45 protein-coding genes and 2 rRNA genes (1 of these 47 running past the window's edge) are annotated in these 50000 nt (G+C 67.8%); 20 read left to right on the top strand and 27 right to left on the bottom strand.

Translation table 11 applies throughout. From position 1 onward, the window contains the following. Positions 1–2624, top strand: a 23S ribosomal RNA gene (locus tag QTH86_RS14010) (it extends 252 nt beyond the left edge of the window). 127 nt (positions 2625–2751) lie between these two features. Continuing rightward, a 5S ribosomal RNA gene (gene rrf, locus QTH86_RS14005) occupies positions 2752–2864 on the top strand. A 71-nt stretch (positions 2865–2935) separates the two neighbouring features. Here rrf and QTH86_RS14000 read toward each other — a convergent pair. The 3 genes from QTH86_RS14000 to QTH86_RS13990 form a co-directional block, all read right to left on the bottom strand. Next, positions 2936–3850, bottom strand: coding sequence for an MBL fold metallo-hydrolase (locus QTH86_RS14000; RefSeq protein ID WP_286646840.1), 915 nt, complete (start codon positions 3848–3850; stop codon positions 2936–2938). After that, the gene (locus QTH86_RS13995) at positions 3847–5544 is read right to left on the bottom strand and encodes an AMP-binding protein (protein WP_286646839.1); all 1698 of its coding nucleotides are present in this window, start codon (positions 5542–5544) and stop codon (positions 3847–3849) included. Before QTH86_RS13995 ends, QTH86_RS14000 begins: the two co-directional genes overlap by 4 nt. Positions 5545–5624: 80 nt before the next feature. Beyond that, positions 5625–6422: a transporter substrate-binding domain-containing protein gene (locus QTH86_RS13990; RefSeq protein ID WP_286646838.1), complete on the bottom strand. Its 798-nt coding sequence runs from the start codon at positions 6420–6422 to the stop codon at positions 5625–5627. 179 nt (positions 6423–6601) lie between these two features. Between QTH86_RS13990 and QTH86_RS13985 the strand changes: the two genes are divergently transcribed. From QTH86_RS13985 to lnt, 3 genes are all read left to right on the top strand, one after another. Further along, positions 6602–7330 (top strand): GNAT family N-acetyltransferase, encoded by a 729-nt coding sequence (locus tag QTH86_RS13985; protein ID WP_286646837.1) that lies wholly within the window; start codon positions 6602–6604, stop codon positions 7328–7330. 67 nt (positions 7331–7397) lie between these two features. Then, positions 7398–8276 carry a CorC family transporter gene (locus QTH86_RS13980; RefSeq protein WP_286646836.1) on the top strand — a complete coding sequence of 293 codons (879 nt, stop codon included), beginning with the start codon at positions 7398–7400 and terminating at the stop codon, positions 8274–8276. A gap of 8 nt (positions 8277–8284) precedes the next feature. Continuing rightward, positions 8285–9886, top strand: coding sequence for an apolipoprotein N-acyltransferase (gene lnt / locus QTH86_RS13975; RefSeq protein WP_286646835.1), 1602 nt, complete (start codon positions 8285–8287; stop codon positions 9884–9886). Here the strand turns inward: lnt and QTH86_RS13970 are convergent. The 11 genes from QTH86_RS13970 to QTH86_RS13920 form a co-directional block, all read right to left on the bottom strand. Next, positions 9871–10344, bottom strand: a complete 474-nt coding sequence (locus QTH86_RS13970) for a RidA family protein (RefSeq protein ID WP_286646834.1) — start codon at positions 10342–10344, stop codon at positions 9871–9873. The two genes, lnt and QTH86_RS13970, sit on opposite strands and share 16 nt — an antisense overlap. Beyond that, a complete protein-coding gene (locus QTH86_RS13965) occupies positions 10341–11702 on the bottom strand; it encodes an FAD-binding oxidoreductase (RefSeq protein WP_286646833.1) in 1362 nt (453 codons plus the stop codon). The genes QTH86_RS13970 and QTH86_RS13965 overlap by 4 nt, the downstream gene beginning before the upstream one ends. 13 nt (positions 11703–11715) lie before the next feature. After that, the gene (locus QTH86_RS13960) at positions 11716–12549 is read right to left on the bottom strand and encodes an ABC transporter permease (protein ID WP_286646832.1); all 834 of its coding nucleotides are present in this window, start codon (positions 12547–12549) and stop codon (positions 11716–11718) included. Further along, the gene (locus tag QTH86_RS13955; protein WP_286646831.1) at positions 12546–13382 is read right to left on the bottom strand and encodes an ABC transporter ATP-binding protein; all 837 of its coding nucleotides are present in this window, start codon (positions 13380–13382) and stop codon (positions 12546–12548) included. The genes QTH86_RS13960 and QTH86_RS13955 overlap by 4 nt, the downstream gene beginning before the upstream one ends. Before the next feature lie 82 nt (positions 13383–13464). Further along, positions 13465–14460 carry an ABC transporter substrate-binding protein gene (locus tag QTH86_RS13950; RefSeq protein ID WP_286646830.1) on the bottom strand — a complete coding sequence of 332 codons (996 nt, stop codon included), beginning with the start codon at positions 14458–14460 and terminating at the stop codon, positions 13465–13467. Positions 14461–14533: 73 nt separating this feature from the next. Then, positions 14534–15406 (bottom strand): creatininase family protein, encoded by an 873-nt coding sequence (locus QTH86_RS13945; RefSeq protein ID WP_286646829.1) that lies wholly within the window; start codon positions 15404–15406, stop codon positions 14534–14536. A gap of 24 nt (positions 15407–15430) precedes the next feature. Beyond that, entirely contained in the window at positions 15431–16702 is a 1272-nt protein-coding gene (locus QTH86_RS13940) for an amidohydrolase family protein (RefSeq protein WP_286646828.1), read from the bottom strand. A 7-nt stretch (positions 16703–16709) separates the two neighbouring features. Beyond that, the gene (locus QTH86_RS13935; RefSeq protein WP_286646827.1) at positions 16710–17297 is read right to left on the bottom strand and encodes an NAD(P)H-dependent oxidoreductase; all 588 of its coding nucleotides are present in this window, start codon (positions 17295–17297) and stop codon (positions 16710–16712) included. A gap of 127 nt (positions 17298–17424) precedes the next feature. Further along, positions 17425–18525 (bottom strand): TAXI family TRAP transporter solute-binding subunit, encoded by a 1101-nt coding sequence (locus QTH86_RS13930; protein ID WP_286646826.1) that lies wholly within the window; start codon positions 18523–18525, stop codon positions 17425–17427. After that, positions 18515–19315 (bottom strand): hypothetical protein, encoded by an 801-nt coding sequence (locus QTH86_RS13925; RefSeq protein ID WP_286646825.1) that lies wholly within the window; start codon positions 19313–19315, stop codon positions 18515–18517. The genes QTH86_RS13930 and QTH86_RS13925 overlap by 11 nt, the downstream gene beginning before the upstream one ends. Before the next feature lie 145 nt (positions 19316–19460). Then, entirely contained in the window at positions 19461–20105 is a 645-nt protein-coding gene (locus QTH86_RS13920; RefSeq protein WP_286646824.1) for a TetR family transcriptional regulator C-terminal domain-containing protein, read from the bottom strand. Positions 20106–20331: 226 nt separating this feature from the next. On the opposite strand from QTH86_RS13920, the gene QTH86_RS13915 reads away from it, so the two are divergent. Both QTH86_RS13915 and QTH86_RS13910 read left to right on the top strand, forming a co-directional pair. Then, on the top strand, positions 20332–21402 hold the full coding sequence (locus tag QTH86_RS13915) for a type II asparaginase (RefSeq protein WP_286646823.1): 1071 nt from the start codon (positions 20332–20334) through the stop codon (positions 21400–21402). 117 nt (positions 21403–21519) lie between these two features. Next, on the top strand, positions 21520–23022 hold the full coding sequence (locus QTH86_RS13910; RefSeq protein ID WP_286646822.1) for a hypothetical protein: 1503 nt from the start codon (positions 21520–21522) through the stop codon (positions 23020–23022). Here the strand turns inward: QTH86_RS13910 and QTH86_RS13905 are convergent. From QTH86_RS13905 to QTH86_RS13895, 3 genes are read right to left on the bottom strand one after another with little or no spacing between them, the layout of a single operon-like run. Continuing rightward, positions 23015–23842 carry a phosphatase PAP2 family protein gene (locus QTH86_RS13905; RefSeq protein ID WP_286646821.1) on the bottom strand — a complete coding sequence of 276 codons (828 nt, stop codon included), beginning with the start codon at positions 23840–23842 and terminating at the stop codon, positions 23015–23017. The two genes, QTH86_RS13910 and QTH86_RS13905, sit on opposite strands and share 8 nt — an antisense overlap. Then, the gene (locus QTH86_RS13900; RefSeq protein WP_286646820.1) at positions 23835–24644 is read right to left on the bottom strand and encodes a metallophosphoesterase family protein; all 810 of its coding nucleotides are present in this window, start codon (positions 24642–24644) and stop codon (positions 23835–23837) included. Before QTH86_RS13900 ends, QTH86_RS13905 begins: the two co-directional genes overlap by 8 nt. Next, positions 24641–25609 (bottom strand): diacylglycerol/lipid kinase family protein, encoded by a 969-nt coding sequence (locus tag QTH86_RS13895; RefSeq protein WP_444813886.1) that lies wholly within the window; start codon positions 25607–25609, stop codon positions 24641–24643. Before QTH86_RS13895 ends, QTH86_RS13900 begins: the two co-directional genes overlap by 4 nt. 201 nt (positions 25610–25810) lie before the next feature. Between QTH86_RS13895 and glyQ the strand changes: the two genes are divergently transcribed. The 5 genes from glyQ to QTH86_RS13870 are packed head-to-tail and all read left to right on the top strand — an operon-like array spanning position 25811 to position 31125. Next, positions 25811–26725, top strand: coding sequence for a glycine--tRNA ligase subunit alpha (gene glyQ / locus QTH86_RS13890; protein ID WP_286646818.1), 915 nt, complete (start codon positions 25811–25813; stop codon positions 26723–26725). A gap of 4 nt (positions 26726–26729) precedes the next feature. Further along, positions 26730–28865 (top strand): glycine--tRNA ligase subunit beta, encoded by a 2136-nt coding sequence (gene glyS / locus QTH86_RS13885; RefSeq protein WP_286646817.1) that lies wholly within the window; start codon positions 26730–26732, stop codon positions 28863–28865. A gap of 22 nt (positions 28866–28887) precedes the next feature. After that, positions 28888–29469, top strand: coding sequence for a D-glycero-beta-D-manno-heptose 1,7-bisphosphate 7-phosphatase (gene gmhB, locus QTH86_RS13880; RefSeq protein WP_286646816.1), 582 nt, complete (start codon positions 28888–28890; stop codon positions 29467–29469). Continuing rightward, a complete protein-coding gene (locus tag QTH86_RS13875) occupies positions 29469–30203 on the top strand; it encodes a lysophospholipid acyltransferase family protein (protein WP_286646815.1) in 735 nt (244 codons plus the stop codon). Before gmhB ends, QTH86_RS13875 begins: the two co-directional genes overlap by 1 nt. Positions 30204–30216: 13 nt before the next feature. Continuing rightward, entirely contained in the window at positions 30217–31125 is a 909-nt protein-coding gene (locus QTH86_RS13870; protein WP_444813821.1) for a M48 family metallopeptidase, read from the top strand. 12 nt (positions 31126–31137) lie between these two features. Here the strand turns inward: QTH86_RS13870 and QTH86_RS13865 are convergent, their stop codons facing one another. From QTH86_RS13865 to QTH86_RS13850, 4 genes are all read right to left on the bottom strand, one after another. Next, positions 31138–32013 (bottom strand): carbohydrate ABC transporter permease, encoded by an 876-nt coding sequence (locus QTH86_RS13865; protein ID WP_286646813.1) that lies wholly within the window; start codon positions 32011–32013, stop codon positions 31138–31140. Further along, positions 32010–32918, bottom strand: a complete 909-nt coding sequence (locus QTH86_RS13860; protein WP_286646812.1) for a carbohydrate ABC transporter permease — start codon at positions 32916–32918, stop codon at positions 32010–32012. The genes QTH86_RS13865 and QTH86_RS13860 overlap by 4 nt, the downstream gene beginning before the upstream one ends. Positions 32919–32984: 66 nt before the next feature. Further along, positions 32985–34313 (bottom strand): ABC transporter substrate-binding protein, encoded by a 1329-nt coding sequence (locus tag QTH86_RS13855; RefSeq protein WP_286646811.1) that lies wholly within the window; start codon positions 34311–34313, stop codon positions 32985–32987. 40 nt (positions 34314–34353) lie between these two features. Further along, positions 34354–35427: an ABC transporter ATP-binding protein gene (locus QTH86_RS13850; protein WP_286646810.1), complete on the bottom strand. Its 1074-nt coding sequence runs from the start codon at positions 35425–35427 to the stop codon at positions 34354–34356. A gap of 223 nt (positions 35428–35650) precedes the next feature. Here QTH86_RS13850 and QTH86_RS13845 point away from each other — a divergent pair, with 223 nt between their 5' ends. From QTH86_RS13845 to QTH86_RS13835, 3 genes are read left to right on the top strand one after another with little or no spacing between them, the layout of a single operon-like run. Further along, positions 35651–36382 carry a FadR/GntR family transcriptional regulator gene (locus QTH86_RS13845; protein WP_286646809.1) on the top strand — a complete coding sequence of 244 codons (732 nt, stop codon included), beginning with the start codon at positions 35651–35653 and terminating at the stop codon, positions 36380–36382. Next, complete coding sequence (denD, locus tag QTH86_RS13840; RefSeq protein WP_286646808.1) at positions 36379–37398, top strand: D-erythronate dehydrogenase; 1020 nt, start codon at positions 36379–36381, stop codon at positions 37396–37398. Before QTH86_RS13845 ends, denD begins: the two co-directional genes overlap by 4 nt. Continuing rightward, complete coding sequence (locus QTH86_RS13835; RefSeq protein ID WP_286646807.1) at positions 37395–39224, top strand: IlvD/Edd family dehydratase; 1830 nt, start codon at positions 37395–37397, stop codon at positions 39222–39224. Before denD ends, QTH86_RS13835 begins: the two co-directional genes overlap by 4 nt. An 18-nt stretch (positions 39225–39242) precedes the next feature. Here QTH86_RS13835 and QTH86_RS13830 read toward each other — a convergent pair whose 3' ends face one another. Together QTH86_RS13830 and QTH86_RS13825 are read right to left on the bottom strand one after the other, a co-directional pair. After that, on the bottom strand, positions 39243–41609 hold the full coding sequence (locus QTH86_RS13830; RefSeq protein WP_286646806.1) for a phosphocholine-specific phospholipase C: 2367 nt from the start codon (positions 41607–41609) through the stop codon (positions 39243–39245). A gap of 19 nt (positions 41610–41628) precedes the next feature. After that, complete coding sequence (locus QTH86_RS13825; protein WP_286646805.1) at positions 41629–41829, bottom strand: hypothetical protein; 201 nt, start codon at positions 41827–41829, stop codon at positions 41629–41631. Positions 41830–42076: 247 nt separating this feature from the next. Between QTH86_RS13825 and QTH86_RS13820 the strand changes: the two genes are divergently transcribed. Together QTH86_RS13820 and QTH86_RS13815 are read left to right on the top strand one after the other, a co-directional pair. After that, complete coding sequence (locus tag QTH86_RS13820) at positions 42077–43231, top strand: serine hydrolase (RefSeq protein ID WP_286646804.1); 1155 nt, start codon at positions 42077–42079, stop codon at positions 43229–43231. Then, entirely contained in the window at positions 43167–44231 is a 1065-nt protein-coding gene (locus QTH86_RS13815; protein ID WP_286646803.1) for a serine hydrolase, read from the top strand. Before QTH86_RS13820 ends, QTH86_RS13815 begins: the two co-directional genes overlap by 65 nt. Before the next feature lie 15 nt (positions 44232–44246). Here QTH86_RS13815 and QTH86_RS13810 read toward each other — a convergent pair whose 3' ends face one another. The 4 genes from QTH86_RS13810 to QTH86_RS13795 all read right to left on the bottom strand — a co-directional run bounded on the left by QTH86_RS13810 (position 44247) and on the right by QTH86_RS13795 (position 48441). Next, positions 44247–45056, bottom strand: a complete 810-nt coding sequence (locus QTH86_RS13810; protein WP_286646802.1) for a CHASE2 domain-containing protein — start codon at positions 45054–45056, stop codon at positions 44247–44249. A 160-nt stretch (positions 45057–45216) separates the two neighbouring features. Further along, complete coding sequence (locus QTH86_RS13805) at positions 45217–45987, bottom strand: SDR family oxidoreductase (protein ID WP_286646801.1); 771 nt, start codon at positions 45985–45987, stop codon at positions 45217–45219. A gap of 82 nt (positions 45988–46069) precedes the next feature. Continuing rightward, positions 46070–47380: a leucine-rich repeat-containing protein kinase family protein gene (locus tag QTH86_RS13800; protein WP_286646800.1), complete on the bottom strand. Its 1311-nt coding sequence runs from the start codon at positions 47378–47380 to the stop codon at positions 46070–46072. Continuing rightward, a complete protein-coding gene (locus tag QTH86_RS13795) occupies positions 47377–48441 on the bottom strand; it encodes an MBL fold metallo-hydrolase (RefSeq protein ID WP_286646799.1) in 1065 nt (354 codons plus the stop codon). Before QTH86_RS13795 ends, QTH86_RS13800 begins: the two co-directional genes overlap by 4 nt. Before the next feature lie 138 nt (positions 48442–48579). Between QTH86_RS13795 and QTH86_RS13790 the strand changes: the two genes are divergently transcribed. From QTH86_RS13790 to QTH86_RS13780, 3 genes are all read left to right on the top strand, one after another. Beyond that, entirely contained in the window at positions 48580–49017 is a 438-nt protein-coding gene (locus tag QTH86_RS13790) for a MerR family transcriptional regulator (RefSeq protein WP_286646798.1), read from the top strand. A gap of 27 nt (positions 49018–49044) precedes the next feature. Beyond that, positions 49045–49809, top strand: coding sequence for a carbonate dehydratase (gene can, locus QTH86_RS13785; RefSeq protein WP_286646797.1), 765 nt, complete (start codon positions 49045–49047; stop codon positions 49807–49809). 32 nt (positions 49810–49841) lie between these two features. Next, positions 49842–50000 (top strand): thiolase family protein (locus QTH86_RS13780; RefSeq protein ID WP_506555349.1); only part of this gene is annotated, 159 nt, incomplete at its 3' end.

The following is a 50000-nucleotide window of genomic DNA, read 5'->3' as shown; positions in this document are numbered from 1 at the left end:
CGGAGAAGCCTGCAAGTGATAGCACAAGACATAACGGAACAGTTTGGAAAGACTGGCCATAGCGGGTGATAGCCCCGTACGTGAAATGACCTGTGTGGTACTAAGCTTGCGACAAGTAGGGCGGGACACGAGAAATCCTGTCTGAATATGGGGGGACCATCCTCCAAGGCTAAATACTCATCATTGACCGATAGTGAACTAGTACCGTGAGGGAAAGGCGAAAAGAACCCCGGGAGGGGAGTGAAATAGATCCTGAAACCGCGTGCTTACAAAAAGTAGGAGCCTCGTAAGGGGTGACTGCGTACCTTTTGTATAATGGGTCAGCGACTTACATTCAGTGGCAAGGTTAACCGAATAGGGAAGCCGTAGAGAAATCGAGTCCGAATAGGGCGATCAGTCGCTGGGTGTAGACCCGAAACCAAGTGATCTATCCATGGCCAGGATGAAGGTGCCGTAACAGGTACTGGAGGTCCGAACCGACTAGTGTTGCAAAACTAGCGGATGAGCTGTGGATAGGGGTGAAAGGCTAAACAAACTTGGAAATAGCTGGTTCTCTCCGAAAACTATTTAGGTAGTGCCTCAAGTATTACCATCGGGGGTAGAGCACTGTTTTGGCTAGGGGGTCATGGCGACTTACCAAACCAAGGCAAACTCCGAATACCGATGAGTACAGCTTGGGAGACAGAGCACCGGGTGCTAACGTCCGGACTCAAGAGGGAAACAACCCAGACCGCCAGCTAAGGTCCCTAAAATTGGCTAAGTGGGAAACGAAGTGGGAAGGCTAAAACAGTCAGGATGTTGGCTTAGAAGCAGCCATCATTTAAAGAAAGCGTAATAGCTCACTGATCGAGTCGTCCTGCGCGGAAGATGTAACGGGGCTAAGCCAGTTACCGAAGCTGCGGATTTGCAATTTATTGCAAGTGGTAGGAGAGCGTTCTGTAAGCCTGTGAAGGTGCGTTGTAAAGCGTGCTGGAGGTATCAGAAGTGCGAATGCTGACATGAGTAGCGTTAAAGGGGGTGAAAAGCCCCCTCGCCGTAAGCGCAAGGTTTTCTACGCAACGTTCATCGGCGTAGAGTGAGTCGGCCCCTAAGGCGAGGCAGAGATGCGTAGCTGATGGGAAACAGGTCAATATTCCTGTACCGATATATAGTGCGATGTGGGGACGGATCTTAATAGGTCATCCAGTTATTGGATTATTCTGGTTTAGTTGGATGTAGGCGTGCATTAGGCAAATCCGGTGCACATATACCGAGGCCAACGATCGAGCGGACTTGTCCGTGAAGTGACTGAACGAGGTTCCAGGAAAAGCCACTAAGCTTCAGCTATATACGACCGTACCGCAAACCGACACTGGTGCGCGAGATGAGTATTCTAAGGCGCTTGAGAGAACTCAGGAGAAGGAACTCGGCAAATTGACACCGTAACTTCGGAAGAAGGTGTGCCCTATTAGTGTGTAGTGAACAACGAAGCATGAATGGGTTGCAAAAAATCGGTGGCTGCGACTGTTTATTAAAAACACAGCACTCTGCAAACACGAAAGTGGACGTATAGGGTGTGACGCCTGCCCGGTGCTGGAAGATTAAATGATGGGGTGCAAGCTCTTGATTGAAGTCCCAGTAAACGGCGGCCGTAACTATAACGGTCCTAAGGTAGCGAAATTCCTTGTCGGGTAAGTTCCGACCTGCACGAATGGCGTAACGATGGCCACACTGTCTCCTCCTGAGACTCAGCGAAGTTGAAATGTTTGTGATGATGCAATCTCCCCGCGGAAAGACGGAAAGACCCCATGAACCTTTACTGTAGCTTTGTATTGGACTTTGAACAGATCTGTGTAGGATAGGTGGGAGGCTTTGAAGCAGGGTCGCTAGATCTTGTGGAGCCAACGTTGAAATACCACCCTGGTGTGTTTGAGGTTCTAACCTAGGTCCATTATCTGGATCGGGGACAGTGCATGGTAGGCAGTTTGACTGGGGCGGTCTCCTCCCAAAGCGTAACGGAGGAGTTCGAAGGTACGCTAGTTACGGTCGGACATCGTGACGATAGTGCAATGGCATAAGCGTGCTTAACTGCGAGACTGACAAGTCGAGCAGATGCGAAAGCAGGACATAGTGATCCGGTGGTTCTGTATGGAAGGGCCATCGCTCAACGGATAAAAGGTACTCTGGGGATAACAGGCTGATACCGCCCAAGAGTTCATATCGACGGCGGTGTTTGGCACCTCGATGTCGGCTCATCTCATCCTGGGGCTGTAGCCGGTCCCAAGGGTATGGCTGTTCGCCATTTAAAGAGGTACGTGAGCTGGGTTTAAAACGTCGTGAGACAGTTTGGTCCCTATCTTCCGTGGGCGCTGCAGATTTGAGGAAGCCTGCTCCTAGTACGAGAGGACCGGAGTGGACACACCTCTGGTGTATCGGTTGTCACGCCAGTGGCATTGCCGAGTAGCTAAGTGTGGAAGAGATAACCGCTGAAAGCATCTAAGCGGGAAACTCGTTTCAAGATGAGATCTGCCGGGGCCTTGAGCCCCCTAAAGAGTCGTTCAAGACCAGGACGTTGATAGGTCAGGTGTGGAAGCGCAGTAATGCGTTAAGCTAACTGATACTAATTGCTCGTGCGGCTTGACCCTATAACTTTGATCAATCTGATCAAGGTGTTATGCCAAGTTGACGCATTCAAAATAATTCGCCAAAAGCTGATTCCAAACTCTATGAATTCGTTTGCTTGATCACAGATCAAGCTGACAACCCTTTATGCCTGATGACCATAGCGACGTGGTACCACTCCTTCCCATCCCGAACAGGACAGTGAAACGCGTCAGCGCCGATGATAGTGCGGGTTCCCGTGTGAAAGTAGGTCATCGTCAGGCTCTTACAGCCTAGAAAGCCCCAACCAGTCGGTTGGGGCTTTCTTATTTGTGCGTCGCAAATCCGGATTAGCTCAGGCGTTATCGATGGTGCCGGCCGATCGTTTTGCGGCGCCTGAGCGGATGAGGTCGTCCAACATCTCCTCCGCAAGCGCTGAGAATTCCCATTCAGGGAAAAACCGCCGGTGAATTGCCTGAAAGTAAGGCGTTCCATCTCGCCAAGCGCGCCATTCGTTTTCCGGCATGCGTTGCGCGTCCAGTAGTTTGAATTTGATCAATACCTTGAAGGCATGTCGGGCATGCTTTCCGGGGTCTGACATCAGGCCGTCCAGACGCCGACGGGCGCGATCCAAGGCTGCGCTTGTGTCGCCGAAGACGGGCCCATGTCCGGGAATGACAGTCCGGGGATTCAAGGTGGCGATCGGGTCGAGCGTTGCGGCGACTTCATCGAACGATGGCTCGCCCACGAGTTCGGGAAAGACGACGCCGAAGCCATTTCCCCACAGCGCGTCCGCGGAGATCAAGGTGCGGCTCTCGGACTCGAACAGCACGATCGAATGTGGATCATGTCCTGGGGCGCTGTGAACTTCCCAGTCATGCCTGCCAAGACGACGTCGCATGCCGGATAGCAGCACCCCATCGGCGCGAAAGCGCGGACACCGTTGTCCCGTCGCGCGGTAGCTGAGCGCCGCTTCGTCCCATTGCGCGACAGTGTCCGCATCCCCCGGAGGAATCTCGGTGTGGAGTGACGCATATCGCGCTTGCAGCGCTGCATTGCCGCCGCAGTGATCGCTGTGCAGATGTGTGTTCACCAACAGCGCAAGTGGGCGGCCGCCCAATTCCCGCTCGACCAGATCGACGGTCTGCGCCGCATGCGCCACATAGCCGCTGTCGACCAGCACGGGCGCATCGCCATCCAGCAGCACATTGTTCGAAGACAACCAGCCGCGCTCGAAAACAGACACCCCGCTGGGCAGCGCTGTCGTCACGGCTGAACGGATGCCATGTGCACGCGAAGCTGTCGACGCAGGATCTTCCCCACGTTGCTTTTGGGCAGCGCATCACGAAACTCGATGCTTCGCGGACGCTTGTAGCCGGTCAGGGCTTGGGCGCAATAGCGCAGCACGGCGTCTTCCGTCAGCGCCGGATCCTTGCGGACGACGAAGACCTTGATCGCCTCGCCCTGCTTCTCGTCCGGAATGCCGATCGCCGCGCATTCGAGCACACCGGGGCACAGCGAGATCACGTTCTCGAGTTCGTTCGGAAAGACGTTGAAGCCGCTCACCAGGATCATGTCCTTCTTGCGATCCACGATGCGGCTGTAGCCGTCCGCCTGCATCAGGGCGATGTCGCCCGTGCGCATGAAGCCATCGGCGGTGAAGGCGGCTGCCGTCTCCGCCGGTTGCCGGTAGTAGCCCACCATGACATTGGGGCCCTTGATGCACAGCTCACCGGCCTGGCCCTCAGGCTGCGTCCGGCCTTCGTCGTCCTTGATCGCGATCTCGATGCCCGGCAAGGGCAGGCCGATGTTGCCGGTGAAGTGCGTGTTGCTGACCGGGTTGTTGGTGCCGATCGCACAGGTCTCGCTCATGCCCCAGCCTTCGATCATCGGGCAGCCGGTGACCTCGAACCACCGCTGGGCGGTGCCTTCGGACGCTGCCATGCCGCCGGCCTGCGACACGAACAGCGTCGAGAAGTCGAGCTTGGCGAACTCCGGGTGCATCAGCAGCGCGTTGAAGAGCGTGTTGACCGCCGGCAGCATGTGGAACGGCCGCTTCCTCAGCACGGCGACGAACTTGTCGAAGTCCCGCGGGTTCGGGATCAGCGTCAGGTGCGAGCCCTGGCGGATCGCCAGCAGGCAGAGCGTGAGCGCGAAGATGTGATACAGCGGCAGCGCCGCGATGCTGTTGACCTTGCCCAGATCGCCCGCGCGTGCCAGCGCCGGCGTGAACCAAGCCTCGGCCTGCAGCGTCGCGGCGACGATGTTCCGGTGTGTCAGCACAGCGCCCTTCGACAGGCCGGTGGTGCCGCCCGTGTACTGGAGGAAGGCGATGCTGTCGAGCGTGCTCGTGTCGGGGCCGAGTTCACGGCCCGCGCCGTCGGCCAACGCCTGCGTGAATGGGGTGACGGTCCGGCCTTCCAGGGGCAGCTTGTACGGCGGCACCATGCGCGCCAGATGCCGCACGGCCACCGTGATCCAGGTGCCGTACAGACCCCCCAGAAGATCGCCCATCGCCGTCACCACCACGTGCTGCAGCGGCGTGCGTCCGATCACCTGCTGCAGCGTGGACGCGAAGTTCTCGAGGATGACGATCACCGTCGCGCCCGAGTCCTTCAACTGGTGCTCGAGCTCCCGTGCCGTGTACAGCGGATTCACGTTCACGCAGGTGTAGCCGGCGCGCAGCACCGCACACATGGTGGCGGCGAACTGCGGGATGTTCGGCAGCATGATCGCTACCCGCGCGCCTGCCTCCAATTCCAGCGACTGCAGCCAGGCGCCCAGCGCCTTCGATTGCCGGTCCAATTCCGCATAGCTGGTCCAACGCTCCATGCAGACCGAGAACGGCCGCTCGGCGTGGCGCTGGAACGACTCGTCGAACATCTGCGCCAGCGAGCGGTACTGTTCGGGGTGGACCTCGTGCGGCACGCCGGCCGGATAGCTCTTCAACACGGAGGGTTGCATGCGTGCTCCTTTGGAGCCCATTGTGCGAGGCGCCGTGTCGATACCACCCCGGGGCTTGCCCCAGGATGGCGGGGCTCGGTCTACTTGAGCCAGCGGTCCATCACGCGCTGCATGTCGCCGCTGGCCTGCGACAGGTGCAGCCACTGGTCGACGTAGGCCTTGAAGGCCACGTCGTCGCGCGGCAGCATCCACCCCATCTCGCCGTACTGCAGCGGTTTCTCGGGGTTGATGGCGCACAGGCCTGGCTTGAGGCGCTGCTGCGTGATCGCCTCGGCCGATTCGGTGACGAACACATCGGCACGGTTGGCCAGGATCTCGTCGAAGATGGTCACGTTCTCGCCGTGCATCGTCATCTTCGCGCGCTTGAAGTTCGCGCGGGCAAAGCGCTCGTTGCTGCCACCCGGATTGAAGATCACACGCGTCTGCGGCTGGTCGATCGCCGCGACCGTCTGGTACTTCGCGACGTCCGTACAGCGCGCGATCGGCGTCTTGCCGTTCACCATGTAGGGCGCGCTGAAGAAGGCGCGCTTTTGGCGTTCGGTCGTCACCGAGACGCCGCCGACGGCGATGTCGCACTTGTCGGCGACCAGGTCCGGCAGCAGGTTGGCCCAGGTGGTCTTGACCCACACCGGCTTTGCGCCCAAGCTCCCGGCGAACGCGGTCACCAGGTCGACATCAATGCCTTCGAAGGGGGCGTCGGCCTGCTGGAAGGCGAAGGGCTTGTAGTCGCCGGGCGAGCAGACGCGCAGCGTGGTCGACTTCTGTACGGTGTCCAGGCGCGAGGGGGCGGTGCCGGCGGTCGGCGTCATGGCGCATCCGCCGAGGACGGCAGCAAGCGCCAGGCCGGCAAGAGATGGAAAGCAAGAAAAGCGGGACATCGCGACTCCTTGGAGGCAGAGAAAAGCGCCATTGTGCGCGGGACCGCCGGAGTGCCAAAGGATGCGCGAACGCAACGTTTCGTTGAATTCTCTGGGGTAAACACCCCAATCCGTGCGCTTCGTCTCGCTCTGTGAAACCGGTATCTTGTGATCTAGGGATAAACCCTTATATTTGACGCATGAACCCCGCCAAGGCCTTTCTCCGTGCCTCGCTCGGCCTCGGATCCTTCCTGAAGGCCCCGGTCGTCGACGCCCAGGCGCGCGGTCGCGCCACGCCGGCGCCCGTCATGGTGCCCATCCGCAGCATCGGCCCGCGCGAGCGCGGTCGCATCGCCGCACACCTGCTGGCGCTGAGCCCGCAGGACCGCTACCTGCGCTTCGGCTACGCCGCGTCCGACGAACAGGTGCAGCGCTACGCCGACGGCCTCGACTTCGAGCGCGACGAGCTCTTCGGCATCTACAACCGCCGCCTCGAATTGATCGCCATGGCCCACGTGGCCTTCGCGCCGAGTGGCCAGCCGCGTGAATGCGCCGAATTCGGCGTCTCCGTGGCGAGCCATGCCCGGGGTCGCGGCTACGGCGCCCGCCTGTTCGAGCGCGCCGTCGTGGTTGCCCGCAACGAAGGCGTCGGCATGCTCTTCATCCATGCGCTGAGCGAGAACGCCGCGATGCTGAAGATCGCCCGCAAGGCCGGTGCCACCGTGGTGCGCAGCGGTTCCGAATCGGAAGCGCACCTGCAACTGCCGTCGCCCACGCTCGACAGCCGGTTGAACGAGATCGCGCTGGAACACTTCGCCGAAGTCGACTACCAGCTCAAGGCCCGCGCCAAGCAGTTCTGGTCCTTCCTGGCCGGCGTCCAGGAAGTGCGCAGCGGCATGCGTGCCGCGCGCGAGAAATCCGCGCCCTGACACCGCCACGGCGCGGGTGTCAAATCAATCCGGTATCCTTGCACCTCCCCAACTCCGCCCTCCCGCAGTGGCCGACCCTCACCCTGAACGCATGCCCGTCGAACGGGAAGACAAGCGCGGCTTCCTTCAGAAGCTGGCCGAGTTCATTCACCCCGGACCGGATTCCCGGGACGAGCTGATCGAAACCCTCGCAGACGCTGAAGACAACGATGTGATTGGCGCCGAGTCGCGCGTGATGCTCGAAGGGGTGCTGCGCATGGCCGACATGACGGCCGGCGACGTGATGGTCGCCGCACCGCGCATGGACCTGATCAACATCGACTCGCCGTACGACACCCTGCTGCACGGGGTGATCGACACCGCGCACTCGCGCTTCCCGGTGTACGAGGGCGAAAAAGAAAACATCATCGGCATCCTGCTCGCGAAGGACCTGCTCAAGCTGCAGCGGGCGCCGGGCCTGAACATCCGCGCGTTGCTGCGGCCGGCCACCTTCGTGCCCGAGAGCAAGGGCCTGAACGACCTCCTGCGCGAGTTCCGCGGCAACCGCAACCACCTGGCGATCGTCATCGACGAGTTCGGCCGCGTGGCCGGGCTCATCACCATCGAAGACGTGCTCGAGCAGATCGTCGGCGAGATCGAGGACGAGTTCGACATCGCCGAGGACGAAGGCGACATCTTCGGCCTGGCCGACCACACCTACCGCGTGTCGGGCGACACGCCCATCGAGCGCGTGGCCGAGGCCTTCGGCATCACCTTCGACGAAGAAGCGCTCAACGAAGACTTCGACACCATCGGCGGCCTGATCGCGCACGAGATGGGCCACGTGCCGAAGAAGGGCGAGCACCATGCGCTGGGCGGCTTCGATTTCGTCGTGCTGCACACCAAGGGCGGCGCGGTGCGCTGGTTCAAGGTTTCGCCGGCGCGCGGCAGCGACGCATCCGATTGAGCGCGTCGATGGCCGCGGCGGCCCACGCGCCTTCGCGTGCCGCCTTCCTCGCGCGCATCGCGCTCTTCGTGGCGGCGGGCCTGGCGCAGGCCGTCGCCATCGCGGCGCCGTGGAACGGCCGGCCACTGTGGTGGCTGCAGCTGCTGTCGCTGGCGGTGCTGGTGTGGCAGCTCGACGTGCTGCGCGCCGACCCCCGGCCGAAGCGCTGGCGCAGCGCTGCACTGCATGGCTGGCTCTTCACCACCGCCTGGCTCTGCGGCACCTTCTGGTGGCTCTTCGTCTCGATGCACACCTACGGAGGGATGGCGGCGCCCCTCGCGGCCACCGCGGTGCTGGCCCTGGCGGCGGCGCTCGCGCTGTACTACGCGGTGGCCTGCGGCGTGTTCGTGGCGATCGCGCCGCGACATCCGGTGGGCGCGGCTCTCGTGTTCGCCGCGCTCTGGACGCTGGGTGAGCTGCTACGCGGGAGCTGGTTCACCGGCTTTCCCTGGGGTGCGGGCGGCTATGCGCATGTCGACGGCCCGCTGGCCGTGCATGCCGCCTGGCTGGGCGTGTACGGCATCGGCGCGGTCGCAGCCGCCATCGCGGCGCTGGCCGTGCTGGCGCTGCGTGGCCGAACGTGGCACGGCGCCGCGGCGCTGATCGTCGTGCTGGTCGCGGCGCCCTATGCGCTCGATCTGCTGCGCGACGACCCCGATGCGCCGTCCAACGCGCGCGGCAGGCTGGGCGTCGCGCTGCTGCAAGGCAACATCCCGCAGGACGAGAAGTTCATCCCCGGCGGCGGCATCGCCACCGCGCTGCGCTGGTACGGCGAGCAACTGCGCGACGCCACCGCGCCGCTGGTCATCACGCCCGAGACCGCGCTGCCGTTGCTGTCGTCCCAACTGCCGCCGGGCTACCTCGAAGCCATCGCGGCGCGCTACGCGAGCGGCACGCAGGCGGCCATCGTCGGGCTGCCGGTGGTCGGCATGGGCGGGGCAAGCCACGACTTCGCCGGCTACCGGAATTCGGTGCTCGGCTTCAAGCCGGGCGAGGCGCAGCCGTACCGCTACGACAAGCACCACCTCGTGCCCTTCGGCGAATTCGTGCCGGGCGTGTTCCGCTGGTTCACCGAGCTGATGAACATCCCGCTGGGCGACTTCCGCAGCGGCGGGCTGGCGCAGGCGCCCTTCGTCTGGCAGGGCCAGCGCATCGCGCCGAACATCTGCTACGAGGACTTGTTCGGCGACGAGATCGGCGCGAACTTCCGCAACGCGGCGACGGCGCCGACGATCCTGCTCAACGTCAGCAACATCGCGTGGTTCGGCGATACCGTCGCCATCGACCAGCACCTGGCCATCTCGCGCATGCGGGCCCTCGAATTCGAGCGGCCGATGGTGCGTTCGACCAACACCGGCGCCACCGTCGTCATCGACCACCGTGGCCGCGTGACCGATGCGCTGCCGCGCCTGACGCGCGGGGTGCTCACCGCCGAGGTCGAAGGCCGGGCGGGCCTCACGCCCTATGCGGTGTGGGTCTCGCGCCTCGGGCTGTGGCCGTTGTGGGGCCTGTCGCTGCTGGCGGTGGTTGCCGCCGTGTGGCAGCGCCGGCGCGATCAGCGCGGCAGGTAGGCCGTCGCCTCGATCTCGATCACCAGCGCGTCCCCGGGCAGGAAGCGCGACACCTCGACCACGGTGCTGACGGGCGGCTCGCCCGGATAGAACAAGCCACGCACGCGGTTGTACGCGGGGTACTGACGGATGTCGCGGAAGTACTGCACCAGCTTCACCACGTCGTTCATCGTGCCGCCGTGCTCCGCCGCCAGTTGCCGGATGCGTTCGAGCACGAACCAGCTCTGCGCGACGATGGGCGCCTCGTAGACGTCCACCGACATCTGGCCGGTGACGTAGCCGAGCGTGCGCAGCTCGTCGCGGGCGATCGGCGGCAGATCTTCATACGAAGCAACGGCCTGGCGCCTAGACGGGTCGACCGCCACCACGCCGCTCATGAAGACGAAGTCGCCGACCCGTTTGGCGGCGGCGTAGTTCGCCATGGGCGCGCCCATGACCGGCACGTTGCCCGAGCTCATGCGGACACCACCGGCCAGTCGCGCAGCTTGCCCGGGTTGAGCAGCCCCAGCGGATCGAAGCGCGCCTTCACTGCGAGGATCTCCGGCGGCAGCGCGCCGCCGGCCTTGCCGTCTTCCACGATGAAGGTGTGCGGGTTGTTGATGCGGATGCCGCGGTCGCGGTGGATGGCGATGATGTCGTTCAGCCGCTCCTCGGTCGTGAAGCGCACCAGCTGCAGTCCGCTGCAGGTCAGGAGCCCGTCCAGGTTGCGCAGGAACTCGATGTGCATCATCACCTCGCCCGCCAGCAGCGCTTCCATCTCGGTGATCTGCTGGATGTACTGGCCGGGCGTGAAGCTGCTCTGCAGGTAGGTCAGCGACTTGTCGATGCGCAGCGCATGCAGCGTCGTGTGGTTCCAGGTGAACTCCATCAGCGTGCGGTTGCTCTTGGCCACCTCGGCGGCGTCGCGCCGGTAGGTCACGGTGCCGCCGTGCGCGGCGACCAGGTCCTTCAACGCGTCCTCCGCCGGCGCGTCGACCAGCGAGAGCACCGCATGGCAGCCCTTCGGCAGGTACTCCGCAAGCTGGCCCAGGTGGTCGGGCACCGGGCTGCCGAAGAAGGCGACCTCGCGCTTGTCGATGCCCGGCGCGCGTGCCAGCGCGTCGGCAAAGGCCAGGGCGGTGTCGAAGCGCTCGAAGGTGACCAGCGTTTCCAGCCACGGCCGCGCCGGTGCCAGCGCCACTTCGACCTCCAGCACCAGGCCGTTGGTGCCCCACAGGTGGTGCATGCGCAGCGCCTCGGCGCCGCGCAGCTCGACGATCTGAGGTTCGGGTTCGATCGTCATCGCGCGGATGCCCAGCACGTTGCCGGGTGCGCCGAGCGGCCCGTAGTTGATCGAGCCGACACCGCCGAAGCCGCCACCGAACAGTCCGCCCAGCGTGGCGCTGCGGAAGGTCGAGGGGATGCAGCGGAACTCGTGGCCGGTGGGCCGCGTCGCCTTCTCGATGTCGCCCAGGCGGATGCCGGCCTGCGCGCGGGCCGTGCCGCCGCGCACCCAGCACATCGCGTTGTAGCCGGTCATGTCGAGCACCACGCCACCGGCGAGCGGCGTCGTCTGGCCGTAGTTGCCGGTGCCGCTGCCGCGGATGGTGATCGGCAGCTTGCGGCGCGCACAGGCGCCGACCAGGCGGCGGATCTCGTCCTCGGTGCGCGGGCGCACCACCGTGTCGGCGCGCTTGTCTTCCAGTTGGCGCTTGAGCACCGGGCTGAACCAGGCGAAATCCTGCGACAGGCGCGCGACGCGGCCCGGGTCGTTGATCCAGTCGAGGTCGGGGAGTTCGAGCTGCAGCTGCTCGATGGCGGGGACGGGAGCGTTCATGGCAAGGGTCGTGTCAATCTTGAGAAATTTCGCTGGCGTGCCAGGAGCCGAGGGCAAGCTTCGACAGCCATGCCATCAGCACGAACAGGCCCACGCCGGTGAGCGAGATGAGGAGCAGGGCCGCGAACATGCGCGGGATGTTGAGCTGGAAGCCGGCCTGCAGGATCTGGTAGGCCAGGCCCGCGCCCGAGCCGCCGGTGCCGGCGACGAATTCCGCCACCACCGCGCCGATCAGCGCGAGGCCGCTGGAGATGCGCAGCCCGCCGAAGAAGTACGGCAGCGCACTCGGGATGCGCAGCCGCACCAGTTGCTGCCAGCGCGATGCGCGGTTGAGTTTGAAGTAGCTCTGCAGGTCGGGGTCGATGCTGCGCAGGCCCAGCGTGGTGTTGGCGATGATCGGGAACAGCGCCACCAGCGCGGCGCACACCGTCATGGCCGCCACCGGGTTCTTGACCCAGATGATGATCAGCGGCGCGACCGCGACGATGGGCGTCACCTGCAGCAGCACGGCGTACGGGAACAGGGCCGTCTCGATGCGCTTGCTCTGCACGAACAGGAAGGAGATCAGCACCCCCGCGACGGTCGCGAGCACGAAGGACAGCAGCGTGATCTTGAGCGTGACCAGCAGGGCATTGCCGAGCGGCACCCAGTCCTTGATGAGCGTTTCCATCATCAGGTAGGGCGAGGGCACCAGGTACGGGGGCAGTTCCATGCCGGTGACCAGGCCCTGCCAGATCGCCACCAGCACGACCCCCACCATCACGGGATAGAACACCCGCTGCACGCGCGGCTGCTTGAGGAAGGGCACACGCACGGCGGGGCGCGTGCGGGACGTGACGGCGCTCATCGGCTCGTCTCCTCGTGGGCGCCGCTGGCGCGCAGCAGGCTGTCCTGCAGCTGCTTGGCGTAGCGGCTGAATTGCGGCGACACCATGAAGTCGGGCGTGCGGGGGTAGGGCTCGTCGATGGTGAACTGTTCCACCACGCGGCCGGGGCGCGCGGCCATCATGATCACGCGGCTCGACAGGAAGACGGCCTCGTGGATCGAGTGCGTCACGAAGATCACCGTGAGCTTCTTCTTGCGCCACAGGTCGAGCAGGTCGGCATCGAGCCGGTGGCGCGTGATCTCGTCGAGCGCGCCGAAGGGCTCATCCATCAGCAGCAGGTCGGGCTGCGTCACCAGCCCGCGGGCGATCGACACGCGCATCTGCATGCCGCCCGACAGCGCGCGCGGCAGGGCGCCGGCAAACTTGTCGAGCCCGACCAGTTCCAGCGCTTCGGCCACGCGCGCATCGGCCTCCTTGCGCGGCACGCCGGCCAGATCGAGCGGCAGGCGCACGTTGGTCTGCACGCTGGCCCAGGGCATGAGCGTGGCCGACTGGAACACGAAGGACAGCTTGTGCGGACAGTCGTGCAGCTCCGCGACCGGCTTGCGCCAGACCAGGAGGCGGCCGTCGGTCGGCTCCAGCATGCCGGCCACCATCTTCAGCAGCGTGCTCTTGCCGCAGCCCGAGGGGCCGAGCAAGGTGATGAACTCGCCCTCGGCGATCTTCAGGTCCACCGGCAGCAGGGCCTGCGTGCCATTGGGGTAGGTCTTCTCGGCGGACAGGATTTCCACCGCCGGTGTGGCGTGGGCCCACGCGGTCGGCGGTGCGAGGGTGTCGGGTTCGACGCGGTTCATTCAAGAGCCTTTCGAGGGGGCCGTGCCGTGTGCGGCCGGCCCCTGGGTTTCAGGGCGTGGACAGGGCGCACTCAGGGCGCGTTCAGGGCAGAACCTTGGCGTCCTTGATGAACTCGGTCGTGTAGGTCTTGGCCAGTTCGATCTTGGCCGGGTCCAGCAGCTTCGAGGCGACGAGGAAGTCGTAGCTCGCCTTCGAGCGCGCATCGGTGATCACGCCGATGCCCAGCTTGGCCGCGTCGCCGCCGGTGATCATCCCCATCTCCTTGAGCTTGGCCACGCTGTAGGCCAGCTGGTCGTCGGTCATGTTGGGGTTGTCCTTCTTGATCAGCGCGTTGGCCGGTGCCGGGTTCGCCAGGTAGCTCTTCCAGCCTTCGGCCGAGGCCTTCACGAAGGCGGCGACCTGCTTGCTGCGGTCCTTGACGGTCTTGTCCATGCACGACACGGTGGTCGCATAGGCGGGGAAGCCGTGGTCGCTGAACATCAGCACGTTGGCCTTCACGCCGGCCTTCTGGATGGCGTAGGGCTCCGAGGTCAGGTAGCCCTGCTGCGCGGCGTTCTTGTCGGCGACGAAGGGCTGGATGTTGAAGGTGTAGGGGCGGGTCTGCTCGTCGGTGAAGCCGAACTTGGCCTTCAGCCACGGCCAGTAGCCGCGCTGCGCCTGCGCGCCGATCAGCAGCGTCTTGCCCTTGAGGTCTTCGAACTTCTTGACGTCCTCATGGGCGATCAGCACCTGCGGATCTTTCTGGAAGTACGCCGCCACGGTGACGACCGGCACGCCGCCCTCGCGCACCTGCATCATCTGGATGTCGCTCGAGCCCATGATGCAGTCGGCCTGGCCGGCCGCCATCATCTGCGTGATGTTGACCTGCGGGCCGCCCATCTTGATGGTCACGTCCAGCCCGTGCTTCTGGTAGATGCCTTCGGCCACGGCCTGGTAGAAGCCGCCGTGCTCGGCCTGCGCGTACCAGTTGGTCATGTAGGTGAACTTGTCCTGCGCCTGGGCGGGTGCAGCGGCGGCGAAGGCCAGCGCAGCGGCGCCGGCGAGGGAGGCGAGACGGAAGACGGAAGGTTGGCGCATGGAGTGGACCTCTCGAAGTGCGGGGTGAAGAAAATGCGTGGAAAAGACGAAGGAGCAATGCAAGGAGCGCGCCTCAGGCGGGGTGGCGCAGCCCCTCGGCGGTCTGGATGAAGCCGGTTTCGTGGCCCCGGCCCCAGGTGGGCTCGTCGCGCACGATCCAGCGCAGCGCATACAGCTCGGTCAGCGCTTGCACCCAGCTGTCGGACAGCGTGTCCAGGATCTCCAGGCCCTGCGCGCGGGTGGCGCTGGTCGGGTCGCCGATCACGCCGCTCGGCCCGAAGTCGCGCGCCGTCCAGGCGCAGGCCGGGCGGCCGTCGGCCGACAGCAGCTTGATCGGGAAGGGCGGCGGGAAGTTGGCGGCCGCGCGTTCCATGTGCACCGTCTCGGGGGCCAACGCCAGCATCAGCGCGGTCTCGGAATGGCCGGCGTGCATCGACAGGCGCTTCTCCTGATCGCTGATCTGCTTGCTCGACGCATTGGGCAGGCGCGATACGCCGTGCGGCACGACCACGAAGTCCCCGTGGCGCAGGCGCAGTTCGCGCGCGGCCATCTCCAGCACCTGCGGCTGGCCGCCATGGCCGTTGGCGAACAACAGCTTGCGGAAGCCCGAGCGGTAGACCGACTCGCCGATCTCGATGATGGTCGACAGCAGCGTGGTGCCGGTCAGCGTCATGGTGCCGGGGAAGTGCAGGTGCTCTTCCGACTTGCCGTAGGTGATGGTCGGCAGCGCGAAGGCGCGCACCTCGGCGGGGAGCTTTTCGAGCGCCTTGCCCATCACGCCGGAGCTGATCACGCTGTCGACCGAGCAGGGCAGGTGCGGGCCGTGCTGCTCGATGGCGCCGCAGGGCAGCACGATGACGGTGTTCTCGCGGTCGGGCAGCGCGTCGATCTCGGTCCAGCTCAGGTAGGGCAGGAAGCGGTGCGGGGGGATGTAGCCGTGGAGCATGGGTGTCCTTGTCGTGTCGTGTTGCTATTGGGGAAGGAAGGGCGTGGCGTCGCCTTGCGTCACGTGGCCGTCGCGCAGCACCACGCGCTTGGCGGTGCGCGACGGCCAGCCGTGGCGGTCGGCGTCGGTGAAGAGCACCAGGTCGGCGGGCGCACCGACCAGCGTCGGGCGGGCAATGGGCGCGCGCTGCAGCCAGTCGCTGCGGCAGAGTGCTTCCGACCAGGTGTCGAAGGGTTCGTCGAGTTGCGCCACGAGGGCGGCCGTGCCCAGCGCCTCGACCGGGTCGAAGCTGCCGAGCCGGCAGAATGGGTCCTGCACGTTGTCGCTCGCGAACAGCAGTGGGATGCCGCGCTCGCGCGCTTCCTTGACCAGCGTGATGCCGCGCAGGCGCGGCGTGCGTCCGGTGACGGCGTCCTGTAGCAGCAGGTTGGTCGCAGGCAGCGAGACGATGGTGATCGGTGCGCGCGCCACCGCGTCGAGCGTGGCCAGGGCCTGCGCCTCGGGCTGCACTGCCAGCGCGCAGACGTGGCCGCAGACCACGCGGCCTTCATAGCCGATCTCGCGCAGGAGGCGCGCGGTGGTCTGCAGGCCGACGGCCGCGGCGTTGAGTTCCTCGTCGACGTGCAGGTCGATGTCGAGTTCGCAGGCCTGCGCCGCCACCAGCAGGTTGCGCAGCGCGGCCTCGCTCCAGTTGGTGGAGTGCACGAAGCCGCCCAGCAGGGCGTGCGGGCCGGTTGCCTTCACCTGTTTCGCCAGGCGCATCGCCTGGGCGGCGTCTTCGAACAGCGGCAGCTTGATCAGGCTCACCTGTTCGAGCCGGACCCTGCCCGCCCATTCCTGCGCCAGCTCGGCCATCACGGGCCAGGCCATGGGCGTCGCGTCAGGCTCCCACCAGTCGACGTGCGTGCGCAGGTGCGTGGTGCCGCATTCCCACGCCCATTGCAGCCCGCGCGCGGCGCGCTCGCGCACGTCGGCGGGCGTCCAGTGCACGCGGTCGTTCAGCATCGCGTCGATGGCGCCGAGCAGTCCCGGCTGCACCTCTTTCATGCGCGGCAGCGTGAAGGCCTTGTCGAGGTGCGTGTGGGCGTCGGCGAAGCCGGGCAGGCCCAGCGTGCCGGCGGCATCCCAGGCCGCGGCGGACGGCACCGGCGCCTGTGCGGCCGGTTGCACCGACCGCACGCGGCCCGCGTCGATCGCAAGGCGCGCCAGCACGGGGACGCCGCCCTGCTGCGGCCAGTCCGACGGCAGCAGCCAACGCGGCAGCAGCAGGTTGTCGATCACGGTCGGCGTGTGCATCGGGTGCTCAGGCAAAACGTGCCATCGCCTGGCCGACGCGCGCCTTGAAGCGCGTGAGCTGCGGCTCGGTCGCGATGTTCATGTGGTAGTGCGCGTGGTAGTCGACACGCGCGGCCTGGCCGGTGAGCCGCTTCATGTAGCGCGTGACGATCTTGCGCGGCGGGTCGCCCATGTACCAGGCGACCCAGCGTGGGCGGCCGTAGGTCACGACGGCCGAGATGCGCTTGATGTGCGTGAGCATCGGCTTCACGTTGGCCGGGTCGCTGATGTCGAAGGCCACGCCGGGCATGAAGAGCCGGTCGAAGAAGCCCTTGAGCATGGCGGGCAGGCCGAAGCACCAGGTCGGGAAGCAGAAGACGATGGCCTCGGCCCGGTTCAGCCGGTCGATGTACGGCTGCAGCGGAATGCGGTTGCTCGGCACCTCGTGGTAGCCCAGGCGCTCCTCGCGCGAGAGCACCGGGTCGAAGCCCTCGGCGTACAGGTCGCAGTCGTCCACCTCGTGCCCGGCGGCGCGCAGGTTGGCCAGCACCTCCTGGTGCAGGGCCGAAGCGAAGCTGGTTTCGACCGGATGGCAGTAGACGACGAGCACGCGCATGGTGTTTGACCACTTAATCAGAGCAAGTGGTCAGATTCATGCAAAGGGCGTGCCAGCGCGGGCGCACCGAAATGGCGCAGACGCCCGGGCGCGGACCGGGGCGACCCGCTTCAGCCGGTCGATGGATTCAGCGGCGGCAGATGCCGAGCACGACTTCCTGCTCGGTGCAGGGTTTGGTGCGCACCGGCGCCGTGCCGAGCGGCGGCAGGCCGACCGACGCCACCGCGCGCTGCGACGCGCAGGCACGCAGGCGCTTTTCCATGGGCGCGAAATAGCGCCAGCCCGGGCCGAGCGGCGGCAGCTCGAGCCGCACCTGCTTCCACTTGGGGTGGCCCTGCGCCTGCAACTGGTCGAAGTTGGCACACAGCGCGTCGGCGAAGCGGGTGAGGTCGCCGACCGTCGCCCGCAGGCCGTAGTCGTAGGTGACGAGGTAGGCCTGCACGCTCAGCGTCGGCACGTCGGCGCCCAGCCAGTTGGCGTAGCTGGCCGCGCGGATGGTCGCGGCCTGGTAGGTGCCAAGGGCGCGCCCGATCTCGGCGGCGGCGTCGTCGCGCCGAAGCAGCTTGATGAAGCGACGCGCCTCTGGCTTCATCTCGGTGAAGAGCTTCGCGGGCTGCCCGGCCACGATGACTGCCACGTCGATGCTCTTCTCCACCGTCAGCTGGGCCAGCGCCTCCTCGTTGGCGAGGTACTGCGCGCTGCTCGCCGGCAGCGGCACATCGAACATGCGCTGGTAGAGGGTGCGCGCGGTGAGGGCCGTACCGCTGCCGATCGGCCCGACGCCGATCTTCTTGTCGCGGATCTCGTGGATGGCGTTCAGCGGCGAATCGGCCCGCACCACGAAGTAGATCTCTTCCTCGTACAGCGGCATGACGAGCCGCAGCGGCCGGATGATGTTGCCCGCCTCCGCGTTGCCGGCCTTGGCCTCGTCGAGGAAGGCCTGGTAGACGTCGGACTGCACCAGCGCCAGCTTCACGCCCGGCTCGAAGCGCATGCGCAGCACGTTCTCGGCCGAGCCCTTCGACTCCAGCACCTCGAGCCCGATGCCCGCCGGCGGTGCCACCCACTTGGCCAGGTCGCGGCCGACCTGGATGTAGGTGCCGGTGCTCGATGCCGTGACGATCTTGTAGTCGGCGGCCGAGGCCCCGATGGCGCCGATCAGCGCCAGGCCCGGCAGCAACGCCGCCCGTGCGACGCGCCGGAGCAGAGTGCGGGCATCAGGGGGCATATCCACTCCTTGCGGTGTTCGCCGGCTGGCACAGCGCCAGCGCGACCAGCGCCGGATTGCAGGCACCCGGCTGCGCCGCAGCGGCGGGTGGCGGGGTGATGGCGCCGACGATGTGCACGCTGTCGTCGACAGCGGCCGGCTCGGGTTCGGGGCGCGCCGGCGCATGGAAGCCGAGCGCCAGCGACGCGCGGCGTGCCGCTTCCTGCAAGCGCTCGCGCCGCTGCGCTTGTGCCTGTTCGTGCTGGCCGAGGGCCTGCCGCGCCGCCTGCACCCGGGGGTCGTCGGCGTGTGCGGTGCCGACCAGGCCGAGCGCCTGTTTCGCCGCTGCGAAGTCGCCGCGTGCCACGGCCGCCTGCATCTGCGTCACGCTGGCCTCGAAGGCCTGTTGCGCCGCGCCGTGGCCCTGCCGCCCGGAATAGACGTAGTCGAACGCGAGCCCCACGCCGAACAGGCCCAGGACGAGCGCGAGGCTGACCATCAGGCGCCGGGTGGCCTGGGCGTCGGCGGACCAGCCGGACGACGCGTCACGGGCCGGCGTGGCGCCGTATTCCAGGGCGGGGTGCGCCGTCGATGCGGCGGGAAGGTAGGTCATCACCGCCGCGGGTGGCAGGGCGGTCTGCGGTGGCTCGTCCGCGTCGTCGAGCGGCAGCACGGTGTCCGGGGCATCGGCGGCGCCCTGGCCGAGGTCGTGCAACGACTGCACCAGCGCCGCGTCGTCGCGCAGCGCGTCCGCCGGGTGGGGGCCGGGCATCCATCCGTACGACAGGATACCGGTGGGTGGGGAGGACATCTTCGACCCTTCGCGCGTGAACGGAAGTAGTACAAAGAACGCATCCTTCGCCCTTTGCCCGGGGCGGTCATCAGGGTCTACCCATAGAGCGGCGGTCGCAGATGTTTCAAGGTGAAAACCGCGGCGCTGGCCGTGGCGCGGCCGGCTATTTCGGCGTGGTCTGGATGCCGCAGCCGCCAAGCACGAACGCGATCAGCTCGCGCGCCACCTGCTCGCGGTCGATGGCCGTTTCGGTGCCCACGCCCATCATCACGCGCGCCTGCAGGGCGTAGTCGGCGTGGTACTGGGTCATCGCCCAGATGTGCTGCAGCAGCAGGCGCGGGTCGAGCGGGCGCATCAGGCCGCGGGCGATCCAGCCGTTGATGATGTCGATCTTCTTCTGCGTCCAAGCCTGCGAGTTGGGCCAGTAACCCTCGAGGTTCTTGCCGCCGTCGAGCACCTCGCGCGTGAAGATGCGCGACATCTCCGGATGGTCGAAGGCGTGGTCGAGCTTCTTGCGGATGTAGTCGCTCAGCACCGCGGCCGGCCCGCTGGCGGCCTGGTCGAAGGAGAACACGACCTTCCAGGCGTGCAGCACCTGCATCAGCAGCTCTTCGTAGAGCTCTTCCTTGCCGGCGATGTAGTAGTGCAGCTGCGGCTTGGTGATGCCGGCGCGCAGCGCGATGGCCTGGGTCGACGTGCCTTTGAGCCCGTGCAGGCTGAACTCGGCGATGGCCGCTTCGCGGATCGCCGCCATGATGCGTTCGCGCCCGGGACGGGCCCGCGACAGCGGCCCGTCGGGCGCAGGCATGTCCACAGGGGGAAGGGCGGTGTCGGCAGGAGTTTCCACGGTAGGCAGGTGAGCGGCGGCGCCAGGCACGGCGCGGTGGCGATGGTACCGCCCCGCATCGATGCACCGATGTTGCAGGCGGCGCATGGGCCGATGTCGTCTCTGCATGGACGGGTGACGAAATGGGCACCGTTCTTGTATCCCAATGACGGCTTTCCGATTTCTCCCAACCACAGAAGGACGCACCATGATCTCCTCTTCCCGCCTGCGCAGCTTCGCCGCTTCCGCGGTGCTGCTGGCCGCCGCCGCCGTGGCCCATGCCCAGGCCGCGTTGCCCAATGTCGTGATCCTCGCCACCGGCGGCACCATCGCCGGGGCCGGCGCCTCGGCCGTCAACAGCGCCACCTATGCGGCGGCCAAGGTCGGCGTCGAGAAGCTCATCGCCGGCCTGCCGGAGCTGGGCAAGGTCGCCAACGTGCGCGGCGAACAGGTGTTCCAGGTGGCATCGGAAAGCCTGACCAACGACAACCTGCTGGTGCTGGCCCAGCGCGTCTCGGCGCTGGCCAAGCAGCCCGACGTCGATGGCATCGTCATCACGCACGGCACCGACACGGTGGAAGAAACCGCGTACTTTCTGACGCTCACGGTGCACACCAACAAGCCGATCGTGATGGTCGCGTCGATGCGCCCGGGCACCGCCCTGTCGGCCGACGGCGCACTCAACCTGTACGACGCCGTCAGCGTCGCCGGCAGCAAGGACGCCATGGGCAAGGGCGTGCTGCTGACCATGAACGACAGCATCGAGAGCGGCCGCGACGTCAGCAAGAACTTCAACATCAAGCCCAGCGCTTTCGTGAGCCAGTGGGGTTCGCTCGGCATGGTGGTCGAGGGCCGCAACTACTGGTTCCGCGCGCCGGTGAAGCGCCACACGATGAACTCCGAGTTCGACATCGACACCATCAAGTCGCTGCCGCCGGTGGAGATCGCCATGGGCTACGAGGGCGTGGCCTCGACGGCCATCGATGCGCTGGGCAAGAGCGGCATCAAGGCGCTGATCCATGGCGGTCCGGGCAATGGCTCGGTGGCCGACCGCATCGTGCCCAGCCTGCAGAAGGTGCGCGCCGACGGCATCGTGGTGATCCGTAGTTCGCGCGTGCCCGACGGCTTCGTCATCCGCAACGCCGAGCAGCCCGACGACAAGTACGACTGGGTGGTGGCGCACGACCTGCGCCCGCAGAAGGCGCGCATCCTGGCGATGGTCGCGCTGACCAAGACCAGCGACACGAAGGAACTGCAGCGCATCTTCTGGGAATACTGAAGCGCGGCTGAAGCAAGGAGGCCGCCGGTCGGGCGACCTGCCGCTGCTTGTGGCCCGGTTCACAACCAGTGGCGGTCTTCGCTGGGATGGTGAAAGGCGCGCCGATAAGGTCGACGCATGACCCCCATCCTCCCCACGCGTTCCCTCACTTTTCTTCGAGGCTCGGTCGCCCTGCTGGTGCTGAGCGTCGTCGCCGCGTGCGGCGGCGGCTCCGACAGCGGCAGTACCCCGGCCACCACGACGCCACCGCCGCAAGGCACCCAGCCCGTGCCGGCCGACCCGGTGGCGCCGGCACCCACGCTCAGCGGCACGGCCGCCGTCGGCGCGCCGATCGCGGGCGGCGCCATCGCTGTGCAGTGCGCGCAGGGCGCAGTCCTGAACGCCACCACCTCCGATGCCGGCGCCTGGTCGGTCCAGACCGCCGGCCAGACCTTCCCCTGCGTCATCACGCTCACCGGCGGAAGCCTGGACGCGACGCTGTATCCGACGGGCCTGCATTCCTTCGCCGTCGATGCGACCCGCGCCAACGTGACGCCCGTGACCGAGTTGGTCATGGCGATGGCGCTGGGCAGCGACCCGGCCGCCTGGCTGGCCGCGCAAGGCACCAACATCGGCGCGCAGTTGACCCAGGTGGCGGCCGATCTGCCCGCGGCGAAGGCGTCGCTGTCGAGCTGGCTGGAGAACGCCGGGTATGTGCTGGGCGACGTCGACCCCCTGAGCGGCGTGTTCTCGCCGACCGCGGGTGACGCCTACGACGACGCGCTCGAGGCGCTCAGCGCGAACCTCGCGCAGGCGGGCACCTCGCTGGCCGACGTGGTCACGTCCGTGGCCGCCACCGAGCCGGGCGAAACCCCGGTCGCGCTGCCCGGCGCCTATGTGATCTCGGCGGCGGACGCGGCGGCCATGCCGCAGCTCAATGCGTCGACGCTGTCGGTGGCCGATGGCACCCTGACCATGGCGGCACCCGCGACGGCGGCCCAGCCGATCGGCGCCTTCGTGGGCGGCGGCACCGGCAACAAGGCGGTGCTCCAGTTCAGCGGCCTCAACGGCATGAAGCTGGCCGACCTCAAATCTCTCGAGATCGTGGCGCAGCACCTCTCCGGCAACACCAACCTCGGGCCGTACTTCAACTTCATCGTCGACCTGCAGTGCAACATGGCGCTGCCCGGCGCGACCATCGGCGACCTGCGCACGCGCCGCGTGATCGGCTTCTCGCCCGGCACGGCCAACCTCTACACCACCGACTTCTCGACGGGGATGACCCGGCTCTCGATCACGGACAAGACCCCGGGCTGGTACATCGTGGGCACGCCGCTGCTGGGCGTTCCCGCCTCGAACAGCAACAACGGCAACCCGCTCGCCGGTGTGGACGGCTTCGACTTCGCGACCTACCCGAATGCCTGCATCGTGGACGGCCCCTCGGGCGACGCCGGCCTGTTCCGCGAGCGCACGGCCGCAGGCTGCGACACCGGTGCGGCGCTGACCGCCGCCGATCCGGCACGCTGCGCGAAGCCGCATGCGGGTGCGATCCTGGTGATGGGCGATTCGGTGAGCGTGGCCGCGCGCCAGTGGCAGCTCCAGAGCGTGTCGATCGCCGGCCGCAAGTACACCTTCAAGTAGCGGGCCGCGCCCGGGTGCGCCCTTGCGCCCATGCCAGGCTGGCGATGCACACCGCCAGCCAGGTGCCGCCGGACAGCAGACCGGCGGCCACGTCGCTCGCGAAATGCACCTGCAGGAAGATGCGGCTGCAGGCGGTGGTGAGGATCACCGCGATCGCCGCCATCACGGCCGGCGCATGCCAGCGCGGTGGCAGCAGTTGCAGGGCGACGTACAGCAGCATTCCGTAGACGACCATCGATCCCGAGCTGTGGCCGCTCGGGAAGCTGTAGCCGTCCTCCAAGGCCAGGCCGTGGTCATGCACCGGCCGCGCCCGTTCGAAGAGATTCTTGAGCGTCGGGTTGAGCACCGCGTTGCCGCCCAGCGCCAGCATCCAGCCCAGCGCCAGGCCGGTGTGGCGGCGCCACAGCAGCCATGCGGCCATGCCGACGCCGATCGCGATCAGCACCGCGCGGTCGCCCAGGTGCGTGAGCACGCTGAAGGCGCGCAGCGCCGCCCAGGGCAGCGTCGCGGCGATGCCGTCGGCCAGCACCTGGTCGGCGCGGCCGAGCGTGTGCGTCGGCGTCGCCCGTTCGGCGATCCCCGCGAACAGGGCGGCGGCGGCGACGACGGCGGCGAAGCCGAGTGCCAGGCTGAGCACGAGACGCGGTGGTCGAGCTTCGGTCTCGGCTTCGAGGGCGGCATGCCGGCGCTGAAGCCATCCGCAGGCGAGGCCGCCAGCAGTCACGGCCGTCAGCAGCACAAGCAGAAAGGCCGGCAAGGCATGCGGCGCCATGGCGTGCGCCAGCGCGATCAGCAGCGGGGTGCCGGACGCTTCAGGCATCGGCCAGCGCCAGCGTGTGCACCTGGCCCGGCACGAAGCGGCCTTCGGCCGCCGCATGGTCCCAGCGTTCGACCGTGCACGTGCGCGGCCCGGACGCAGCGCCCGGCCGCAGCAGATTGACCGAGTTGGGCTGGCCACCGCGCACGCGCGACGACACCGCCGTGCCGGCCTGCACCGCCCAGAGCGCGCGCGACACGCCGGCGCCGGCCTCGTGCGCCGCCCGAACGAAGGGCAGGTGGATGTGGCCGCCCAGCACCAGGTCGGCCCCGGCCGCGGCCCAGCGGCGCAACGCCGCGTCGGCGCCGTGCAGGCGGTTGCGCTCGTCTTCGGGCCGGGTCACCAGCACCGGCTGGTGTGTGACGACGACACGCCGCTGCGCCGGCGTGGCGCTGGCGAGCCGTTGCGCCACGCGCGCGATCTGCGCCTCGGACACCTCGCCGTCCGCATGCCGGTACCAGCGCGTCGTGTTGACGGTCAGCACCAGCCAGTCGGGCGAGGAGAACGCCGGCTCCAAGTCGCTGCCGAAGGCATCGGTGTAGCGCCCGTAGGGGCTGAACAGCCGTGCGCCCACCTGGAACAGCGGAATGTCGTGGTTGCCCGGAATGGCGAGCCAGGGCACCCCGAGCCGGTCCATGAAGGCGCGCGCCGCAGCGAACTGCGCCCGCGTCGCGCGCTGGGTGATGTCGCCCGACAGCACCACCAGCGCTGGCTGCGTGTCGTGCACCAGCGCCTCGAGGGCTGCGACCACGGGGGCCTGCTCAGTGCCGAAGTGCGTGTCGGAGATCTGCAGCAGCACGCTCATGCCCGCGCCGCCTCGAGCTCCGGCGCCACGGCCGGCTTGATCAGCCACAGCGGCTCGGGCGCCACGCGGAACAGCAGCGGCATGTCCAGCCAGTTGAGCTCGCCGTCGGTCGCCACCTTGATGCGGCGCCGGCCGTGCGAGCCGGCCGGCTTCACCGTCAGCGAGGCGAAGGGGAAGGTCACGATGTCGTCGGCGTCGCCCAGCTTGCCGAGCGCGCCGCGCACCAGGAGGCCCGGCAGCGACCACCAGTGGCCGGGCTTGACCGCGATGGCGGCGAGCCGGCCTTCTTCGGGCGCGTCGGCGTCGTCGATGCCGACCTGGTGCAGCTGCAGCGCATTGTTGCCGACGAAGAGCGACCGGGTGCGCACGTCGCGCTCCTGCCCGCGCAGCGCCAGCCGCAGCCGCCACGAGCGGTGTCCGCCGCGCAGCATGGTCACCACGGCCGCGCCGAGGGCGATCAGCCGGCTGCGCCCGTAGTCGCGCTTGAAGGCCTCGCGCTCCTCCAGCAGTTGCGCATAGAGCCCCAGGCTGGCGTTGACCAGGAACACCTTGTCGTTCACCAGGCCGACCTGCACCGCACGCGGCGGCTCGTTCAGCAGCACCTGCAGCGCCGCCTCGTTCTCGGCCGGGATGCCGTGGGTGCGGCTGAAATAGTTGAAGGTGCCCTGCGGCAGCACGCCGAAGGCGCAACCGCTGCCGAGCGTGGCCTGGGCCACTGCGTTGATGGTGCCGTCGCCGCCGGCCGCCACCACGATGCCGCCGTTGGCGCGCGCGCGCTCCACCGCCTCGCGCGCGAAGGCCTGCAACTGGCCGGGCTGCTCGACCAGGAAGATGCGGTGCCGCCGCCCCGCGGCGCCGCAGGCCTGCTCGACCGCGGCGCGCACCGGCGCGGGCGCGTGCTTGCCCGACCCGGCGTTCAGGACGATGAAGAGGGGCGCGTCGGGCGCGAGGTCGGGGGGCGTGATGGGCATCGGAGAGGTCGGGTGGACGCCCGTGGCGGGCGCGTCAGGGGTTATCGCATCGTCGCGGCCGACAGTCCGGCGGGCAAGCGCCCGGCCGCGTGTGGGAGAGACGCCAAAGCCGAGGCCGCCCGGCCCGTAAAATCGGCGCCTCGCGGGCCCCGGCCCGCCGACTGTCCAATGTCCGGCCTGCGCCGGCCAGCTTCCATGTTGACCTTCCAGCAAATCATTCTCAAGTTGCAGTCGTACTGGGCCGACCAGGGCTGCGCGCTGCTCCAGCCCTACGACATGGAGGTCGGTGCCGGCACCTCGCACACCGCCACCTTCCTGCGCGCCCTCGGACCGGAACCGTGGAAGGCCGCCTACGTGCAGCCCAGCCGCCGCCCCAAGGACGGCCGCTACGGCGAGAACCCCAACCGCCTGCAGCACTACTACCAGTACCAGGTGGTGCTCAAGCCCGCGCCGTCGAACATCCTGGAGCTGTACCTCGGTTCTCTGGAGGCGTTGGGCTTCGACCTGAAGAAGAACGACATCCGCTTCGTGGAAGACGACTGGGAGAACCCGACGCTCGGCGCCTGGGGCCTGGGCTGGGAGGTCTGGCTCAACGGCATGGAGGTGACGCAGTTCACCTACTTCCAGCAGGTCGGCGGCATCGACTGCAAGCCGATCACCGGCGAGATCACCTACGGGCTGGAGCGGCTGGCGATGTACCTGCAGGGCGTGGACAACGTCTACAACCTGACGTGGACGGATGGGCTCAGCTACGGCGATGTCTACAAGCAGAACGAGGTCGAACAGTCGACCTACAACTTCGAGCATTCCGACGCCGACTTCCTCTTCACCGCCTTCAACGCGCACGAGAAGCAGGCCAAGCACCTGATGACCGAACAGCTGGCGCTGCCCGCCTACGAGCAGGTGCTCAAGGCCGCGCACAGCTTCAACCTGCTGGACGCGCGCGGCGCGATCAGCGTGACGGAGCGCGCCGCCTACATCGGCCGCATCCGCAACCTCGCGCGCAGCGTGGCGCAGAGCTACTACGAGAGCCGCGAACGGCTCGGTTTCCCGATGGCCCCGCGCGAGTGGGTGGCGCAGATGGCGCCCATCACGAAGAAGGCGGCCTGATCCCATGATCACCAATACCAAGAACCTGCTCGTCGAACTGTTCGTCGAGGAACTGCCACCCAAGGCGCTGAAGAAGCTGGGCGACGCCTTCGCCGGCGTCCTTCGCGACCAGCTCGTCGCGCTCGGCCTGGCCGAGGCCGGCGCGGTGCTCACGTCCTATGCCTCGCCGCGCCGCCTGGGCGCGCACCTCACGAACGTGGTGGCGCAGGCCGCCGACAAGGCGGTCTCGCAGAAGCTGATGCCGGTGGCCGTCGGCCTCGACGCGGCGGGCAACGCCACGCCGGCGCTGCTCAAGCGCCTGGGTGCGCTCGGCGCCGACGCGTCCGCCGTGCCCACGCTCAAGCGCGCGCTCGACGGCAAGGCCGAGGCGCTCTTCTACGAGAGCACGGCCAAGGGCGCAACGCTGGCCGAGGGCCTGCAGAAGGCGCTGGCCGAAGCCATCGCCAAGCTGCCGATCCCGAAGGTCATGAGCTACCAGCTCGAGAACGGCGAACTGCCCGGCTGGACCAGCGTGAGCTTCGTGCGCCCGGCGCACGGCCTGGTCGCGCTGCACGGCGGCGACGTGGTGCCGGTCGAGGCGCTGGGCCTCACGGCCGGCCGCGAGACGCACGGCCACCGCTTCGAAGCCAAGGTCGACCCGGTGGTGCTGCGCGACGCCAGCAGCTACGCGCTGCAGCTGGAAGAGGAGGGCGCGGTCATCGCCGGCTTTGATGCCCGCCGCACCGAGATCGCCCGCCAGCTGGCGCAGGCCGCCGCGAAGGTCGGTGGCGGCGCGAAGCCGATCGATGACGATGCGCTGCTCGACGAAGTCACCGCACTGGTCGAGCGGCCGAACGTGCTCATCTGCAGCTTCGAGCGCGAGTTCCTCGACGTGCCGCAGGAATGCCTCATCCTCACGATGAAGGCCAACCAGAAGTACTTCCCCCTGCTCGACGCGGCCGACAAGCTCACCAACCAGTTCCTGGTCGTGAGCAACATCAGCCCCGACGATGCGAGCGCGGTCATCGGTGGCAACGAGCGCGTGGTGCGCCCGCGCCTGGCCGACGCCAAGTTCTTCTTCGACCAGGACCGCAAGAAGTCGCTGGCCTCGCGCGTGGAATCGCTGGGCAAGGTGGTCTATCACAACAAGCTGGGCACGCAGGGCGAACGCGTGACGCGCGTGATGCACATCGCGCGCACCATCGCCGAACAGCTGGGCGACGGCACGCTCGCCGCGCAGGCGACCCAGGCCGCGCAGCTCGCCAAGGCCGACCTGGTGACCGACATGGTCGGGGAGTTCCCCGAACTGCAGGGCACCATGGGCCGCTACTACGCGCTGCACGACGGCCTGGCCGTCGACGTGGCCGACGCCATCGAAGACCACTACAAGCCGCGCTTCGCCGGCGATACGCTGCCGCGCGGCGAGGTCGGCGTGGTGGTGGCGCTGGCCGACAAGCTCGAGACGCTGGTCGGCATGTTTGGCATCGGCAACCTGCCCACCGGCGACCGCGACCCGTTCGCGCTGCGCCGCCATGCGCTGGGCGTGGTGCGGATGCTGATCGAGAAGGACCTGCTGCTCGACCTGAAGGCATTGCTGATCGGCACCGCCGCCGTCTTCCAGGGCATCGACGGTTTCGACCGCGACCGTGCCGTGGTCGACCTGGAGGGCTTCATCCTCGATCGCCTCGCCGGCAGCCTGCGCGAGCAGGGCGCCAGCGCGCAGGAAGTCGACGCCGTGCTGGCCCCACAGCCGCAGCGCCTGGGCGACGTGCCCAAGCTGCTGGCGGCCGTCCGCGCCTTCGCCGCCCTGCCCGAGGCGCCGGCGCTGGCCGCCGCCAACAAGCGCATCGGCAACATCCTGAAGAAGTCGCCCGAGGCCGACGCCCACGTCAGCCCGGTGCTGCTGCAGGAACCCGCCGAGAAGTCGCTGCACGACGCGATGGAGCGCATCCTGCCCGCCGCCGACGCGCAGTTCGAGGCTGGCGACTACACCGCATCGCTGCAGACCCTGGCCGCCCTGCGCGCGCCGGTCGACGCCTTCTTCGACGGCGTGATGGTCAATGCCGAACAGCTCGACCTGCGGCTCAACCGCCTCGGCCTGCTCAAGCTGCTGCACGGGGCGATGAACCGCGTGGCGCTGCTGGAGCGGCTGGCGGCCTGATCGAACCCACGCGAGGCCCCTCATGAAACTCGTCATCCTCGACCGCAACGGCAGCATCAACCTGCACCGCGACGACTTCGTCAAGAGCGAGACCGAGTGGACGCCGCTGCCGCAGGCCCTGGAAGCCATCGCCAGGCTCAACCATGCGGGGTGGCACGTGGTGATCGCGTCGAACCAGTCGGGCCTCGGCCGCGGGCTGTTCGATGTGGTGTCGCTCAACGCCATGCACGCGAAGATGCACAAGATGCTGGCCGCCGTCGGTGGCCGGGTCGACGCGATCTTCTACTGCCCGCACAGCCCCGACGAGGACTGCGGCTGCCGCAAGCCCAAGCCCGGCCTGTTCCTGCAGATCGGCGAGCGCTATGGCGTCGACCTGACCAACGTGCCCACCGCCGGCGACAGCCTGCGCGACCTGCAGGCCGGGGCCGCCGCCGGCTGCGAGCCGCACCTGCTGTTGACCGGCATGGGGGCGGCCTGCCGCAATGTCGACCCGCTGCCGCCCGAGTACCCGCCCAACACGCAGGTGCACGACGACCTGTCGGCCTTCGTCGATTTCCTGCTCGCGCGCGAGGCGCAGAAGGCAGCCGTGCAGGTGGCCGTCTGATGGCGTTCGTGCGCTCGGTGGTCCACATGGCGTGGATGCTGGTCACCGTCATTCCCTGGGGCATCATCATGTGCGTGGCGTCGATCTGGCGCCGCGGCGAGCCGCTGTACTGGATGGCCGAGCGCTGGCTGGGCTGGGCCATCGGCGGTGCGCGGGTCATCCTGGGCATCCGCACGCGGGTCACCGGCATGGAGAACCTGCCCCAGGAGCAGCGCGCGGGCGCGGTGCTGCTGGTCAAGCACCAGTCCACGCTCGAGACCTTCCTCATGCCCACGCTGATGCCGCACCCGCTGGCCTACGTGTTCAAGAAGGAACTGATCTACGTGCCCTTCTTCGGCTGGGCGATGGCGCGGCTGGACATGATCCACATCGACCGCAGCCAGCGCGCGCAGGCCTTCAACAAGGTGGTCAAGCAGGGCCGCGCGCTGCTGGCGCAGGGCATCTGGATCATCATGTTTCCCGAGGGCACCCGCATCCCCCGTGGCCAGCAGGGCACCTACAAGAGCGGCGGCACGCGGCTGGCGGTCGAGACGGGCGCGCCGGTGATCCCGATCGCCGTCACCTCGGCCAAGGTCTGGCCGCGCAAGGCCTTCGTCAAGCGGCCAGGCGTCGTCGACGTGTCGATCGGCCCGGCCATCTCCAGCGTCGGCCGCGAGCCGGTCGAGCTGATGCGCGAGGTCGAGGCATGGATCGAAGCCGAGATGCGGCGGCTCGACCCCGAGGCCTACCGTTGAGCGGGTGCGTGCGATGCGCGGCCTGATGCAATTCACCCTGGACCTGTTCGACGAGCTGCGTGCCGAGGTGCCGGCGCCCGCGGCCGAGCCCGCAGCGCCGAAGGCCGTCGAGCCGCAGGGCCCGTCGCTGCCCGCCGTGCCGCTGTCCGACACGCTGCGCCTTGCGCGTTTCGTGCACCCGCGCGCCACGCGCGAGGCGGTGCTGGGCCACGCGCAGGTCGCCTACGAATTCGCGCGCGGCAAGCGCCGCACCATCGGCTTCGTGGTCGGCGCCGAAGGCCTGTCGGTGCGCGCGCCGCGCTGGGTCGCGCTGCGCGACGTCGACGCGGCGCTGCAGGAGAAGGCCGACTGGATCGTGCGCAAGCTCGATGAGGCCCAGCAGCGGCACGAGCGGCTCGAATCCGCGCGCATCGAATGGAAGGACGGCGCGTGCATTCCTTTTCTCGGCGAACAGGTCACGGTGCGGCTCGACCCGCGCCATGCCTTCGACGGCGTGGGCGCGATGCTCGACGCCGAGCCGGACGAGGGCGGCGTGCGCGAGCTGCGCCTGTCGGTGGCGAACAATGCGACCACGGCGCAGATCCGCGATGCCGCGCAGGCCTGGCTCATGCGCCAGGCCAAGCGCATCTTCCAGGAGCGGCTGACGCTCTACGCGCCGCAGCTGGGTGTGCGCTGGACCAAGCTGTCGCTGTCGAACGCCGCCACGCGCTGGGGCAGCGCCAGCGCAGACGGCGCCATCCGCCTGAACTGGCGGCTGGTGCACTATCGCATGCCGGTGATCGACTATGTGGTGGTGCACGAGCTCGCGCACCTGCGCGTGATGGACCACAGCCCCCGTTTCTGGGAAACGGTCGAGAGCGTGGTGCCGGACTACGGCGCGCTGCGACAGCAGCTCAAGGACGAACCGGTGCCGCGCTGGTGACCGAGCGCACGCTCACTCCTTGACCGACCCGGTCATCCCCGACACGTAGTACTCGACGAAGAACGAGTAGATGAAGGCCACCGGCAGCGAGCCGAGCAGCGCGCCGGCCATCAGCGGCCCCCACTGGTACACGTCGCCCTGCACCAGCTCGGTGACCACGCCGACCGGCACCGTCTTGACCTCCGACGACGAGATGAAGGTCAGCGCGTAGATGAACTCGTTCCACGACAGCGTGAAGGCGAAGATGCCGGCCGAGATCAGGCCCGGCACCGCCAGCGGCAGCACGATCTTCACCAGGATCTGCCAGCGGCTGGCGCCGTCGATCAGCGCGCACTCTTCCAGCTCCGCCGGGATGGAGCGGAAGTAGCCCATCAGCAGCCAGGTGCAGAAGGGAATGAGGAAGGTCGGGTAGGTGAGGATCAGCGCCCAGCGCGTGTCGAACAGGCCGAGGTTGAACACCACGTTGGCCAGCGGGATGAACAGGATCGACGGCGGCACCATGTACGCCAGGAAGATCGACAGGCCCACCTGCTTGGACCCCTTGAAGCGCAGCCGCTCGATGGCGTAGGCCGCGAACACCGAGGCCGCGAGCGACACGAAGGTCGACACCACCGACACCAGCACCGTGTTCCACAGCCATTGCGGATACGCCGTCTCGAACAGCAGCTTGTAGAAGTGCTGCAGCGTCGGCTTGATCACCCAGAACGGGTTGCCGTCGCGCGCCAGCAGCTCGGCCTCGGGTTTCACCGAGGTGACGGCCATCCAGTAGAACGGGAACAGCAGCACGATCAGGAACAGCACGAGCGGGATGTAGACCGTCACCGCCTTGCGCGGGATCGAGTCCAGGTAACTCATGCCGACGGTGTCGACTTGGCTCGAGTTGCTCATTTGTCGCTGCCCCCTTGTTGCCATGCACGGCGCTGCAGGCCGAAGAAACTGAACATCACGCAGGCCAGCAGGAAGGGCACCATCGCGATCGCGATCGCCGCGCCTTCACCGAGGGCGCCGCCGGAAATGGCGCGCTGGAACGAGAGCGTGGCCATCAGGTGCGTCGCGTTCAGCGGGCCGCCGCGGGTGATCACGTAGATCAGCTGGAAGTCGGTGAAGGTGAACAGCACCGAGAAGGTCATGACCACCGCGATGATGGGCGTGAGCAGCGGCATCGTCACGTGGCGGAACTGCTGCCAGGGCGTCGCGCCGTCGATGGCGGACGCCTCGTAGTACGACGGCGAGATCGTCTGCAGCCCGGCCAGCAGCGTGATGGCCACGAAGGGCACGCCGCGCCACACGTTGGCGATGATCACCGAGATGCGCGCGTTCCACGGGTCGCCGAGGAAGTCGATGTAGTGGTCGATCAGCCCCATCTTCACCAGCGCCCAGCTGACGATGGAGAACTGCGAGTCGTAGATCCACCAGAAGGCGATGGCCGACAGCGCGGTCGGCACGATGTACGGCAGCAGGATCACCGCCCGGAAGAAGGTCTTGAAGCGGATGTTCTTGTTCAGCAGGATCGCCAGCCACAGCCCGAGGATGAACTTGAACACGCTCGCCACGAAGGTATAGAGCAGCGTGTTGAACAGCGCCAGCCGCGTGACCGCGTCGCCCCACAGGTAGGCGTAGTTCTCCAGGCCGATCCACTGCCCCGGCCGGCCGACCTTGGCGTCGGTGAAGCCGAGCCAGGTGCCCAGGCCGAGCGGGTAGGTCAGGAACACCAGCAGCAACAGCGCCGCCGGCAGCATGAACATGAAGCCGAGCGCGTTGCGACTGTTCTGGAATCGGGCCAGGAGGGTCATGGGGCGGGCGTGGTCGAGGAACGAGGGCGAACCGCCCGGCACCATGGCGCCGGGCGGGCGGGGCGGTCAGAGCTTGTAGTAACGCTCGGCGCGCTTCTGCGCGCGCTCGGCCGCTTCCTTGGGCGTCTTCGAGCCGCTCGCGGCCTCGGCCACCATGTTCGGGATGATGAAGTCCGCCGCGGCACCGGCCGAGGCGTAGCCCAGCTTGCCGTCGTAGCCGCCCGGGCGCAGGTTCTTCACCGAGTCGCGGTAGGGCAGGTTCTTCGGGTCCGAGCTCCAGATCGCGCTGTTCTCGTAGAAGCGCAGGGGTTGCGCCACGTAGCCGCCGCCACCTTGCAGCCACGGGTCGAACTGTTCCTTCTCCATCATGAAGCGCAGGAACTCCTTCGAGGCCTGCGGAAACTTCGTGTACTTCATGATCATCTGGTTGAAGAACAGGTGCGACTCGGTCGGCACGCCCACCGGCCCGATCGGGAACACGGCGTGGTTGATGTCCGCAGCCATCTCCTTGACCTTCGGGTCCGGCGAGTTCTTGGCGGCGTAGTAGATCGAGATGCCGTTGTTGGTGACGCTGATCTGCCCGTCGAGGAAGGCCTTGTTGTTGTTCGGGTCCAGCCACGACAGCGTGCCGGGGATGAAGTTGGCGTAGAGCTCCTTGCCGTACTCCAGCGCCTTGAGGGTCTCGGGGCTGTCGATCACGACCTTGTTGGTCTTGTCGACCAGCTTGCCGCCGTGCGACCAGATCAGCCAGTTGCACCAGGTGCTGTCGCCGGTCGCGTTGCCCAGCGCCATGCCGCCCGGCGTGCCCTTTTCCTTGAGCGCCTTGTAGAGCTTGAGGAAGTCGTCGGTGGTCTTCGGGAAGGTCGCGAAGCCGGCCGCCTTCACCATGCTCTCGCGGTAGACGATGAGCGAGCCCGAAGCGCCCAGGGGCAGGCCCAGCCACTTCTTGCCGTCGGGCCGCATGAAGGTCTCGCCGGCCGGGTACCAGCCGCCGTACTTCTTGCCGAGGTACTCGGCCAGGTCGGTCACGTCGAGCAGCTTGTCGGGGTAGAGATTGGCGTCGTCGTTGGTCGACAGGATGATGTCTGGGCCCGCGCCGGTGTTGGCCGCCACGGCCGCCTTCGGGCGCACGTCTTCCCAGCCTTCGTTGTCCACGCGCACCTCGACGCCGGTGGCCTCGGTGAACTTCTTGACGTTGGCCATGTAGGCATCGATGTCGCCCTGCACGAAGCGGCTCCAGCGCAGCACGCGCAGCTTGGCGCCCTTCTCGGGCTTGAACGTCAGGTTCTGCGCATGCGCGAAGGGCGCGAAGAGGGCGGCGCCGGCGCCGACCGAAGCGGCGGCAGCGACGCCGGCCGTGCCTTCGAGAAACTTGCGGCGATTGAAATCACTCATTCGATGTCTCCTGTCTTGTTGAACGAACCGGGAAGCGAATTCAGGCGGCGAGCCGTTGGCCCGAGGCCGCGTCGAAGAGGTGGGCGCGCTGCAGGTCGGGCTGCAGGTGGATCGTGCTGCCGGGCGCGAAGTCGTGGCGCTCGCGGAACACGGCCGACAGCTCGGTGCCTTCGTGCCGGCATGCGACGAAGGTGTCCATGCCGGTGGGCTCCATCACCGCCACGCGCGCCGGGATGCCGCCGCTCGACGCCAGGGCCAGGTGCTCGGGCCGCGTGCCGTAGACGACCGGCTGCCCGTCGGTGCCGCCCGCATGCAGCGGCGCGTCGAGCTGCGTGCCGTCCTTGAGTTCGACGCGCGCCGCGCCCCCGCTGCGGCGCAGCGTGCCCGGCAGGAAGTTCATCGCCGGCGACCCGATGAAACCGGCGACGAACTGGTTGGCCGGATGGTCGTAGAGATCGAGCGGGCTGCCGGTCTGCTCGATCCGGCCGTCGCGCATCACCACGATCTTGTCGCCCATGGTCATCGCCTCGATCTGGTCGTGCGTGACGTAGATCGACGTCGTCTTGAGCCGCTGGTGCAGTTCCTTGATCTCGCTGCGCATCGCCACGCGCAGCTTGGCGTCGAGGTTCGACAGCGGCTCGTCGAAGAGAAAGACCTGCGGGTCGCGCACGATGGCGCGGCCCATCGCCACGCGCTGGCGCTGGCCGCCGGAGAGCTGGCGCGGGTAGCGGTCGAGCAGCGGCGTGAGCGCGAGGATCTCGGCCGCGCGCTGCACCTTGCTCGCGATGGTCGCCTTGTCGGCCTTGGCCAGCGTCAGCGAGAAGGCCATGTTGTCGCGCACCGTCATGTGCGGGTAGAGCGCGTAGTTCTGGAACACCATCGCGATGTCGCGCTCCTTCGGCGGCAGGTCGTTCACCCGCTTCTCGCCGATGCGGATCTCGCCGCCGTGGATTTCCTCCAGCCCCGCGATCATCCGCAGCAGCGTCGACTTGCCGCAGCCCGAGGGGCCGACCAGCACCGTGAACGAACCGTCGGGGATGTCGATGTCGACGCCGTGGAGGATGGGGACGTCGCCGAAGCTCTTCTTGACCGCTTGAATCGTGACACTGGCCATGCAATGCAATCCTGTGGGTTCGCGAGGGAAGGCGACGTGGAGACCTCCGCGCCGCAGCAGCCCGCGCAGTATCTGCCGCTTGTCTGCAACCGGTATCAGGGCAAACCGGTAGGAGAAAACCCCCGGTGATTTGTATGATCACCCGATAACCGTGCGCCAAAACTCCGCTGCCGTGCAGGCAAACCGCTCTCCTGTCCGCCCCTCTGCCGAACCGCTCCGCCTCATGGCGGATCGCCTGTCCGATCGTCTCGCGCAGCGCCTGGGCGACCAGATCGCATCCGGCGCGCTGCGGCCCGGCGACCGCCTTCCCACCGAACAGCAGCTCGCCGTGGCGCATGGCGTGTCGCGCACGGTGGTGCGTGAAGCGGTGCACCAGCTGCGTTCGCGTGCGCTGCTGGTGTCGCGCCAGGGCTCGGGCGTGTTCGTGGCGCAGACGCCCACCAACCAGCCGCTGGCCTTCGACCCGACGGTGCTCGATTCGGTGCAGGCCGTCGTGCACGTGGTCGAGGTGCGCCGCGTACTCGAAGGCGAGATCGCCGCGCTCGCGGCCGAGCGCGCCACGCGGGCGCAGATCGCCTCGCTCCGGCGTGCCCTCAAGGCCATCGACGTCGCGGTCGCGGCCGGGCACGACGGCGTGGCCGAAGACCTCGCCTTCCACCGTGTCATCGGCGAGTCGAGCGGCAACCCGCAGTTCCGGCTGCTGCTCGGCTTTCTCGAGCAGTACCTGCGCGAAGGCATGCGCATCACGCGCGGCAACGAGGCGCGGCGCCTGGACTTCATGGAGGCGGTGCAGCACGAGCACCGCGCCATCGTCGAAGCCATCGCCGCGCGCGACCCGGACGAAGCGCGCCGCTGCGCCACCAGCCACATCCTGCATGGCGAACAGCGGCTGGTCGAAGGCGGCGTCATCTCGGGACGCCGCAAACGAAAAACCCCCAAGGAGACTGACTCATGAAACTACTCATCACCGGCGGCGGCGGCTTTCTCGGCGCACGCCTGGCGCGCACCCTGCTGGCCCGCGGCACCCTCGACGGCCAGCGCATCGAGCGCATGGTGCTGACCGACATCGCGCCGCCCCCTGCCGACCTGGTGGCCGACCCGCGCGTCGAGGCGCGCACCGGCCCGCTGCTCGCGCAGACCGACGCCTTGAAGACCGAAGCCTTCGACGGCGTGTTCCACCTCGCGTCGGCCGTGTCGGGCGAGTGCGAGGCCGACTTCGACCTCGGCCTGCGCTCCAACCTCGACAGCACGCGCGCCCTGCTCGACGCGCTGCGCGCCAACGTCAATGCCGGGGGCAAGGTCACGCGCTTCGTCTTCTCGAGCTCGGTCGCGGTGTTCGGCCCCGACCCGGCCGTGCCCTTCCCGAAGCTGGTGGCCGACGACACGCTGCCGACGCCGCAGACCTCGTACGGCACGCAGAAGCTGATCTGCGAACACCTCATCGCCGACTACACCCGCAAGGGCTACTTCGATGGCCGCGCGGCGCGGCTCATGACGGTCACGGTGCGCCCGGGCAAGCCCAACGGCGCGGCCTCGTCCTTCTTCAGCGGCATCATTCGCGAGCCGCTGGCCGGCGTGGAATCGATCTGCCCGGTGTCGCCCGACGTGTCGCACCCGATGGCCTCGCCCACCCGTACCGTCGAAGGGCTCATCGCCGTCTACGAAGCCACGCGCGAGGCCTTCGTCGGCCGCTCCGCGCTCAACCTGCCGGGCCTGAACGTGCGCGTGGCCGACATGCTCGATGCGCTGGAAGAGGTCGCCGGCCCCAAGGTGCGCGCCCTGGTGCGCTTCGAGCGCGATGAGCGCATCGCCGGCATCGTGGCCAACTGGCCCAGCGGTGCGACCGCGGTGCGTGCCGGCCGACTCGGCCTGCACCCGCACGACAATTTCGCCGACATCATCCGGCTCTACATCGACGACTGCAAGGCGCAGCCGAACGCCGATCAAACCCTGAAGGGACTGTCCCTGTGAAAAAGAAACCCCCCACGCCCCGCAGCCAACCCAAGAAGCCCGCGGGCGCCCTGAAACTGCGCTCGCAGGCCTGGTTCGACAACCCGGCCAACACCGACATGACAGCGCTCTACCTCGAGCGCACGATGAACTACGGCCTCGGCTTCGACGAGCTGCAGTCGGGCCGCCCGATCATCGGCATCGCGCAGACCGGCTCGGACATCGCGCCGTGCAACCGCCACCACATCGTGCTGGCCGAGCGCGTGAAGGAAGGCATCCGCGATGCGGGCGGCATCGCCTTCGAGTTCCCGATCCATCCGATCCAGGAAACCTGCAAGCGCCCGACGGCCGCGCTCGACCGCAACCTGCAATACCTCTCGCTGGTCGAGATCCTCTACGGCTACCCGATCGACGGCGTGGTGCTCACCACCGGCTGCGACAAGACCACGCCGGCGCAGCTGATGGCCGCCGCCACGGTCGACATCCCGGCCATCGCGCTGAACTCCGGCCCCATGCTCAACGGCTGGTACAAGGGCGAGCGCACCGGCTCGGGCACCATCGTGTGGAAGGCGCGCGAGCTGCTCGCCGCTGGCGAGATCGACGACAAGGGCTTCCTGAAGCTGGTGGCCTCGTCGGCCCCGTCGACCGGCCACTGCAACACCATGGGCACGGCGTCGACGATGAACTCGCTGACCGAAGCCCTGGGCATGACGCTGCCCGGCAGCGCCGCGATTCCCGCGCCCTACCGCGATCGGCAGGAGATGGCGTACATGACCGGCAAGCGCATCGTCGAGATGGTGCGCGAGAACTTGAAGCCCTCGGACATCCTCACGCGCGCCGCCTTCGAGAACGCGATCATCGTGAACTCTGCCATCGGCGGATCGACCAACGCGCCGATCCACCTGAACGCCATCGCGCGCCATATCGGCGTGGAGCTGCACACCGCCGATTGGGAAAAGTACGGCTACAAGATCCCGCTGCTGGTGAACCTGCAGCCGGCCGGCGAATACCTCGGCGAGGACTATTACCGCGCCGGCGGCGTGCCGGCGGTGGTGGCCGAGCTGATCGCCAAGGGGCTGATCCAGCCCGCGCTCACGGCCAACGGCAAGACCATCGTCGAGAACTGCGAAGGCCGCTTCACGGAAGACCGGAAGGTGATCTTCCCGTACGCCAAGCCGATGAAGAAGAACGCCGGCTTCCTGAACTTCAAGGGCAACCTGTTCGACTCGGCGATCATGAAGACGAGCGTGATCACGCCGGAGTTCCAGGAGCGCTACCTCAACGATGCGAAGGACCCGATGGCTTTCGAAGGCACCGCCGTGGTGTTCGACGGGCCGGAGGACTACCACGCGCGCATCGACGACCCGAAGATGAAGATCGATGCGCACAGCATCCTCTTCATGCGCGGCGTCGGCCCGGTCGGCTACCCCGGCGCGGCCGAGGTGGTGAACATGCGGGCGCCGAGCTACCTGCTGAAGAAGGGCATCACCGCGTTGCCGTGCATCGGCGACGGCCGGCAGTCGGGCACCTCGGGCTCGCCGTCGATCCTGAATGCCTCGCCCGAGGCCGCCACCGGTGGCGCGCTGGCGCTGCTGCGCACCGGCGACCGCGTGCGCATCGACTTGAAAAAGCACACGGCCAACATGCTGGTGTCCGATGAGGAACTGGCCAAGCGCCGCGCGAAGCTCGATGCCGCGGGCGGCTACCCGTACCCGCCGAGCCAGACGCCGTGGCAGGAGATCCAGCGCGCCGTGGTTGACGAACTGTCCGAAGGCATGGTGCTGAAGCCGGCGGTGAAGTACCAGAAGATCCACGCGACCTTCGGGGTGCCGCGCGACAACCACTGAGGCTGCCGCGCCAGGTGCCTAGAAGCGGTCGACCAGCCCCATGGCCGGATCGCTGACCGAAGGGCGGCCGGTCTCGACCCGGCCGGCGAAGCGGCGATAGAAGGCCGCGTCGGCATCGCAGGTCACGACGAAGTCGTACCAGTTGCCGCTGCCGTCGAGGCTCCAGCTCATCTCCGCATCGGCGCCGCCCTTGAGGGCCAGGTTCCACGACCGGTCGCGGCCGTGGCCCGGGCCGCCGTGGTGGCCGCGCTCGTCCTTCCCGTCGTCGTCCCGCTCGTGGTCATGGCCGCGGCCGCGGCGGACGGCCGGCGGCGCGTAGGCCGCGTTCGACTGCACCGTGAAGCGGCAATCGCGGCGGCCCTCGTTGCGCAGCTGCAGGTAGAGGTCGCCGCGGCGCGCGTCGTAGCCGACACGGATCTCGGGCGAAGGCGCACCGCCTGCGCGCAGTCGGTTCAGGTCGCCCTTGAACTCGCGGTGGAAGCCGTTCGGGCCGAGCACCCACAGGTCGTAGAGGCCGGCGTCGTCCGTCATCGCCGCCCAGTGGTCGCTCAGCTGCTTGCCCGGCTCGACCATGAAACGGCGCGGCAGGCGGTCGGACAGATGCCGCTTGTCGTACACGTGGAAGACCGCCGCCGCCCGCCCGCTGTTGGCGAACAGCAGCTGCACGCGGCCGTTCTGCATGTCGGCGCGCGCGCTGGTGTGCAGTTCGTAGGGCAGCGCCCGCGACGGGCGCACGCCGGTCGCCTGGGCCGGCAGCGCGAGATCGGGCTGCGGCGTCAGCTTGGGCAGGGCCTGCTGGGCGGCGGTGAGTGCGTCGGCCTCGGCCTTGGTGGTGCGGCCGGCGAGCGTCGGCAGCGGCTCGTCGTTGGGGCGTTCGAAGTTGAAGGCGCTGGTGAGGTCGCCGCAGACGGCGCGGCGGTACGCGCTGATCTGCGGCTCCTGCACACCGAAGCATTTCTCCAGGAAGAGCAGGGTGGAGGTGTGGTCGCAGACCTGCGAGTTGACCCACCCGCCGCGGCTCCAGGGTGAAACGATCCACATCGGCACCCGCGGGCCGGGGCCGTAGGGCCGGCCGTCGGCGGCCGGCTGGCTGGTGGTGGCGGGTGCGTAGTCGTGGTACTCGACGGCGACGTCCGCCGCCGCCATGGTGGTGGCGCCCGCCAGCGTGCCGTCGGGGTTGCGCGAGGGCGCCGAGGGCGTGGGCAGGTGGTCGAAGAAGCCGTCGTTCTCGTCGAAGTTGATGAGCAGCACCGTCTTGCTCCAGACCTCGGGGTTCGAGGTCAGCGCGTCCAGCACTTCCTGCACATACCAGCCGCCCTTGGCCGGGCTCGAGGGGCCAGGGTGCTCGCTGTAGGCCGACGGGGAAATGATCCACGACACCGCCGGCAGCGTGCCGTTGCGGATGTCTTCGCGGAAGGTCTCCAGGAAACCATAGGGCATCGTGTTGCCGAAGCCCTTGGCCAGCGGGCTCAGCGCGTCGTCCACGCTCGCGTCGTAGAACGGGCCGGCCGCGGTCACCGGCTGGGTGATGTCGGTCGCGGGCACGTAGACCGGGCGGCGCGACGCGGGCATCTGCTCGACGGCTGCGCGCCAGTGGCGGAAGCTCATCATCTCGTTGCAACCGAAGTTGTCGACCAGGCTCTGGTAGACCTTCCACTTCACGCCGGCCTTCTCCAGCCGGTCGGCATAGGTGGTCCAGGTCCAGCCCTGGGTCGACGGGCCGATGTCGTTGCCGCCGTTGAACTGGTTGTTCAGGGCGGCGACCTGCACCTTGCTGCCGTCGATGGGGCTCACGCCGTTCGGGCCGTTGGTGCCGCTCCAATAGAAGAGCCGATTGGCGATGGTGCCGGTGTGCATGCCGCAGTGGTAGTGGTCGCACAGGGTGAAGGCATCGGCCAGCGCGCGCTGGAACGGCACTTCGGCCGTGTCGTAGTAGCCCATCGACAGCAGGTTCTTCGCGTCGGGCCACTTGAACATGCGGCCGTGGTCCCACGCGGCCTGCGAGTCGATCCAGGTGTGGGGCGTGCTGCCGGCGCGCTGCGCGTTGCCCTGGCTTTCGTCCAGGTGGTAGGGCACGTAGGTGCTCGGCGGTGTCGTCTTGGTGTAGGTCTGATGGAAGACGGTCTTGCCGTTCGGCGCGGGCACGGCGAAGCGGTCGCCGTAGCCGCGCACACCCTTGAAGGTGCCGAAGTAGCTGTCGAAGGATCGGTTCTCCTGCATCAGCAGCACGACATGCTTGACGTCCTTGATGGTGCCGGTGTCGTGGTGCGCGGGGATGGCCAGTGCACGCCGGATGCTCGGGGGAAAGGCGGCCAGCGTTGCCGCGGCGATGCCGGTGGTGGCCGTGCCCTTGATGAAGTTGCGGCGCGAATTCGTCGTGGTCATGGGGTGCTTCTCTCCGGCTTCAAGGGGCGTAGCGCACGTCGGCTGGCGCGGCTGCGGCGGTCGAGTCCGTCGCCGGCGCTTCGGGCTTGGCGGTGGCGTCGGTCTTCTGGGCGGCGGCGCTGGCGCCGGTGCCGGCGGCATCGCCACCGCCGCAGCCGGCCAGCGCGCCGGCAACGATCAGTGCGCCAGCGGCGCAGAGGGAGGACAGGGGGATTGGCATGTGAAAGCTCGCTTTCTGTGTAGGGGGCGGGGCGTGGGGGCCCTCGTGGCGACCGCCCGGCGGGCCGGCTCGAAAGGTTCCGCCGGCGCCATCGGACGGGTCCAAGCCTAGGCGGCGGCCATGTCGTTGGCGTGACTTTTGTCACGATTTTTGTTGTCCATCGACCCCGGAGAACCCGGCGTCGGCCTGCACACGGTGTAGGCGCTGTCGGGGACCGCGTTGCTGCATTCGGCTGCAAGCTGGGGTCGTGACTTTCAGACTTCAGCGCCTCGTCCCCCACTGCCGGCTGACCGCCGCCTTGCTCTTGCTCGCCCTCCACGGCGTCGGTGCAGCGCAGACCTCGGCGCCTTCGCCATGGGCGACGCGCCTGTCCGGCGCGCTCTCGCAGATCGATGCAGACCACGCCGCCCGCATCGGCGTCTACGTGCGTGACCTCGACACCGGCGAGACGGTGTCGCACCGCGCCACGCAGCGCTGGTACCTCGCCTCGATGGTCAAGGTGCCGGTGGCCATCGCGGTGTTGCGCGGCGTGGAGCGCGGCGATTTCACGCTCGACACGCCGGTGACGCTGCGCGCATCGGACTACGTCGACGGCGCGGGCAGCACCAACCGCAAGCCGGTCGGCGCCGCGGTGCGCATCCGCGCGCTGCTCGAGCAGATGATCATCCACAGCGACAACACGGCCAGCGACATGCTGATCGACCTGGTGGGCATCGCGGAGGTCAATGCGGTGGTCGAGTCGCTGGTGCCCGGCCGGTTCGGGCACATCACCCGCCTGTCCGATGTGCGCCGTGCGATCTACGGGCAGCTCACACCGAGGGCGGAGCGGCTCGAAGGGCGCGACCTGCTCGCGCTGCGCCGTCAGCCAAGCGATGCCGAGCGGCTCAAGCTGCTGTCGCACCTGACGGGCACACCCATCGCCGAGTTCCGCCAGCCCAACCTCGACGCGGCCTACGCCGCCTACTACGCGAGCGGTCTCAACGCCGCGCCGCTCGAGGCGTATGGCGAGCTGCTTGAATCGCTGGTCGACGGCAAGGCGCTGCGGCCCACGTACACCGGCTACCTGCTCGCGATGATGGAGCGCGTCGTCACCGGCAAGCGCCGCATCCAGCTCGGGCTGCCGAAAGACGTGCGCTTCGCGCAGAAGACCGGTACGCAGCGCGGCCGCATCTGCGACGGCGGGCTCATCCGAACGCCACCGACCGCGTCCGGTGCGCGCCGCCTCCTGGTCGTCGCCTGTACGCGCGACGAACCCTCGCTCGAACGTTCCGAAATGGCCCTGGCGCAGGTCGGGGCCGCCATCTGCAGGTCCGGCCTGCTCCATGAAGGGGTCACCCATGCGTCGTCCTGCCCTGTGCTTCCGGGCGTTGATCGCCTGCCTGCCGTTCCTGCTGAGCGTTGACGCGGCGCGTGCCGCCGACTGGTCCGACGCGCTGCAGCGGGCGGTCGAAGGCATCGACCGCGAGTCGCCGGGCCGGCTCGGCCTGTACATCAAGCGGCTGAACGGCGGTGAGGCCTTCTCCTATGGTGCGGACCGCTTCTGGTACCTCGGCTCGACGGCGAAGGTGCCGATCGCCATCGCCACGCTGCAGGCGGTCGATGCCGGCCGGCTGAAGCTGTCGGACACGCGCAAGCTGGAGCCCACCGACCGCATCGAGGCCGGGCAACTGGTGTGGCGGCCGGTCGGCACGCCGATGACGATCGACTTCCTGCTCAACCGCATGCTCGTCGACAGCGACAACACGGCGGCCACGATGCTGGTGCGCATCGTCGGCGAGGATCGGGTGAACGAGAGCGCGCGCGCCGCCATGGGCGCCGATCGCGTCAAGCGCCTCACGTCACTTGCGCAGGTGCGCTACGACGTGTACGCCGAGATCCATCCCGACGCACGCAAGCTGACGAACGACCAGCTGGTGCGCGTGGCCTCGGCGCCGCTCGGCCCGCAGCGGGTGGAGGCGGTGCGGCGTGCGCTCGGCGTGCCGGCGTCGGCGCTCCAGGCCCGGACGATCGACGAGGCCTACGCGCGCTACTACAAGCAGGGCGCGAACTCGGCCACGCTGGTGGCCTACGGCGGCATGCTCGAGAAACTGGTGCGCGGCGATCTGCTGTCGCCGCAGAGCACGCAGCGCATCTTCAAGGACATGAAGATCGACATCTTCACCAACTACCGCTTGCAGGCCGGCCTGCCGCGCAGCGTGCGCTTCATCCACAAGACCGGCACGCAGTACCGCACCGCCTGCCACTCCGGCGTGATGAACCCCGAGAACGGCGGCCGCGACGCGATCGTGGTCGTGGCCTGCGCGGCCGATCTCGACGAACAGAAGGAGGCCGGCAAGGTGTTCGAGCGCGTCGGCCGCGCCATCACCGACAACGTGCTGCAGGCGAAGGCTCAACGCCCGTAGGCGGCTCTGAGCCCATCAGGGAAGACTCTGATAAAAGTCGCGTAGAAGCAGCACGAACAGCCGATGCGCGCCGACGGCGCCATAGTCGCTGTCAAGCCGGTCGATGTTCGGCCCATCGTAGGCAAGGATCACCACTTTCCCCTTGAGCGACGACGCGGCGATCGATCCGTCGAGCAGATCGTGCAGCGTCAGGGTCTCCAGGGGGCGGTGGTCCACGATGGGAACCGAAAGCCTGAAGAGTTCGTCGGTCGGCAAAGTGTTGCCCATGAAGGCCAACGTCCCTGCGGCCGATGGGATTGCTCTTTCGCCGGTCGCCAACTCGACGGCGCACAGAAGCAGGGACTTCACGGACGCGCCCCGATAGGACTCGATCACCGGTACGGTGGAAGACAAGAAATCCACAAAGCAGATGTCATGGGCGGGCGCCGAGAAGAGTGGAATTGGAATCCATCCACCCGTGCCGTTGATGGCCGTTGCTCGAGTGTCGCCGGGCAGCAAGAAGCGCGACGGGAGATCGTTGGAGGCCGCTTCGGTGTCGTCGATGCGGGCCTGCAACAGCACCGGCAGCAGTGTCAGCGCATGCGCCAGTGCCCGATCTCCCTCGAGCTGCCGTGGGCGGTCCAGGAAAAATTTGAGGATCACACCGCGCGCACCCGCTTTTGCGGCCGATTCGATCGCATCGGCCAGCACGGCCCTGCTCAGCGGGAGTCTGTCCAACTTCGCTTCTGTCGTCGCATCGGCGAAGACGACGGCAAAATCGGCAGAGAAGTCGCGTCCGGTTGCGTTTGCCTGGAGTGCGAGTGCCGCAACCAGCAAACTGATCAAGGCTCGGCAGGTGACCAAATAGGGACCTCACGGAAGGGCTGATCCTGGCTTAGCCAGAGGCGGGCATCAGAACTTGGCGCAGGACGCCCGCCCATTCAAGGAAAGGGCGTCACAGCCGCGTGATTGTGGCGCCGTCGGAAGCCGCAAGCCGCAAGCCGCATCAGCGCCCGTAGGCAGCCCCGCCGTCGACCACCAGCGTCGAGCCCATCACGTAGTCGCCGGCGCGCGAGGCCAGGAAGATCGCCGCGCCTGCCATGTCCTCCGGCGTGCCGATGCGTCCGGCCGGGATGCGGTTCTTGACCTCGTCCCCGTGGTCGCGCGCTTCCTTGTTCATGTCCGACGCGAAGGCGCCTGGCGCGATGGCGCTCACCGCGATGCGGTCCGGCGCGAGCCGCAGCGCCATGCGGCGCGTGAGGTGGATGAGACCGGCCTTGCTGGCCGCGTACGAGTAGGTTTCCCACGGGTTCACCGACAGGCCGTCGATCGACGCGATGTGGATGACCTTGGCGAGGTGGTCGGTGGCTGCCTTGCGCAGCATCGGGGTCAGCGCCTGCGTGAGGAAGAAGGGCGCCTTCATGTTCAGGTCGACGACCTTGTCCCAGCCGCTCTCGGGAAACTCGTCGTAGGGCGCGCCCCAGGCGGCGCCGGCGTTGTTGACCAGGATGTCGAGCGTGTCTTCGTGCTGGGCATAGGCCGCGACCAGCGCGTGCGCGCCTTCGACGGTCGACACGTCGGCGGGCAGCGAGATGCAGGGGCCGAAGGCCGAGAGTTCCTTCGCGGTCTGGTCGCAGGCGGCCGCCTTGCGCGCCGAGATGTAGACCTTGGCGCCCTGCGCCAGAAAGCCCTCGGCGATCATGCGGCCGATGCCGCGCGAGCCGCCGGTGATGAGCGCCGTGCGGCCCTCGAGCGAGAAGAGGTGGGTGGTGTCCATGGTATGTCTCCGGGTGGATGCGTGCCGCGGCAGCTTAGTGGCCGCTGCCGCTGACCGCCGTCACCAAGGCGCCAGGCGCCGTTCAGCGCACGGCGTCGAGTTGCGTGCTGATCTCGGCGAAGCCGGGGCGCAGCGCGACCGTCGGCTGCACGCAGCGGGCTTGCAGCGCACCGAGTGCCGGGTCGGCGGCGCCACAGCGCGCGAGCAGTTCCTCGAGCAGGCAGCCGAAGGCGCGCACCTCGATGCGTTCGAGCGCGTCGGCCATCGGCGACGGGTGGAAGGACGCCGCGCCGAAATCGCCCAGCAGCGCGCCGCCGGCGCCGTCGTGCAGGATGTTGTGCGCGTACAGGTCGCCGTGCATCAGGCCCTGCGCATGCAGGTGCGCGGCGGCCGACGCGATGCCCGCGGCCAGCGAAAGCGCCGCGTCGGGCGTGAAGCGGGTGTCGGGCGCATAGACGTCGCGCGTGCACGAGTCCAGGCTCGGTGGCCCGGCCAGCACGCCGAAGGCCGGATCGATCAGCGGCATCACCAGCCCCTGCGCGCCCTCGGGGTGGCCGACGACGCGGCCTTGCGCGCCGATCAACCCGCGGTGCAGGCCCGCCGCGATGCCGGCTGCCATCTCGCTCGACGGCGAGCCATCGCTGGTCATGGCGCCCTTGAAGAGCTTGACCGCCACCGGCTGCCGCGTGCCATCGGGCAGCTGCCACGCGGCCTGCTGGATCACGCCCGACGCGCCTTCGCCCAGCACGGCGCCGGTGTCCAGGCGCGACCAGTCGATGTCCGGCAGCGCATGGCCGTCGAGTGCGTGCGCTTCCTGCGCTGCGGTCAGCGGGTTGCCGCCGTGCGCCAGCCAGGCCAGGCGCGGCAGCGTGCCCAGCCAGTCGGGCAGGGCGCCGAAGCGGTTGGCCGCGATGCGTAGCAGCTCGAGCGACGTGCTACCGGTCGCCATCGTGTCGGGCAACGCGCTCAGGCGGTTGCCTGCCAGCATGAGCTTCTGCAGGCGCGGGCGCTGGCCGAGCGCTGGCGGCAACGACTCGACCGCGTTGTCGGTGAGGATCAGCCAGCGCAGCCGCGCGGGCAGCGCATGGCCCGGCACGGTGTGGATGCGGTTGGCCTTGAAGCCGACCATCTCGAGCTGTGGGCAGCGGCCCAGCACGGCCGGCAGTTCGGTGAAGCGGTTGTCGGAGCAGAAGAGCACGCGCAGGCGGTGCAGCCGGGGCAGGTCGTCCGGCAGCGTGTCGAGCGCATTGCGCGACAGGTCGAGCACCTCGAGCGTGTCGGCCAGCGCCAGGATCTCGCGCGGGAACTCGGCGAGCCCGGCATCGCGCAGGTCGAGCCGTTGCGTGCCGGCGAGCGCGCCGCTGCGCAGGCGCGCCAGCGTCTCCTCGCTCATCGGGTGGCGAAGCGGTAGATGCCGTCGTCGCCGCGGGTGCGCCGCAGCTGGCCGGCATGCCACAGCAGGTGCAGGTGGGCGATGGTCTCGCCCATCGCGAAGGTCAGCTGGTGCAGGTCGAGCGCGCGCTTGAACATGATCGGTACGCCGTCGGCCGCCGACAGCGGCCGCTCGCGGCAACCGGCCAGCAGCTCGGCCAGGCGGTCGCGGTGGTGCTCTTCCAGTTGCTCGACGCGTCGGTGCACGCCGGTGAAGGGCTTGCCGTGCGAGGGCAGGGCCAGCACGTCGGCCGGCAGTTCGCGAAAGCGCGCGATGCTGTCGAGGAACAGGCGAAGCGAATCGGCCTCCGGCTCGTCGGCGTGCACGCTCACGTTGGTCGAGATCCGCGGCAGCATCATGTCGCCGCCCAGCAGCACGTTGGTCTCTTCGCAGTACAGCGCGATGTGCTCGGGCGCATGGCCGTAGCCGGCGATGCAGCGCCAGGCGCGCCCGCCGATGTGCACCGTCGTGCCTTCCATCAGGCGCACATACTGGCTCGGCAGCGCGGGCACCATGTCGCGGTAGTAGTGGGAGCGCTCGCGGATCTTGGCCACGGCCTCCGGGTCGACCAGCCCGTGCGACGCGTAGAAGCGTGCCGCCGAATCGCCGCCCGCGGCATTGTCCATGCCGCCGGCGCTGGTCATGTTGCGCGCCACGTAGTAGTCGGTGGCGCTCATCCACAGCGGTGCCTTCCAGTGCGCACACAGCCAGTGGGCCAGGCCGATGTGGTCGGGGTGCATGTGCGTCACGATCACCCGCAGGATGGGCAGGCCCTGCAGCTGCGTCTCGAAGACCCGCTCCCACTGCTCGCGCGCCTCGCCGCGGTCGATGCAGCAGTCGACCACGGTCCAGCCCTCGACGCCGTCGATGCGGTCGCGCAGCAGCCAGAGGTTGATGTGGTCGAGCGCGAAGGGCAGCGACATGCGGATCCAGCGCACGCCGGGCGCCACCTCGATCGTCTCGCCGGGCGCCGGCAACTGGTCGCCCAGCGGGTAATGGAGTTCGCGTTCGAGGAGGTTCATGTAGGATTGGAGGTTGACGTTAACGTCAACGTCACAGGAGGGGCCTTCATTGTAGGCAGCGCAGCGGAAGCCCGCTGTCGCGCCCGCAACGAGCCCCGAAGGCTGCACAAGAGACACCACCAGGAGCATTGCCTTTCCGTGCCCACGCCATCGACCTATTCCATCAGCGAACTCGCCCGGGAATTCGCGCTCACCACCCGGGCGATCCGCTTCTACGAGGACAAGGGCCTGCTGGCACCCGAGCGCTCTGGCGCGGGCGGCCTGCAGCGGGTGTACAGCGCGCGCGACCGCACGCGGCTGGCGCTCACCCTGCGCGCCAAGCGCCTGGGGCTGAGCCTGGACGAGGCAAAGGATATCCTCGACATCTACGACAGTCCGCGCGATACCGCGGCACAGTTGCAGAAGTTCCTCCATGTCCTGGGCGTCCACCGCGGGCAGCTCGAAGCGCAGATGGCCGAATTGCAGGCCAACCTCGCGGAGGTGCAGGCCCAGGAGAAGCAGGCGCGCACCGCCCTGGCGCGCGCCCTGAAGACCACGAAGGCGCCCCGCGCCCCGAAGAAGACCCGTGCGCACTGAGCGTACCTAACGAAGCCGAGAACGACCATGCCCAACGAATCCCTCGAAGACCTGTTTGCCCACAACCGCGCCTGGTCGGCCCAGATGGAGCGCGACCGCCCCGGCTTCTTCACCAGCCTGGTGAAGCAGCAGACGCCCAAGTACATGTGGATCGGTTGCTCCGACAGCCGCGTGCCGGCCAACCAGATCACCGGCCTGGAGCCGGGCGAGGTGTTCGTGCACCGCAACGTCGCGAACATCGTGGTCCATTCCGACCTGAACGCGCTGTCGGCCATCCAGTTCGCGGTCGAGCACCTGAAGGTCGAGCACATCATGGTGGTCGGCCACTACGGCTGCGCCGGTGTGAAGGCGGCGCTCAGCGGTGCACGCATCGGCCTGGCCGACAACTGGATCCGTCACATCCAGGACGTGCGCGACCGCCATATCGCCATGCTCGAGTCGCTGCCCGAGGAAGTGCGCGTTGATGCGCTGTGCGAACTCAACGTGGCCGAGCAGGTGGTCAACGTGGCCGTCAGCACGGTGATGGTCGACGCCTGGAGCCGCGGCCAGAAGGTGCGCATCCACGGCTGGAGTTTCGGCGTGCACGACGGCCTGCTGCAGGACCTGCAGATGTCGGTCGACGGCAGCAAGCCGCTCGATGCCATCTACAAGGCCGCGGTGCAGCGCATCCGCTACAAGTGGAGCAAGCCGGGCGAGGCATTGACCATCGTGCCGCGCTCGAAGGCCGAAGGTTCGCCGTCGCAGCCCGCATCGCTCGACGGGGCGACCCGCCCCGCATCGCCCGCCGTCTGATTCTTCGTCCCGCCATTCACAAGGAGACCCTCATGTCCGAATCCATCGTCATCGTCGGCGCCGCCCGCACCCCCATGGGGGCGTTCCAGGGCGACTTTTCTTCCCTCGCGGCCCATGACCTCGGCGGCGCCGCGATCAAGGCCGCCGTCGAGCGCGCCGGCATCGACCCGGCCGTGGTCGGCGAGGTGCTG

It is taken from the genome of Variovorax sp. J2L1-78 (assembly GCF_030317205.1).
GTDB classification, from domain to species: Bacteria; Pseudomonadota; Gammaproteobacteria; order Burkholderiales; family Burkholderiaceae_C; genus Variovorax; species Variovorax arabinosiphilus.
Note: the sequence above shows the minus strand (reverse complement) of the source record. Positions and strands in the feature narration are given on the sequence as shown.

Excerpts from the sequence above, each read along its gene's own strand:
- QTH86_RS13995 (WP_286646839.1), bottom strand. The coding sequence starts at position 5,544 with ATGCAACCCTCCGTGTTGAAGAGCTATCCGGCCGGCGTGCCGCACGAG.
- QTH86_RS13990 (WP_286646838.1), bottom strand. The coding sequence starts at position 6,422 with ATGTCCCGCTTTTCTTGCTTTCCATCTCTTGCCGGCCTGGCGCTTGCT.
- QTH86_RS13985 (WP_286646837.1), top strand. The coding sequence starts at position 6,602 with ATGAACCCCGCCAAGGCCTTTCTCCGTGCCTCGCTCGGCCTCGGATCC.
- lnt (WP_286646835.1), top strand. The coding sequence starts at position 8,285 with ATGGCCGCGGCGGCCCACGCGCCTTCGCGTGCCGCCTTCCTCGCGCGC.
- QTH86_RS13970 (WP_286646834.1), bottom strand. The coding sequence starts at position 10,344 with ATGAGCTCGGGCAACGTGCCGGTCATGGGCGCGCCCATGGCGAACTAC.
- QTH86_RS13965 (WP_286646833.1), bottom strand. The coding sequence starts at position 11,702 with ATGAACGCTCCCGTCCCCGCCATCGAGCAGCTGCAGCTCGAACTCCCC.
- QTH86_RS13960 (WP_286646832.1), bottom strand. The coding sequence starts at position 12,549 with ATGAGCGCCGTCACGTCCCGCACGCGCCCCGCCGTGCGTGTGCCCTTC.
- QTH86_RS13955 (WP_286646831.1), bottom strand. The coding sequence starts at position 13,382 with ATGAACCGCGTCGAACCCGACACCCTCGCACCGCCGACCGCGTGGGCC.
- QTH86_RS13950 (WP_286646830.1), bottom strand. The coding sequence starts at position 14,460 with ATGCGCCAACCTTCCGTCTTCCGTCTCGCCTCCCTCGCCGGCGCCGCT.
- QTH86_RS13945 (WP_286646829.1), bottom strand. The coding sequence starts at position 15,406 with ATGCTCCACGGCTACATCCCCCCGCACCGCTTCCTGCCCTACCTGAGC.
- QTH86_RS13940 (WP_286646828.1), bottom strand. The coding sequence starts at position 16,702 with ATGCACACGCCGACCGTGATCGACAACCTGCTGCTGCCGCGTTGGCTG.
- QTH86_RS13935 (WP_286646827.1), bottom strand. The coding sequence starts at position 17,297 with ATGCGCGTGCTCGTCGTCTACTGCCATCCGGTCGAAACCAGCTTCGCT.
- QTH86_RS13930 (WP_286646826.1), bottom strand. The coding sequence starts at position 18,525 with ATGCCCCCTGATGCCCGCACTCTGCTCCGGCGCGTCGCACGGGCGGCG.
- QTH86_RS13925 (WP_286646825.1), bottom strand. The coding sequence starts at position 19,315 with ATGTCCTCCCCACCCACCGGTATCCTGTCGTACGGATGGATGCCCGGC.
- QTH86_RS13920 (WP_286646824.1), bottom strand. The coding sequence starts at position 20,105 with ATGCCTGCGCCCGACGGGCCGCTGTCGCGGGCCCGTCCCGGGCGCGAA.
- QTH86_RS13915 (WP_286646823.1), top strand. The coding sequence starts at position 20,332 with ATGATCTCCTCTTCCCGCCTGCGCAGCTTCGCCGCTTCCGCGGTGCTG.
- QTH86_RS13910 (WP_286646822.1), top strand. The coding sequence starts at position 21,520 with ATGACCCCCATCCTCCCCACGCGTTCCCTCACTTTTCTTCGAGGCTCG.
- QTH86_RS13905 (WP_286646821.1), bottom strand. The coding sequence starts at position 23,842 with ATGCCTGAAGCGTCCGGCACCCCGCTGCTGATCGCGCTGGCGCACGCC.
- QTH86_RS13900 (WP_286646820.1), bottom strand. The coding sequence starts at position 24,644 with ATGAGCGTGCTGCTGCAGATCTCCGACACGCACTTCGGCACTGAGCAG.
- glyQ (WP_286646818.1), top strand. The coding sequence starts at position 25,811 with ATGTTGACCTTCCAGCAAATCATTCTCAAGTTGCAGTCGTACTGGGCC.
- glyS (WP_286646817.1), top strand. The coding sequence starts at position 26,730 with ATGATCACCAATACCAAGAACCTGCTCGTCGAACTGTTCGTCGAGGAA.
- gmhB (WP_286646816.1), top strand. The coding sequence starts at position 28,888 with ATGAAACTCGTCATCCTCGACCGCAACGGCAGCATCAACCTGCACCGC.
- QTH86_RS13875 (WP_286646815.1), top strand. The coding sequence starts at position 29,469 with ATGGCGTTCGTGCGCTCGGTGGTCCACATGGCGTGGATGCTGGTCACC.
- QTH86_RS13870 (WP_444813821.1), top strand. The coding sequence starts at position 30,217 with ATGCGCGGCCTGATGCAATTCACCCTGGACCTGTTCGACGAGCTGCGT.
- QTH86_RS13865 (WP_286646813.1), bottom strand. The coding sequence starts at position 32,013 with ATGAGCAACTCGAGCCAAGTCGACACCGTCGGCATGAGTTACCTGGAC.
- QTH86_RS13860 (WP_286646812.1), bottom strand. The coding sequence starts at position 32,918 with ATGACCCTCCTGGCCCGATTCCAGAACAGTCGCAACGCGCTCGGCTTC.
- QTH86_RS13855 (WP_286646811.1), bottom strand. The coding sequence starts at position 34,313 with ATGAGTGATTTCAATCGCCGCAAGTTTCTCGAAGGCACGGCCGGCGTC.
- QTH86_RS13850 (WP_286646810.1), bottom strand. The coding sequence starts at position 35,427 with ATGGCCAGTGTCACGATTCAAGCGGTCAAGAAGAGCTTCGGCGACGTC.
- QTH86_RS13845 (WP_286646809.1), top strand. The coding sequence starts at position 35,651 with ATGGCGGATCGCCTGTCCGATCGTCTCGCGCAGCGCCTGGGCGACCAG.
- denD (WP_286646808.1), top strand. The coding sequence starts at position 36,379 with ATGAAACTACTCATCACCGGCGGCGGCGGCTTTCTCGGCGCACGCCTG.
- QTH86_RS13830 (WP_286646806.1), bottom strand. The coding sequence starts at position 41,609 with ATGACCACGACGAATTCGCGCCGCAACTTCATCAAGGGCACGGCCACC.
- QTH86_RS13825 (WP_286646805.1), bottom strand. The coding sequence starts at position 41,829 with ATGCCAATCCCCCTGTCCTCCCTCTGCGCCGCTGGCGCACTGATCGTT.
- QTH86_RS13815 (WP_286646803.1), top strand. The coding sequence starts at position 43,167 with ATGCGTCGTCCTGCCCTGTGCTTCCGGGCGTTGATCGCCTGCCTGCCG.
- QTH86_RS13805 (WP_286646801.1), bottom strand. The coding sequence starts at position 45,987 with ATGGACACCACCCACCTCTTCTCGCTCGAGGGCCGCACGGCGCTCATC.
- QTH86_RS13800 (WP_286646800.1), bottom strand. The coding sequence starts at position 47,380 with ATGAGCGAGGAGACGCTGGCGCGCCTGCGCAGCGGCGCGCTCGCCGGC.
- QTH86_RS13795 (WP_286646799.1), bottom strand. The coding sequence starts at position 48,441 with ATGAACCTCCTCGAACGCGAACTCCATTACCCGCTGGGCGACCAGTTG.
- can (WP_286646797.1), top strand. The coding sequence starts at position 49,045 with ATGCCCAACGAATCCCTCGAAGACCTGTTTGCCCACAACCGCGCCTGG.